The sequence below is a fragment of the Cupriavidus necator genome (genome assembly GCF_040578825.1).
GTDB classification, from domain to species: Bacteria; Pseudomonadota; Gammaproteobacteria; order Burkholderiales; family Burkholderiaceae; genus Cupriavidus; species Cupriavidus necator_E.
The window spans coordinates 1-54,935 of record NZ_JBEFLI010000020.1; the positions used below are offsets into that span (position 1 = coordinate 1).

The following is a 54,935-nucleotide window of genomic DNA, read 5'->3' on the forward strand; positions in this document are numbered from 1 at the left end:
TGCCTCCTTCGCCCCCCAGCGCCGCCGGCGCCAGTGACTCCACCACGCCTACCCCCCATCCGCCCATCCAGCCTCTGCGCCGCCACCGCCCGGCCTGCGTGCCGCGCGGCCGCTTTGCCTGGCTGACCGGCATCCTGAGCTGGACGGTGCTGATCGCCAACACCTTGTTCTGGTGCGCGCTGCTGTTCCCGCTCGCACTGCTGAAGCTGGTGCTGCCGTTCGCGGCCGTCCGGCGGCGGATCGATCCGGTGCTGAACGGGATCGCCACCGCGTGGATTTCCTGCAATACCGGATGGTTTGCATGGATCCAGCGCGAGCCGTGGGACGTCCAGGGCCACGACGGCCTGCGCTATGCCGACTGGTACCTGGTCAACTGCAACCACCAGTCGTGGGCGGATATCTTCGTGCTGCAGCGTTCGCTGAACCGGCGCATTCCGCTGCTGAAGTTTTTCCTGAAACAACAGCTTATCTATGTGCCGGTGATCGGGCTGGCGTGGTGGGCACTGGATTTCCCGTTCATGAAGCGCCATGGCAAGGCGGAGCTGCGCCGCAATCCGGCCCGCCGCCGGCAGGACCAGGAGACGGCGCGGCGCGCGTGCGCGAAGTTTTCGCTGGTGCCGACCAGCGTGATGGTGTTTGCCGAAGGCACGCGCTTTACCGAGGCCAAGCGCGAAGCGCAGGCATCGCCGTACCGGCATCTGCTCAAGCCCAAGGCGGGCGGGCTGGCGGTGGCACTGAATGCGATGGGTACCCGCTTCCGCTCGATGATCGACGCCACCATCGCATATCCGGACGGCACGCCGAGTTTCTGGGACCTGGCCTGCGGGCGCGCCGGCCGGGTGGTCGTGCGCATGCGGCAGTTGCCGGTGCCGCCGTCCTTCTGTGAGGCCGACTACGGCACCGACAAGGCCTTCCGCACGGCATTCCATCACTGGCTGGCCGATCAGTGGCAGGCCAAGGACAATGAGATCGACGCGCTGATGTCCCGGCGCGGCTGACCTTTGCTGCCGGCTGCCGGCCTAGCCCGGCAGCCGGTCCACTGCCCGCTTCCCCTGCCCGACCGCGGCCGTCAGCGACGGGCTGCCGGCGTTGTCGCTGTTGGCGATGCTGATATTGCCGACGCCGGCCAGGTTCGGCCAGGCGGCATCCGGTGCCACATTCTCTCCCGACAGGCTGTCCGGCATATAGCTGTAGCCATGCGCCCAGCGGTTGACGGTAATGCCGCGGATCACCTCCTTCGAAGCAAAGCCGGCACGCCCCAGCATGCGGTCGAGCTGCGCGCGGATCTCGCGTTCCAGCACCTCGAACGGCGTGCCGAGCAGGAAGGCGCGGCCGGCGCGGAAGCGGTCGCGCGCGCGCATGCCGCTGTCAGGCACGGTGGGCACGTACAGCATATGCAGCACGGCCGGGTCGGAGGGCTCGCGCCCTGCCGGCGGTTCCAGCCACAGGTCGGTATAGGCCATCGCCGGTGCGTGGATGCGGCGCGTGCGCAGCGCGGCGAAGGCCTGCCAGTGGTCGAGCGCCACCTTGGTGTACACCAGCGGCGCCTTGGCTTCGTCGTGCAGCACGGTCTTCTGCGCCGCGGGCAGCGACGGCAGCAGGTGCGGGATCATCATGTTGTAGCCGGCCAGCACCACATGGCGCGCCTCGACCCGGTGCAGGTTGCCGCCGAAGCCGTAGGTCACCCGCGTGATATTGCCGTCGGGCTCGACCGCGATGGCGGTGCTGTTCAGGCGCAGGCGGACCGGGGCGCCGTCGCGGTCCAGGCGGCTGTAGTCGAACGCCACCGTGACCACGTCGGCGGGACTGGCGACCGGTGCCACGCCGGGGATCAGGTTCTGCACCAGCAGCCGTGCCAGCGGGGCATTGCCGTCCGGAAACCACAGCCGCGAGGCCGGCGACTTGCCGAGCCGCGGGTTGACCACCGGCGGCGGCATGTTGGCGCCGGCGGGCAGGCCAATCGCGATGGCGTCGGCAACGGAGATGCCATCGGCATCGAGCGCATAGGCGTCGTTGGGCCGCCCGCGCAGGAAACGCTGGCCGGCCAGGCCGATGCCGGCCTTGTCGCGCAGGAAGGTGCTGTAGCGCAGCGTGCGCAGTGCGGCGGCACGCTCGGTGGCGGACATGCCCGGCAGGTAGTCGGTGGCGCCGGCGGCCAGCCGTGCCAGTGCGGCGCGGTCCGCGGCGGGCAGCGGCGTGTGGTCGAGAAAGCGTGCGAGCGTCGCGGCGTCGGGTCTGTCCGGCCGCTGCCCGCTGCGCGCATCGATCAGGTCCCCGAACGGATCGCCGGCCACCCACTGGTCGCTGCCGAAATGCTCGGCATCGAAGAACACCGCGCGGCCCATGCCCAGCGCGGCATAGGGGTCGGCAAGCGGGGCCTCTGGCTGGCGCGAGGCATCGAGTCCCAGACCCGCCAGCAGTTCGCGCACCGCGGCGTCGGTGGCGGCGCCGGGCGGCATTTCGGCGCTGCCGCCATAGGTCACCAGCCGCTTGCCGCGCACCGTGAACTCGTTGCGCTTGGCGTGGCCGCCGAAGTCGTCGTGGTTGTCGAGGATCAGGACGCGGCGGTTGGCGCCGAAGCGGCGCCGGTAGAACCATGCCGCGGCAAGCCCGCTGAGGCCGCCGCCTACCACCACCAGGTCGAACGCTTCGCGCGCCAGCACGCGCGGGTACTTTGCGCCTTCGCGCGCCAGGCTGTGGGCCAGCGTATAGGTGCCCTCGTGGTTGCCGCGCAGCCCGGTCAGCGCGGGCGGATAGGCGGACCCGCCCGCACCCTGCTGCGCATGCAGCCACTGCACGGGCGCCAGGCCGGCGGCGATGGTCAGGGCGGTGCCGTTGAGGAAGTCTCTGCGCGTGATCGTCATGGAGTGCTTGTCAGAAAGCCATCGGCTCAGCGCTGCGCGGCCAGCGCCTTGCGCCGCGCGCCCACCTCGGCTTCGGACACGGGCGCGGCGCGGTTGCCCCAGCCACCGCGGATAAAGGTCAGCACATTGGCCAGTTCCTGGTCGTTCAGGGTCCAGCCGTAGCCGGGCATGTGGTAGTCCGCCGGCGCGGTGCCGACGCGCGCGGTCACGGCGCCGTCGAGCAGCAGGTTGATCAGCGAGGCCGGGTCCGGATCGGCCACGGTCGGGTTGCCGGCCAGCGGCGGGAACACGCGCGCAAAACCCTTGCCGTCGGTGCCATGGCAAGGCATGCAGAACACCGCGTACTGGCGCGCGCCGGGCTGGTCGAAGCGGCCCTGGTGCAGCCGCTGCGCGGTGGCGGGATCGGGTCGGAACGGCTTGTCTTCGCCGCGCGCGCCGGGCACCGATTTCAGGTAGGCGGCGACGGCGTCGAGGTCTGCCGGGCTCATGTATTGCGTGGCGGTCGAAATCACCGTCGACATCGGCCCGAACGAGGTCGCATGCGCATTGCGCCCGGTGCGCAGGAACTCGGCGATATCCGCGCGCGACCACGCGCCCAGCCCGGTGATGTGGTCGCCGGTCAGGTTGGTGGCGGACCAGCCCTCCACGCTCGCACCGGCCAGGAAATGGCGGCTGCGCTCGTCCAGGCCCTTCTCGGCAAACAACTTGCCGCGCGGCGTGTGGCAGGCGCCGCAGTGGGCTACCGCCTGCACCAGGTAGGCGCCGCGGTTCCAGGCGTCGCCGCGCGTCGGGTCGGTGCGGACCGGGTCGTCATCGACGAACAGCAGGTTCCATACCGACAGCAGCCAGCGCATGCCGAACGGCCAGCGCATTTCCGGCGCAGGATGTTTTTGCGCGACCGGCGTGACTTCGGCGCGCAGGTAGGCGTACAGCGCCGCGACATCCTCGGGCCGCATGCGCGCGTACGACGGGTACGGCATCGCCGGATACAGCCGCTTGCCGTCCCTGGCCACGCCGTGGCGCACCGCGCGGTCGAACTCGGCCAGGGTATAGGCGCCGATGCCGCTGCCCGCGTCCGGCGTGATGTTGGTCGAATGGATGGTGCCGACGGCCGTGCGGATCGGCAGCCCCCCGGCGAACGGCTTGCCGCCTTCGCTGGTATGGCAGGCGACACAATTGGCAATGCGCGCCAGGTAACGGCCGCGCTCGATCTGCTGCGCGTCGGCGCCGTTGGCGGCCAGCGCCAGGCGCGCCGGCAGCAGCAGCGACAGCAGCATGGCGAACCACAGCCAGGGCATCGGGCGGGACATGGGGGCGGTCAGCGTGTCAGTGGCTGGAATTGTCGGGGGATGCGATGCATGCTGGCACAAAAGCGGCCGCTCAGGCCAGCGCCGCGTAAGCGAGCGTTGCCGGCAGCGGCGCCGACGCGGTGGACACTGCCCAGTTGGCCGCGAGCACCAGGCACGCCACCAGCCCGGCGGCCACGGCCACCCCGGTCAGGATCAGCGGCACGGGACGCAGGTTCTCCAGGTCGCGCTGGTGTTCCTGGCCCTTGCGCAGGCCGAAAAAGCCCCACAGCACGGTCTGCAACAGCCTCAACGGGTTCATGGCATCTCCTTGCGCAATGGACAGCGGATGTGTCGACAAGAGCGGATTATCGGCTGCAGGCGCCAGCCGTAACAGCATCAGATACCGGAGAAATATACGTATCAGTTTGCCGGCCGGGCGATAATGGCCGCCACCCCTCCCCGCTCCGCCAGCCCCCGATGAAACGGTACGAAGCCCTCGCCGAAACCCTGGCCGCCGATATCCGCAACGGCAGCCTGCCGCCGGGCACGCGCCTGCCGTCGATCCGCAAGACCGTGGCGCAGTACGGCGTCAGCCCTTCCACCGCGTTCCAGGCCTATTACCGGCTCGAAGAGCGCGGGCTGGTGCGGGCGCGCGAACGCTCCGGCTACTACGTGGCGGGGCCGGCACGGCGCGAACTGCCGCAGCCGCAGGCGCGGCCCTCGCGCCAGGTATCGACGCAGGTGGATATCTCCAAGCTGGTGTTTGCCGTGCTGGAAGGCGCGCGCGACCGCAAGCTGGTGCAGTTCGGCTCGGCCTTCCCGTCGCCGGAGCTGTTCCCGTGGGAGCGGCTGGGCAAGTCGCTGGCGCGCGCGGGCCGGGCGCTGGACCCGTGGCATTCGGTCAACGACCTGCCGCCGGGCAACACCGCGCTGCGCCGCCAGATTGCGCTGCGCTACCTGGGTGCCGGCGCGCCGCAGCCGGCCGACGATCTGATCGTCACCAACGGCGCGCTCGAGGGGCTGAACCTGTGCCTGATGGCGGTGACGCAGCCGGGCGACGTGGTGGCGATCGAATCGCCCGGCTTCTATGCCTCGCTGCAGGCGCTGGAGCGGCTGCGGCTCAAGGCCGTCGAGATCCCGGTCGACCCGGCCGAGGGCATCGACCTGGGCGCGCTCGACGCCGCGCTGTCGCGCCATCCGGTCAAGGCGTGCTGGTTCATGACGCAGTTCCAGAATCCGCTCGGCGCCAGCATGTCGGAGGACAAGAAGAACGCGCTGGTGGCATTGCTGGCACGCCACCAGGTGCCGCTGATCGAAGACGATGTCTATGGCGAGCTCTACTTCGGCAACCGCTGCCCGCTGCCGGCCAAGGCATTCGATACGCAGGGGCTGGTGATGCATTGCAGCTCGTTCTCGAAGACGCTGGCACCGGGCTTCCGTATCGGCTGGGTCGCGCCGGGGCGCTTTGGCGAGGCGATCCAGCGGCTCAAGCTGATGACCACGCTGTCGGCCGGCGTGCCCACGCAGGTAGCGCTGGCCGAATACCTGCAGCACGGCGGCTACGACAAGCATCTGCGCAAGCTGCGCCATGTGCTGGAGATGCAGCAGGGGCGGATGATCGATGCCATCGGGCAGCATTTCCCGGAGGACGTGCGCGTGTCGCGCCCGGAGGGCGGGTATTTCCTGTGGGTCGAGTTCGCGGCGGGGTTCGATGCGCTGGCGCTGCATCATGCGGCGCTGGAGGCGGGTATCGGCATTGCGCCGGGGCCGATTTTTTCGGCGCGGCAGGGGTATCGCAACTGCATCCGGCTCAACTATGGGCATTTGTGGAATGAGGAGGCGGAAGCGGCGATCGCCACGTTGGGGCGGCTGATTGCGCGGCAGAAGGTTGAGGTGGGATAGCGCGCGAGAAGACAAACTCCGGATGCCGCTGGTTTTCTCCCCGCTTGCGGGAGAGGGGAGCGTCTGCGTGGGCTCGCGGTCTTGTTCAATGATGCCGGGGTGCGATGCGCGCTGGATCGTCCTCCTGGGCCCTCCCCTAACGCGCGTCTCGATGCCGGCGCAGCGCCCACTCCAGCGTTTCGAACGCGGCCTGCACCACCAGCGCCAGCGCGGCTGCAGGGATCGCGCCAGCGAGCAGCAGCGTGGCATCGTTAAGCGCAAGCCCGGTAGCGATACGCTCGCCAAAGCCCCCCGCGCCGACAAAGGCCGCGATCGTCGCCGTACCCACGCTGATGATGGCCGCGGTCTTGACGCCGGCGAGCAGCACCGGCAGCGCCAGCGGCAGCTCCACGTAGCGCAGCACCTGCGGGCCGCGCAGGCCGAGCGCGCGCGCCGCGTCGCGCATGCCCTGGGGCACCTGCTCGAGCCCGGTGCTGGTATTGCGCACGATCGGCAGCAAGGCGTAGAGAAACAACGCCACCATCGCGGGCCAGACACCAATGCGGCCCAGCAGCGGAATCAGCATCGCCAGCAGCGCCAGCGACGGCACGGTCTGCAGCACGCTGACCACGCCCAGCACCACCTGCCCGGTGCGGCGCCGGCGCGCGGCCAGGATGCCGAGCGGTACCCCGACCAGCGTGGCCGCCCCGACCGCCCCCGCCACCAGACCGACATGGCGCCGCGCCAGCCGCGTGGTATCCGGGCCGAACAGTGCGGAGGCAAGCGTGCTGCGCGGCACGGTGTTGCCAGCGGCCTGCGCCTGCCCGGTAGTCCCCGCCAGGAACGCCCGCGCAATCGCATTGAACGGCTGCCCGTCGATCTCCGCGGCAGCGTTCATCGCGATCATGTCATCGGCGCTGACCCGGCCGGCCAGTTTTTGTAGCGCCTGCCACGCCTGCGGGAAGCGCTGCGGCACGTCGAGCCGGTACACCACCACCGCGTCATAGCGCGGAAAGTAATGCCGGTCGTCCTCCAGCACGCGCAGCTTGTACTTGCGGATCTTGGCGTCGGTGGAATAGATATCGATGGCATCGACCTGCCCCGCGGCCAGCGCTTCATAGGCGACGCCGTGGTCCAGCCCCACCGGACGTTGGGGCAGCCGATAGCGGCTCGCCAACCCCGGCCATCCGTCGGCGCGGCCGAGGAACTCGTGCGACAGGCCAAGCCTCAGTTGCGGCTGCGCGGCCAGGTCGCTGAGCCGGCGCAGCTTGCCGACGTGCGCGTCGGACACGGCGAGCGCGTAGGTGTTCTCGAACCCTAGCGGGATCGCGGCGCCCAGTCCCATCGGCGCCAGCGCCTTCTGGATGGCGTCGAGCCCGGCGCCGGGCGGCAGCTTCAGGATCTCGGCGGCCAGGGTGCCGGTGTAGTCCGGGTAGAGGTCGATGCTGCCGGCCTTCAGCGCCTCGAACACGATCGCGGTATTGCCGAGCCCCTGGTGGTGTTGCGCTGTGCCGGTGGGGCCGGCGGCGTTGGTCAGCAGCTCGCCCAGGATGTACGACTCGGTGAAGCGCTTGGAGCCGACACGCAACGGATCGGCCGCGCGCGCGGGCATGGCGGCCGCAAGTGTCGCGGCAAGCACTCCGGCGACGACGCGCCAAAGCGCCGCCCGCCCTGCTCTCCCGATATCCCGACTGCCGCGGATCCAAGCCAAAACGTCTGCCCCGATGGTGGGCCGGTGTGCGCCCGGCATCGCTACATCATAGCCGCCGCATGCGCTTATCCCTAAATAGTATTTGCCATATGCATGGTGAAGCCATCAGAATCCGGATTACACATACATCGATCCCCCGCCATGGAAATCCGGCAACTGGAAGCCTTCGCCGCAGTCGTGACCACTGGCAGCGTTACCGCCGCCGGGCGATTGCTCGGCCGCTCGCAGCCGGCCATCACCCGGTTGATCCAGGAGCTGGAGGCGGAGCTCGGCTTCGCGCTGTTCGCCCGCAGCGGCCCGCGCGTCAGCCCGACCGAACAGGGGTTCCTGCTCTACGACGAGGTCGAGCAGACGCTGGCCGGCATGCAGCAGATCCGCACACGGGCGGCGGCATTGGCGCGCGGCGAGGGCCGCCCGTTGCGGATCGCCGCCACGCCCGCACTGGCTGCGGGGCTGCTGCCGCCGGCACTGGCGCTGGCCTTCGAGCGCGGGCTGTGCACGCCGGAGCGCGTGGAGGTGCAGAGCGTGTCGCCCGAGCAGGTAGTGCACGCGGTGCTGACCGGCGCCGCCGAGATCGGCCTGAACAGCCTGCCGCTGGAGCACCGCGGCGTGACCGTCCACTGGATCGGCCAGTCCGCGTGCGTGGCCGCGGTCCGCAACGACGATGCGCTCGCCGCAAGGCGCACCATCGCGCTGCAGGACTGCGGCGCGCGCCGCATCGTCACCATGCAGAACCCCTACCGGCTGCGCCGCCGCGTCGACCGCGCGCTGGCGGGCGCGGGCGTGCCGGCCGCCGGCGTGATCGACACCAATACCTCGATCAGCGCGCTGACGCTGGTGCGCGCCGGACTCGGCATCGCCGTGCTCGAGCCCGTGACCGCGCGCGGCCTGCCGCTGGCCGATATCGCGGTGCGGCCGATCGATGTCGATATCCCCTTCTATTTCGGCGTGATCACGCCGCAGGCGCGGCCTGCCAGCACCGCCGTGCTGGGGCTGGTGCAGGCGGTGGCCGATGCCGCCGCCGCGCTGCTGCCCGACCTGGTGCGGCGCGCGCCCGCCGAACATGGCGCGCTGCTGCAATCGCTCTATGGCGATGCGGCCGATGCCGAAACGCTCTTGCAAGATGCCGGATCCTCAAGCCATGACTGACCAACACGCCCTTAATCCTGCCGGCCTCGCCGCGCTCGAAGCCCGCCTGCGCCAGGACCTGTCCTGGCTGGAATTGCCGGCCAGGGCCTGGACCATGCCACGCAGCCATGACGGCAAGGACGTGCTCGATGTCGCCATCATCGGCGGCGGCATGGCCGGGCTGGCGGCCTGCGCCACGCTGACGCACCTGGGCATCCGCGTGCGCGCCTTCGACCGCGCGCCGGCCGGCCTCGAAGGCCCGTGGGCCACCACCGCGCGCATGGAAACGCTGCGCTCGCCCAAGCAACTGACCGGCCCCGCGCTGGGGCTGCCAGCGCTGACCTTCCGCGCCTGGTTCGAAGCGCAGTTCGGCGACGCCGCGTGGCAGGCGCTGGACAAGATCCCGCGGCTGCAATGGATGGACTACCTGCGCTGGTACCGGCACGTGCTGGAGCTGGATATCCGCAACGACCACCGTGTCGACCAGATCGTGCCGCGCGCCGACGGGCTGGTGGCGCTGTCGATGCATTCGCCCGACGGTCCACACACCGTGCTGGCCCGCCGCGTAGTGCTCGCCACCGGCCGCGACGGCCTGGGCGGCGCCTACGTGCCACCGGTGGCGGACCAGTTGCCGCGCCACCTGTGGGCACACTCGTCCGACGACATGGACTACGCCACGCTGCGCGGCAAACGCGTGGGCGTGGTCGGCGCCGGTGCGTCGGCGATGGACAGCGCCGCCACCGCGCTGGAAGCAGGCGCCGCCAGCGTCGAGATGCTGGTGCGCAGGCCGGACATCCCGCGCGTCAACAAGAGCAAGGGCGCCGGCAACCCGGGGCTCACGCATGGCCATTTCGGGCTGCCCGATGCGTGGAAATGGCGGCTGCGCCATTACATCAACGCGCAGCAGGTGCCGCCGCCGCGCGGCAGCACGCTGCGCGTATCGCGCCATGCCAATGCGTATTTCAACCTCGGTGCGGCGCTGGAATCGATCGAAGCGCAAGGCGATGTGCTGCACGTGCGCACGCCGCAGGGCACGTTCGAGCTGGACTTCCTGATTTTTTCGACGGGCTTTCGCATCGCGCTGGAAACGCGGCCCGAGTTTGCCGCCTTCGCCCCGCATATCCGTTACTGGCGCGACCGCTACACGCCGTCGCAGGGGCAGGAAGACCGCGAGCTGTCCGACTCGCCCGACCTCGGCGAAGCCTTTGAATTCCGGGAAAAGACCGCTGGCGCCTGCCCGGGCCTCACGCGCATCCACTGCTTCTGCTATCCGGCGGCGCTGTCGCACGGCACCGTGTCGGGCGATATCCCGGCCATCAGCGACGGCGCGCGCCGGCTCGGCCAGGGCATTGCCGCGCTGCTGTACCAGGAAGACGTGGAACTGCACTACGCTGCGCTGCAGGCCTATGCCGAGCCCGAAGTCTTTGGCGATGAATGGACGCCGGCCCCGCCGCCGGCGCAGCGCACCACCAAGGTTTGAACCCGACACACCGACCTGAACCCAGAAAGTCCGATGACCCAGCCCCAAGCCTCCACGGTCGACCTGATCGACCAGCTCACCGGCCTTGCGCCGGGCAGCGCCACGCATGCGCTGCGCCACCAGCGCGACAAGGTCGTGGCCGCCACGCAAGGCAGCTATGACGCGCTGTTCGACCCCGCCCTGCCCGGCCTGTCGCTGGAAGAACGCCTGCTGGTCGCGCTGTACGCGGCACGACTGACACCGTCGCCGACGCTGGCCGCGCACTACCGCGCACGGCTCGAACAGGCCGGCGCCGATGCCGGCCATCTGCGCATCACGGCCGAAGGTCATCCGGAAGACCTCAGCGATGCGCGCCTGCGCGCGATGCTGGTCTTTACCCGCAAGCTGATCGAAAAACCGGTCGAAGGCGACAAGGCCGCGCTGCAGGCGCTGCCGGCCGCGGGGCTGAGCACGCCTGCGGTGGTCACGCTGGCGCAGCTGATCGCCTTCCTGTCATACCAGGTGCGGCTGGTGGCCGGCCTCGACGCATTGAAATCCCTGAACGACGCCGCAGGAGCGCAGGCATGAGCGAGATCATCAAATCCCACGGCTTCACCAATGAAGTGCTGGACTGGAAGGCCTGGCTCGATGTGGTGGAACTCGACCAGGCCACGCCCGAGCAGATCGCCGTGCTGGAGGAAAGCCATCCCAAGGCCAAGGTGCAGGACTACTACCGCTTCCTGGTGCACCAGCCCGAAATCCTGCGCCAGCGCTCCACTGCGTTCAACGCCATCATGTATGCGCCGGGCGGCATGCCGCGGGCGGAGCGGGAACTGGCTACTACGGTGGTGTCGCGGGTGAACGGCTGTGTGTATTGCGCGTCGGTGCATGCGCAGCGCTTCGAGCAACTGGCCAAGCGCAATGATGTGATCCGGGAAGTGTTCGAGGATCCGCGCACGGCGGGGACTACGGCGCGGGAGCAGGCGATCGCGAAGTTCTCGATCGAGCTGACCGAGCGGCCGGCGGAGGTGACGGCGGAGCAGTTAAAGCCGCTGCGTGAGGCGGGGGTTTCGGATGCGGAAATTCTGGATTTGATTCACTCGGTGGCGATTTTTGCCTGGGCGAACCGGTTGATGTTGAATTTGGGGGAGCCGGTATTTCCGCAGGAGCAGGTGGCGGAGTAATTGGTTTGCTCTCCCGCTTGCGGGCGCAGGCATACCGACGCGCTTTACTTCGTTGATGCTCCGGCCCTCTCCCCCACCCCTCTCCCGCGCGCGGGAGAGGGGAGCGTATGCGTGGGATCGTGGTCTTGTTCAAACGATGCGTGATTCAGACGCGCGCGTGCGATGCGCGAGCCTGCACTGTTGCTAGCTCTCGCCACTCCCATAATGCACCGCCAGCCAGACTGTCGGCTGCGTTGCATCGGTCCACGCCACCCGATGCCGGCAGTGCGCCGGCAGGTGCAGCCAGTCGCCAGGCCGCATCGTATGCAGCCCCGGCTGGCCTTCCAATTCAAGCGCAGCACTGCCGCTCACCACCAGCACCCACTCCGCTTGCGCACTGTCATACCAGAACCCTTCCGGACTGGCCTGACCGTCGGAGACAATGCGCTCGATCTTCAGGCCGGGGCGCTCCAGCAGCGGCTGGAAAATCTCGTCGGCCGCGCCGGCCGGCACGTCGACCAGCAGGTTTCCATGCTCAGGCTTCATCCGGGCCTCCCTGAAAAGCGTCAGTCCCCCGGCCCCGGCGCCAGCACGTCGCGCGCACCATTGCGGCCCATCGGGGATACCAGCCCGGCAACCTCCATCTGTTCGATCAGCCGCGCAGCCCGGTTGTAGCCGATGCGCAGTTGTCGCTGTACCGCCGAGATCGACGCGCGGCGGCTGGTCAGCACGAAGCTGGCGGCCTCGTCGTAGAGCGGATCCGCCTCGCCATCGCCGCCGTCGCCGAACAGGTCGGCGCCGCTGGCTTCGGCCGGGTCGCCGGCGAGGATGGCTTCTTCGTAGTCGGGCTCGCCGAACTGCTTCCAGTGCTCGACCACGCGATGCACTTCGTCGTCGGCGACAAACGCGCCATGCACGCGCTGCGGATAGCCGGTGCCCGGCGGCAGGAACAGCATGTCGCCCTGGCCGAGCAGGCTTTCGGCGCCCATCTGGTCGAGGATGGTGCGGGAATCGATCTTGGACGAGACCTGGAACGCCACGCGCGTCGGGATATTGGCCTTGATCAGGCCCGTGATCACGTCCACCGACGGGCGCTGCGTGGCCAGGATCAGGTGGATGCCGGCGGCGCGCGCCTTCTGCGCCAGCCGCGCGATCAGTTCTTCGATCTTCTTGCCGGCGACCATCATCAGGTCGGCCAGCTCGTCGATCACCACCACGATCATCGGCAGCCGCGACAGCGGCTCGGGCGCGTCCGGGGTCAGCGAGAACGGATTCGGCACCTTGTGCCCGGCGGCGTCGGCGGCGCGGAGCTTCTGGTTGTAGCCGGCGAGGTTGCGCACGCCCAGCGCTGACATCAGCTTGTAGCGCTTTTCCATCTCGCCGACGCACCAGTTGAGCGCGTGCGCGGCCTGCTTCATGTCGGTGACCACCGGTGCCAGCAGGTGCGGGATGCCCTCGTAGACCGACAGCTCCAGCATCTTCGGGTCGATCATGATCAGACGCACGTCTTCCGGCGTGGCCTTGTACAGCATCGACAGGATCATCGCGTTGACCGCCACCGACTTGCCCGAGCCGGTGGTACCGGCCACCAGCAGGTGGGGGGCGCGGGCCAGGTCGGTCACCACCGGGTTACCGGTGATGTCCTTGCCCATCGCCAGCACCAGCCGCGAATGGTGGGCCTGGAACGAGGCCGCGTTGACGATCTCCGACAGCCGGATCATCTGCCGGCGCGCATTGGGCAGCTCCAGCCCCATGCAGGTCTTGCCGGGAATGGTCTCGACCACGCGGATCGACGTCACACCCAGCGCGCGCGCCAGGTCCTTCATCAGCCCGACCACCTGCGCGCCGCGCACGCCCATGGCGGGCTCGACTTCGAAGCGCGTGATCACGGGACCGGCACCGGCGCCGACCACGGCGACGGGCACCTTGAATTCCGCGAGACGCTGGGCGATCAGCTCGCCGGTTTCTCGCAGGCGTTCTTCCGAGACCTGCTCGGCACTGTCGACTTCGCTCTCGAGCAGGTCGGCGGGCGGCAGCCGGTAATCGACGATCGGGCGCGGCGCCGGCGGTACCGGCACTGGCGCGGGTGCCGCCGCGGGCTGGACGGCGGACAGCGGCACGGTGCGGCCGACCACGGCCGGCAGCACGATACGGGGCTTGGGCGCGGGCGCTTGGGGCGCGGCGTTGGCCGGAGGTTCGATGGCTTCTTCGACTTCCTCGACTTCAGCGGGCTCAGCGCCTTCGGTCGCTTCGGTCGCTTCGGTCGCTTCGGTCGCTTCGGTCGCTTCGGTCGCTTCGGTCGCTTCCGCAGGTTCCGTCGTTTTGACGGCTTCGTCGGATTCAGCTGGTTCGAGCGGCGCCGCTTCCCCGGCCACCGCGTCGGCCGCTTCGCCAACGAGGTCATTGCCATCCATCAGCGCTTCAGCGTCGGCTTCGGCGGCTGGCTGCTCGACGAGGGGTTCAGGACCACTCCCCTCCTCTTCCATCGCCGAGGTGGCTACGGCTTGTGCCACGGCGCCGGCCTCGGTGACCTCGGTCTGCGCCTCTGGGGCTTCGGCCACATCCTGCGGTTCGATGTCCGGCTCGTCCTGTACTGCCTCTGCCAGGACGTCAGTTACGGCTTCGGCTTCGGCTTCGGCTTCGGCTTCGGCTTCGGCTTCGGCTTCGGCTTCGGCTTCGGCTTCGGCTTCGAAGGCGATGCTCTCGGGTTCGGGAAGTTCAGGGTCGACGGCAATCTCAGCGGCCCGCGCCGTGACGACATGGGTCACCGGCTCGGGCTCGATTGCCGCTTCGGGAGCCGGAACGGGATCGGCCATCACGGACTTGCGCGCCAGCGCCTGCAGTTCAGCCAGCAGATCCAGCGCTTCCTGGCGGATGGCAGCCAGCGTGGCTGCGTCGGCTTCGTCCACGACGATTTCCGGCACGGCATCGACGGCGAAATCGGGCTCGGACTCGGCAAGCGCTGTCTCTACAGCCATCTCCACCGCCGTCTCCACAGTCGTCTCCACAGCCGACGTCTCGGTGGCGATAGCAACCGGTGCTTCCGGCTCGGCCACAGCCTGTACCGGCACAACAGCCGGTTCAGGCACAACAACAGGCGCTTCGGCCGGCGCAGGCACGACAGGTGCCGCCGCAGCAGCCGGCACGGCCACAGTCGCGGTGGCCGCAACCGTCGCTGTCGCCGCTGCAGCGCTCTTGCCCGCCGCCTCCGGCAGCGTCGTGATCGCCGAACGCACCAAGGGCTGCGGCTGCCGGAACGGGCTGCTGACCACCGTGGCGCGTAGCGGCTGCGCAGGCTTCGATGCCGCTGCCGGCGCAGGCGCCGGTGCGGCAGGGGTCATGGGCTTGCGCGCCGGCGTCGGCGCTGGCCGCGGCGCGGGGGCAGCATGGGCGCTCGCTGGTGCGGCGCCGGCCGCAGCAGTGCGTGCCGGTTTAGCCGCGCCCGGCGCGTCAGCATGATGCAGCCAGATCTCGCCCGGCTGCGGCGGCGATTCGCGCGTGCGGCGCGGCGGTTGCCAGGCGGGCTGGCGCCGCGCGGACACGGCTTCGAAGCTGCGATGGCGCGGCGGCGGCGCGGTCCAGCCGGCATTGCCGGCGGAGGCGGCATCCCAGCGCTCGGTCTCGCGCAGCGGTTGCGTAGTGGCGAAGGTGGCCGCGGGTTCGTCAGGCGCGGCGTCGGCGGCCGGCGCGCGGCGCGGCTTGCGCGAGAACAGGCTGCGCCAGGTCTCGCCGAACACCATCGGCGCGGCCAGCGCCAGCACGACCAGCATCAGCAGCAAGGCGCCGGTCCAGCCGAACAGGTTGCCCATCATGCCGGCCAGCGCGCGGCCCGCCGAACCGCCGGCGCTCGATTCCGGATCGGTGCCACCGGTCAGCGCTTCCAGGCAGGCACTGGCGCACAGCACGGCCAGCGTGCCCAGCCACACGCGCAGCGAGCCCGGCCCGGCCAGCCGGCGCTCGCCGGCAAGCCAGCGCGACACCAGCCGCCAGACCAGCGGCACCACCCAGAAAGTCGAAACACCGAACCAGCCCAAACCCATTATCGACATGCCATGTTCAAAACTACGGGCAGCGATTGTAGCGGTTATGACAGGCGCCCATTGGATCGGAAAGCGCAAATATTCGTAACGCGGCGGCTAAAGTGTGGGTGATGCGTGCGTTTTTGCCGCGCGGCAACGGAGCATTTGCGCCGCTGATGCGGCGCCCTGCCCCGCCGCGCTACCATGCGGCAAACTGAAGCACCAACCGAGTCGCCAACCGCATCCCCATGCCGATCCGCTACGCCAGCCTGCGCATCCTTGTCGTCGAGGACCATCCGTTCCAGCGGCTCGCCGCCGAAGGCCTGCTGCAGCGCCTGGGCGTGCAGGCCGTGGTCCTGGCGGAAAACGGCACGCAGGCGGCCGAGATCCTGGCGCGCGAACCGTTCGACGTGGTGTTGTGCGATATCGAAATGCCCGGCGGCAACGGTCCCGAGCTGATTGCCGAGCTGCACCGGCGCGGTCCGCAAGCCTTTGCCGGGACGCCGCCGGTGTGGGTCTGGGTCACCGCGCTGGCCGAAGACATCATGGATTCCCACCGCGGCCTGGCGCATGCGGCGGGCATCGCACGCGTGCATGCGCTGCGCAAGCCGCTGTCGCGCGATGCGCTCGAAGAGATCCTGGACGACGCGCTGGTGCGCCGGCAGCCGGACGCCGCGCTGCCGGCATGGTCGCCGGACGATGCCGAACTGCTTGGCGCGATGCGGTCAGGGGCCGATCTGCTGGTCATGCTGCAGCCCCAGCACGATATCGCCAGCGGCCGGCTGGCCGGCGCCGAGGCGCTGGTACGCTGGCGTCATCCGGTGCACGGCCTGGTGCGGCCCGAGAGCTTTATCTCGCGGCTGGAAGCGCTGGACGCGGCCGATACGGTGTTCTTCTTCGTCGCGCGGCATTGCGTGCAGGCGCAGCAGCAGCTGCGCGCCGCCGGCATCGAAATCCCGCTGGGCCTCAATGCCTCGGCGCAGACCTTGTGCCGGCCCGGCCTGCTGGAGCAGTTCGATGCACTGGTGGCCGCCAGCGGCGTGCCGCGGCAGGCGCTGACGGTGGAGCTGACCGAAGGCTACCCGGTGCGCGACGCGCTGGCGTTGTCGGTGGTCCTGAACCGGCTGCGGCTACTGGACTATGGCGTGGCGATCGACGATTTCGGCGTTGGCATCGCCACGCTCAAGCTGCTGGCGGATCTGCCGTTCACGCAACTGAAGCTGGACCGCTCCTTCGTGTCCGAGGTGGACGGCCACGGCCAGCGCGCCGCGATCTGCCGCAACATGATCGCCCTGGCCCGCGACCTGGGCCTGGAATGCATAGCCGAAGGCGTGGAAACCGACGGGCAGCGCGCCGCACTACTGGCGTTGCACTGCCCGCTGGGCCAGGGCTACCTGTGGTCGGCGCCCAAGCCGCTGGAGGCCTTTATCGCCGACGCCATCGACCGCGCGACGCCCACAGCCTAGTACTCACTGCCCCGCACGGAACGGATACTTCGCGAAAATCTGCGCCACGGTCTTGTCGATATGCTGCTGCGCGTTGGCCTGGTCGCGCGCATCGACGCTGCCCACCGCCACGCCTTCCCACACCAGCTTCATCTGCCGGCGGTCGACCAGGTCGATATTGAGGGTGCCCTCGGTGTAGCTGTAGACGTCGTTGTAGAAGCCATAGCCCGGCCACGGCGCGTACAGGCCGCCGCGATAGCCGTAGTACCCCATCATCGGCACCGGCGCCGGGCTGACCTGCACTTTTTCCTGCAGGCGCGCATTGAAGTTGACCAGCAGGTCGGGCGACTGCGGCACGTAGCGGTAGCCGCGCGCCGACATCTCGCGCTGCACGGCGGTCTTCAGGTACTGGGTGGTCAGGCTTTCATAGCCCTGGCGGTCGGTGCCGGGACGCTCGACGAAGCCAAAGCTGCGATAGGCGCTGAAGTCGGCGCCGCGGTGGTAGTCGGTCTTGATGTCGGGCCCGGTGGCGCAGCCTGCCAGGGTCAGTGCCGCGGCCACGGCCGGTAGGAACAGCCGGAAGGATTTCACGATACGTCTCCAGGAAGCCACGCCCCGCGCGTCCGCACGGCCTCCGTCAAGTCCGCCATCGCCAGCGGCGCCGGGGACGCGCCGCGGCGCCGTGGAGACTCGGCAAGCCGCCGGACTAGTTCAGCTTGCCGTTGATGCCGCCCACGCTGAGCCGGCCCGCGCCCAGCAGGGCCACCGCTATCGCCGCGGCCAGGTACATGCCCTGCAACTCCAGCGCCCAGCCGCCGGTCTTGGACAGCATGCCGAATTCCTTGGCATGCACCAGCCCCAGCGCGAACAGCATGTTGATTGCGATGATCACCGCCGCCAGCCGGCTCCACAGCCCGATGATCAGCAGGATTGGCGCCACCACCTCCCCGATATAGACACCATAGGCGACCCATTCCGGCAGCCCGGCGTCCGCGACCACCTTCGCGATGAAGCCGATGCCCGACGCGCCTAGCAGCTTGGCGAGGCCGTGCATCAGGATCAGCACGCCAAGCACGATGCGCAGCAGCGCCTTGCCCAAGTCCTCTGCCCCCTGAGAGCCGTTCATGGCCATTCTCCTTGCGAGTGATGTGCGGAAATCCGGGCCATGCGCCTTTACCCTCACGCGCAGGCTTCGCCCATGTACCTTAGTGCGAGCCGGCGTGAAGGTAAAGCCGCAAGGATGAAACGAGTGATGCGCCTCCAAACGGCCAGCCGGGCACCTTGCCGGTGCCGCCAACGCCGCCTTTCGCTACACCATCCGGTGCATCCCGGGCGGCTTCGGCGCCTGCATGCCGACGACCTGCGCGCACTCGGGCAGGACCTCGCCCAGGAAATCCAGGAAGCGCCGCGTGGCCGGCGTCACGCCCTTGCGCGACGGAAACACCGCGTGCAGCGTGCCGACCGGCATTTCAAATTGCGGCAGCACCAGTTCCACCTGGCCGCGCTCGAGCGCTTCACGGCAGTACATGCGCGGCAGCATGGCCACGCCGATGCCGGCGATGGCCGCTTCGAGCAGCAGCGCGAACTCGTCGGTGACCAGGCGCGGGTCGTAGGCGATCTGGATCGATTCGCCGCTCTTGCCACGCAGAATCCACACGTGCTTGCCATCGTGCGGTTTCTGTCCGACGCCCGGCATGCCCTCCAGCGCCTGCGGCGTGCGCGGCCGCCCGATGCTGTCGAGCAGCGTGGGGCTGGCTACCAGCATCAGCTGGCTTTCGCCGAAGGTGCGCACCGCCAGGCTGGAATCCTCCATCACCTCGCGCACGCGCAACGCCAGGTCAAAGCCTTCGCCGATCACGTCCACGCGCCGGTTGGTGGTCTCCAGCTCGATGCGCACCCCCGGATTGGCGCGCATGAAATGGCCGATCGCCGGCGCCAGCAGGTTCTGCGCAACGCCGACCGGGCAGCTGACGCGCAGGTCGCCGCCGGGCTGTTCGCGCGCCTGCTCGATCACTTCGCGGGCGGCCGCGGCCTCGCTGACCATGGCCCGGCAGCGCTCATAGAAGGCCTCGCCCAGCGGCGTCACGCGCACTTGGCGCGTGGTCCGGCGCAATAGCTGTACGCCCAGGTCCCGCTCCAGCTGGGCGATGCGCCGGCTCAGGCGCGACTTTGGCACCCCGGTGGCGCGGCTGGCGGCGGAGAAGCTGCCGTGTTCGACCACCTGGGCAAACAGGGACAGGTCATTGAGGTCTTGCATGGTAAGGCTCCGGAATCACTGCGCCGCCTGCGCCGGGCCGCGCTGGCCGACAATGACGGCAGATTGGCGTTGCAGCGATAGAACAATCATTTGCATTTTGCCTCACTACCGATACCAATGGCCAGCCAGTATCTTTCTTCCATTGCAACCGCACCTTGTGGAGAAAGACATGAACATCCTGCAGATCGATTCCAGCGTCCTCGGCGACAACTCCGTTTCGCGCAGCCTGACCGCCACCGTGGTGGCCGACCTGGTCGCCGCTAACCCGGGCGCCACCGTGACCGTGCGCGACCTCGACACGGACGCCCCGGCGCACCTGTCCGGCAACCTGCTGCCGGTGCTGGGCGGCCCCAAGGACGGCCTGAACGCCGTGCAGGAAGCCGAGCTGCAGCGCACCGAGCAGTGGCTGGCCGAGTTCCTCGCGGCCGACGTGCTGGTGGTGGGCGTGCCGCAGTACAACTTCAGCATCCCGAGCCAGCTCAAGGCCTGGATCGACCGCATTTCGCAGGCCGGCCGCACCTTCAAGTACACCGAGAACGGCCCGGTGGGCCTGGCCGGCGGCAAGCGCGTGATCGTGGTGTCGTCGCGCGGCGGCGTGCGCCAGGATGCCAATGAGCTGGACCTGCACGAAAAGACCGTCGACGTGGTGTTCCGCTTCCTCGGCATCACCGACATCACCTACGTGCGCGCCCACGGCCTGGCCATGGGTCCGCAGTTCCGTGAAGCAGGCCTGGCCAGCGCCCGCACCGAGATCGCGGCGCTGAACGACGCGAGCCGCCTGGCGGCCGCCTGAGCGGCTTGACGGGATGCCCGGCGACGGGCCGGCGCTGTAGGACGGCGCCGGCTCGCTCCGGGGACGGAACAGGTCTATGATGGGTTGGGGCGCTACGGCGCCCCGCGTGCCATTGGCGGCGCGCTGGCACTGGGGGCAAGCCCGTGCCGGCACACCGCCCGCGCAGTTTGTCCGCGCAGGCCCGTGTCCTAGCCCGCAGTCATCGACCGATCATCCCCGGGAGCCCGCATGACTTCAGCCCTGTTGCCCGCCGCCGCCCTCCATCCCCCGCACGAACCCGCCCTGCTTTCGCAGTATCGCCACGTACGCGCCGTCACCGAAGCCATGGTGGCCGACCTGTCCGATGCCGATGCCACCGTGCAGTCCATGGAAGACGCCAGCCCGGCAAAATGGCACTTGGCGCACACGACCTGGTTCTTCGAGGAATTCGTGCTGGCCGCGCGCATCCCGGACTACGAGCCGGTGGACCCGGACTACCGCTACCTGTTCAACTCGTACTACGAAGCGGTCGGGCCACGCCATCCGCGCCCGCAGCGCGGGCTGCTCAGCCGCCCCTCGCTGGACGAGGTGCTGGCCTACCGCGAGGCGGTGGACGAATCGATGATGTCATTGCTGGGCAGCGCCCAGACCGACGACGAGGCCGCGCTGATCACGCTCGGCCTGCACCACGAGCAGCAGCACCAGGAACTGCTGCTGACCGACATCCTGCACCTGTTCGCGCAGAACCCCTTGCGCCCGGCCTTCGCGCCGGACCTGACCGCGCCGGTAATCGCCGACCCGCGCCCGGCGCCGGAATGGATCGGCTTTGACGGCGGCGTGGTCGAGATCGGCCATCGCGGCGACGACTTCGCCTTCGACTGCGAAGGCCCGCGCCACAAGGTCTACCTGCAGCCCTTTACGCTGTGCTCGCATCCGGTCAGCAACAAGCAATGGTTCGAGTTCATCGAGGACGGCGGCTACCAGACCTCGGGCCTGTGGCTGTCGGATGGCTGGCGCTGGGTGTGCGAGCAAGGCATCCAGGCCCCGCTCTACTGGGAGGCGCGCGAAGGCACCTGGTGGCAGATGACGCTGCGCGGCATGCATCCGGTCGACCCGGAAAGCCCGGTCACGCACGTCAGCTTCTACGAGGCCGAGGCCTTTGCCCGCTGGGCCGAGCGCCGGCTGCCGACCGAAGCGGAATGGGAACACGCGGCGCGCGGACTGCCCGCGACAGGGAATTTTGTCGAGGGGCGCGTACTGCGGCCGCTGCCGGACCGGCAGAACACCTCGGGCGTGCTGCGCCAGATGTTTGGCGATGTGTGGGAATGGACCGGCAGTGCCTTTCTGCCATACCCGGGCTTCCGGCCCACTGCGGGCGCGGTGGGTGAGTACAACGGCAAGTTCATGAGCGGCCAGATGGTGCTGCGCGGCGGATCGTGCGTCACGCCGGAATCGCACATCCGGGCCACGTACCGCAATTTCTACTATCCGCACCAGCGCTGGCAGTTCACGGGGGTACGGCTGGCCGATGACGTCTAGGCCGATGCCAGCCACCGCCACGCCAGCCAGGCCAGCGCTACCCAGACCAGCACGATGACCACGGCGGCCGCGCGATTGCGCGGCCGTTTTGCATGGGTGGCCTGCCAGGCTTCGGCCCGGCCGCGGCATTCGTCCTTCACCGCCACCGGAACCATGCGCAGCGCCAGCCAGATGCCCAGCGGCACCAGCAGCACGTCATCGACATAGCCCAGCACCGGGATGAAATCCGGGATCAGGTCGATCGGGCTGAAGGCGTAGGCCACCACCAGCGCGGCCAGCACCCGCGCGCCCAGCGGCGTGCCGGGGTGGCGGCTGCAGAACCACAGCGTCAGCAGGCTGGCCTTGAGGCCGCGCGCCCACTGGCGCAGGCGTGCGCCGATTGCCATCGCCACGATCCGCGCTTACCAGCCCTTGCTCTTCGGCGGCTGCCCGGCGGGCTGCTGCGCCGCGGGGCGCTGCCCGCCCGGCTCGCCGGTGGGCGCCTTCAGCGGCGGCGCCGCCACGAACGGCGTCTGCGGGTACAGCTTCTGCCAGCGCGCCTTCAGGCCGTTGGCGATCTCGGCCTGGTTGTAGCGCTCGGCGAAGTCGATCACGGTCATGCCCTGCTGGTTCTTCAGGCGCATGTCGGCGCCTTCGTCCAGCAGCAGCTTGACGGTCTCGATGTGGCCGCCGCGCGCCGCCATCATCAGCGGCGTGCTGCCGTTGGGGCTTTCGGCGTCGATATAGGCGGCATGGTCGACCAGGTACTTGACCACGTTGTTGTGGCCATTGGTGGCCGCGTAGTGCAGCGGGGTCCAGCCGGTCTTGTTGATCTCGGCCTCCATCTCGTCGACCATCAACTTGACCATGTCGAGCTGGCCCTGCAGCGCGGCCATCATCAGCGGGGTCTCGCCGGCCGGGTTGGCCTTGTCGAAATCGATGTCCCTGGCGCGGATCAGCACGGTGGCCGCCTTCAGCGATTTCTCGCGCAGCGCCACCACCAGCGCCGGGTTGCCGCGGCTGTCGACCACGTTCGGGTCGACGCCCTTGGCCAGCAGCTTCTTGACGGTGTTGGCGTCGTCGAACTCGACCGCCTTGCGCATATCGTCGGCGGGCGTGGCCTGCGCCAGCGTGGCGGCGGCCAGCACCAGCGCGCCGGCGGCGTGCCGGACAAACTTCATGTCAAACATGAGGGTTCCTGTCGATGTGCTTGAAAAGCTTGAAGAAATTTTCGGTGGTCTGCTCGGCCACCTGCTCCACGGGAATACCGCGAAGCCGGGCAATGAACTCGCCTACATGACGCACCCAGGCCGGCTCGTTGGTCTTGCCGCGGTACGGCACCGGCGCCAGGTACGGCGAATCGGTCTCGATCAGCATCCGCTCCAGCGGCACCTTGCGCGCGGTTTCCTGCAGGTCGGCCGCGCTCTTGAAGGTGACGATGCCGGAGAACGAGATATGGAAGCCCTCGTCCAGGGCCTGGCGGGCGACGTCCCAGGTCTCGGTAAAGCAGTGCATCACGCCGCCGGCCTCGCGCGCGTTTTCTTCGCGCATCAGCCGCAGCGTGTCGTCGGCGGACGAGCGGGTATGGATGATCAGCGGCTTGCCGGTCTGGCGCGCGGCGCGGATATGGGTGCGGAAGCGTTCGCGCTGCCACTCCATCTCGGCGATGCTGCGGCCATTCAGCCGGTAGTAGTCGAGCCCGGTCTCGCCGGTGCCGACCACGCGCGGGTGGGCGGACAGCTCGACCAGGCGCTCCACCGTCGGGTCCTCGCCCTCTTCATAGTCAGGATGGACGCCGACCGACGCGTACAGGTTGGGATGCTGCTCGGCCAGCGCCAGCACGCGCGGGAAATCTTCCAGCGTGACCGAGATGCACAGCGCATGCGTGACCTGGTTGGCACGCATGTTCTCCAGCAGCTCCGGCAGCCGCGCGGCCAGTTCGGGGAAATCGATATGGCAGTGGGAATCGACAAACATCAGAAATCTCTTATGGAGGCACAGGCCGGTTCAGGCTTGCTGGCTGCCGTCCACGCGGCGGCCGACGATGATCAGGTCGCGCTCGACGCCATCGAGCACGGCCACGCGCGGCAGGTCGCCCCAGCGGGTGAAGCCCATCGCCGCGAACAGGCCCAGGCTGGGCGCATTGTGGCCGAAGATAAAGCCGAGCAGCGTATTGACGCCGACCCGCGGCGCATGGGCGATGGCCTGCTGCAGCAGGTAGCGGCCCAGTCCCTGGCCGCGGCGCTGCGCGTCCAGGTAGATCGACACTTCGGCGGTCGCGCCATAGGCGGGGCGGCCGTAGAAATCGGAGAAGCTCATCCAGCCGGCCATCTGGCCGTCGCCGTCCTCGCAAACCCACAGCGGGCGGCGCCGGGGCTCGTGGGCGTCAAACCAGGCCTGGCGCGAGGCCACGCTGACCGGCTCGGTATCGGCGGTGACCATGCGCGAAGGCACGGTGCTGTTATAGATGGCGACGATGCCCGGCAGGTCGCGGGGCTCGGCAATACGCAGGGTAAATCGCGGCGAGTTCATTAAAAATCAAAGGGTTGCGAGGCAACGCTCGCAACGTTCATAAAGTTTGCGTGGGGCGCCCGGACTCCAGCAGCTTGCCCAGGATTTCCTCCACCGCGCGGCGCAGGTTGCGCCCGTTGTCGTCGTCGGGGAAATGCACGCCGACGCCGGGGGTCTTCATCGGCGTGCCGGCCGGGGTGATCCAAGCCACATGGCCGGCGATCTGGTATTTCTGCGGCCGGTCCAGCAGCGACAGCACCAGGAACACCTGCTCGCCCAGCCGGAACGGCCGGTTCGACGGCACGAAGATGCCGCCCCGGGCCAGGAACGGCATATAGGCCGCATACAGCCCGGCCTGGTCCTTGATCGACAGCGACAGCACATTGGGGCGCGATGCCGCCCCGCTGCCCGTTGGTGCCGCCGGCGGCGTGCCGGTGACTGCGGTGTTCATGGTTGACCCCTTGAATGACGATCGGTGCAGCTTATTGTTATGGCCTTTGTTCTGAAACGGTGCAACGTTTAGTGTCCTGTTCCGCAAATACCTTGCCATGGCAAGCTATCTACGGAACAGGACACTAGCGGAACAGCTGCCGGTACTCCAGGAATACCGCCTCCATCACCAGCCGCGCCGCCAGCGGATGATTCTCGCTGCGGCGGTGCGCGGTGAGGCGGGCGGCGTAGGCCTGCAGCCGGTGCGCGTCGGTAGCTGCCGCGCAGCGCGCCAGCGCGGCACGCTCCTTCGGGAAATAACGTGGCAAAGACGGCGGCGCGGTGCTGCCGGCGCCATCCAGGCGCAGCTTCAGCAGATCGTACGTCCAGCGCTGCAGGATGCCAAGCACGGCCGGCACCGGCAGCTTCTGCAGTTGCTCGGCTGCCGCGGCGGCGTCGAACGCCGCGCCGACGCCCAGCTGGCCGACCAGCCAGCGCTGCAGCGGCTGCTCCTCGGCCTCGGCCGCGTGCAGCGCGGTCAGCGGCGAGCCGCCGGCCTGCGCCAGCTGCGCCTCGGCATCCGCCACGCCCTGCCCGCGCAGCCATGCCAGCGCGGCTTCCGGCGTCGGGCGCTGCGCCGAGAACTGGCGGCAGCGCGACAGGATGGTCGGCAGGATGCGGTCGAGCCGGTCGGTCACCAGCAGGAACACGGTGGACGGCGGCGGCTCTTCCAGTGTCTTCAGCAGCGCGTTGGCCCCCTCCGTTTGCAGCGCATCGAGCGGATACACCACCACCACGCGCAGGCCGGCGCGGTGCGTGCCGACGCTGACGGCGTCGATCAGCGCGCGCACCTGCTCCATGCGGATGATCTTGCTGGGCGCCTTTTTCTTGCCGCTGTCGTCGGCGTCGGGCTCGGCCGACGCGTCCAGCGCCTCGGGCCGCACCACGGTGAAGTCGGGGTGGTTGCCCTGGCTGAACCAGTGGCAGGCGGCGCACTGCCCGCAGGGCTGGCCATCGGGCAGCGGCGCCTCGCACAGCAGGCCCTGCGCGAAATGCAGCGCCAGGTCGCGCTTGCCGATGCCTTGCTGGCCGTGGATCAGCAGGGCATGCGGCAGCCGTTCGCGCATCGCGCCGAGCCGTTGCCAGTCTTCCTTCTGCCAGGGATAGAGCATGCGAATCAGTGGGTTAACAGCAACATTTAAGGCTTTTGCTTAGCTTCGGACCGGCTTGCGGGTCGCGTATCGAACCCCGCGAGCGGCGTCGTCACGTGATCCATCTATATCGGCATCGGATCAAAGGCTTGCAATGATCGTTTCGAGTTCTTCACGAATCTGCTCGATGCTGCGGGTGGCGTCGATCACGCGGAAGCGCTGCGGCGCCTGCGCGGCGCGGCGCAGGTACTCGTCGCGGGTGCGCTGGAAGAACGCCCGCGACTCGGCCTCAAACTTGTCCGGCGCGCGTGCCCCGGCCAGGCGCGCGCTGGCGGTTTCCAGCGGCACGTCGAACAGCAGCGTCAGATCGGGCTGCAGGCCGTCCTGCACCCAGTCCTCCAGCACTTCCAGCCGTTGCGTCGGCAGGCCCCTGCCCCCGCCCTGGTAGGCGAAGGTGGCATCGGTGAAGCGGTCGGAAATCACCCAGTCGCCGCGCGCGAGCGCCGGCGCGATGACCTCCTCGATATGCTCCCGCCGGGCGGCGAACATCAGCAACGCCTCGGTCTCCAGGTGCATCTTCCGGTGCAGCAGCAACTGACGCAGGTCCTCGCCCAGCGGCGTGCCGCCCGGCTCGCGGGTGGTGACCACGGCGGGGATGCCGCTGCGCGCGCGCAGGCGCTCGGCGACCCAGTCGATATGGGTGCTCTTGCCGGCGCCGTCGATGCCTTCGAAGGTAATGAATTTTCCGCGCATGGAATGCTTATTTGCCGCGCTGGTACTTGTCGACCGCGCGGTTGTGTTCGGGAAGCGAGTTGGAGAAATGGCTGCTGCCGTCGCCGCGGGCGACGAAGTACAGCGCGTCGGACGGCGCCGGCGCGGTGGCCGCCGCCAGCGAGGCCAGACCCGGCAGCGCGATCGGCGTGGGCGGCAGGCCGGTACGGGTGTACGTATTGTACGGGCTGTCCGCCTGCAGGTCGCGTTTGCGCAGGTCGCCGTCGAAGCTCTCGCCCAGGCCGTAGATCACGGTGGGGTCGGTCTGCAGCATCATGTTCTTGCGCAGGCGGTTGATGAACACGGCGGCGATCATCGGGCGCTCGGCCGACTGGCCGGTTTCTTTCTCGACGATCGAGGCCATCACCAGCGCCTCGTACGGCGTCTTGTACGGCAGGTCGGGCGCACGCGCGTTCCAGGCCTCGTTGAGCCGGCGCTGCATCGCCCGGTAGGCATGCTTGTACAGGTCGATATCGCTGCTGCCGCGTGCGAACAGGTAGGTATCGGGGAAGAACAGCCCTTCGGGCGAGGTCTCGGCCGCGCCGATTGCCTTCATCAGCTCGGCGTCGGACATGCCGCGGGTGTCGTGGCGCAGCGCCGGGCTGGCGTCCACCGCGGCGCGCATCTTGCGGAATTCCCAGCCCTCGATCACGGTGACCACATAGTGCGTGACCTCGCCGCGCGCCAGCTTGCCGATGATCGACAGCGGCGTGGCGCCGGTCTGGAATTCATAGCCGCCGGCCTTCAGGTCGGGGCCGTGGCCGGTCAGGCGCACCAGCAGCATAAACAGCCGCGGGTCCATGGCGATGCCGCCGCGCTGGATCTGCCGGCCGATGGTGGCCACGCCGGAATTGGGCTTGATCACCACTTCCACCGGCGAGCGGGTCAGGGTCAGCGGGTGATTGGCCCACCACGCCAAGGCGCCGGCGGCCGCCAGCGCGAACACCAGCGCGGCAAGGCTCAGGCGAAGGAAGAATCGTTTCATGTATCTAGGTGAATGGCGGGTCGGGGGCGTCGAAGCGCTTTGCGTGCCGCCTCGTACCGCCGGCGCCGGCCGAAAATCGCGTAGCCCCATATAATAACCGGCAGCCTCGCACCGACCCCGTGCGGCGGCTCCGGCGCCGCCTCGATTGCGCCCCGGACGCCTGCACGACCGGTGCCTTCCCTTCCCCGATTTGCCTCGACGATTGCCACGCAATGCCAGTGATGAATGCCCAAGCCCCGGAACTCGCCGCCAGCCATGACGCCCTGCAGGCCGGCGGGATCGTCTGCGCCCCCGCCGGGCTCGGACTGATCCGTGTGGCCGGCGACGATGCCGCCAGCTTCCTGCACACCCAACTGACCAATGCCGTCGAAGACCTGCAGCCGGGCGCCGCGCGGCTGGCCGGCTACTGCTCGCCCAAGGGGCGCCTGCTCGCGACCTTCCTGATGTGGCGTGACGCCGAAGGCATCGTGCTGCAGCTTTCTGCCGAGGTCCAGGCCGCGGTGCAGAAGCGGCTGTCGATGTTCGTGCTGCGTGCGAAGGCAAAGCTCAGCGATATCACGCCGGGCAGCGCGATCCTCGCAGTGGCCGGGAGCGGCGCGGCCAAGGCGCTGGAAACTGCCGGCCTGCCTGTGCCCGATGCGGCCTTCGCCGCGGCCAGCGCCGAGGGCACGACCGTGATCCGCCTGCCCGATGCCGGCGGCCAGCCGCGCTGGCAGATCGTGCTGCCCGCCGACAAGGCCGAGGCCGTGCGTGCCGCGCTGACGGCGACGCTGCAAAGCGCCCCGCCGTCGTTCTGGGACTGGCTCGAAGTGCAGTCCGGCCTGCCCCGCATCGTCGCGGCCACGCAGGAGCAGTTCGTGCCGCAGATGATCAATTACGAGCTGGTGGGTGGCGTCAATTTCCGCAAGGGCTGCTACCCCGGGCAGGAAGTGGTGGCGCGCAGCCAGTACCGCGGCACGCTCAAGCGCCGGATGTGGCTGGTGCAGGGCGAAGGCGAGGTGCCGGCGCCCGCAGCCGAGATTTTCCGGCCCGAAGACCCGGGCCAGCCGTGCGGCATGATCGTCAACGCCGCACCGGCGCCGCAGGGCGGCTGGTCCGGCCTGGCCGAGCTGAAGATCGACGCCGCCGTCGGCGCGGCCACGTCGCCGCTGCGCCTTGGCAGTGCCGACGGCCCGGCGCTGGCGATCGCCGCGCTGCCATACGACGTGCCGCTGGGCGAGGCCGCCCAGGCCGCCGGCTGAACCGACAGGACCTGCCATGAGTGACCACCTGTACGTCTATTTCCGCGTGCCCGAGGCCGTCGCCGCCGAAGCGCTGCCGCACTGGCACCGCTGGATGGAGACGGTTGCCGAAGCCACGGGGATTGGTGGTACGCTGATGCGCAGGCCGGAAACCCGCGCCGGCGTGCAGACCTGGATGGAGTGCTACGCCGACGTGCCGCCCGCCTTCGATGCCACGTTGGAAGGGTTGTGGCGCCAGAGCGGTCTGGAACAATGGGTGGACGGCGAGCGGCGGGCCGAACACTTTATCGACCTGGACCTGCTGTAGCCGTCCAGACCGCCGACGATACGAAGTACGCCGGGGCACCATGCGCCAACCTCCCCGGCGGCAAAGGAAGCAAAGCGATGTGTCTGATCCTGGTTGCCTGGCAATCCCATCCCGACTATGCCCTGGTCGTCGCCGGCAACCGCGATGAGTTCTATGCACGCCCCGCGGCGGCCGCGCACTGGTGGCAGGAAGCGCCGCACGTGCTGGCCGGGCGCGACATGGCCGAAGTCATCGGCGAGCCCGGCACCTGGATGGGCGTCAACGCCGACGGCCGCTTTGCCGCGCTGACCAACTACCGCGCCCCGTCCGAGAAACGCACCGATGCCCGCTCGCGCGGCGAGCTGGTGGCCGGCTTCCTGCGCGGCCACGACGCGCCGTTCGACTACCTCGACGGGCTGGCCGGCGAGGACGGCTGCTACAACGGCTTCAACCTGCTGGCGAGCGACCTGCGCGAACTCTGGTGGTACAGCAACCGCTCGGCCTCGCGCCAGCCGCAACGGCTGCGCCCGGGGCTGTATGGCCTGTCCAATGCGCTGCTCGACACGCCCTGGCCCAAGGTGCGCAGCCGCGTGGGCGCGCTGGCCGAGGTGCTGGCGGCCGACAGCGGCCACGCTAACGCCAGCGCCGAGCCTTACCTGAAGTTGCTGGCCGACGAACGCCAGGCGGCGGATTTCGAACTGCCGTCGACCGGCGTGGCGCCGGAATGGGAAAAGCTGCTGTCGTCCGCGTTTATCCGCTCGCCGATGTACGGCACCCGCGCCAGCACGGTACTGCGCGTGCGCCATGACGGGCGCTTCGACCTGAGCGAACGCAGCTTCGACGCCGCCGGCCGCGCCGGCGAGGTCAGCTACCACGGCAAGCTGAACCTGTCGCGCGACACCGGCATCGTGCAGGCGCCGCGCTGATCGATGTGGCGGGCCTCAGCCCGCCAGCCGCTTGCGCATCTCGATATGCGGGATGCCCGCTTCCTCGAACTCGTCTCCCACCTGCGCAAAGCCCACGCGCGCATAGAATGGCGCCGCGTGCGTCTGCGCGTTGAGCACGAGCTCCGGATAGCCGAGCTGCTCCGCCTTCTCCATCAGCGCCTTTAGTACCAGCGCACCGACCCCGGTGCCGCGCGCCGGCTTCAGTACCGCCATGCGGCCGATATGGCCGTCGGGCAGCAGGCGGCCGGTCGCGACCGGGGTGCCGGCTTCATCCAGCGCCAACGCGTGCCAGCTCGGCTCGTCCCATTCGTCCCATTCCAGCTCCACCGGCACGCCCTGCTCTTCGACAAAGACGGTGTAGCGGATGGCGCGCGCGCGTTCGCGGGCGTCGGACCAGGGGCAGATCAGGACGGTGACTGGCATGGCGGTGCAATCAGGCTGGTGGCACGTTAAGAACAGCGCCCGGCACGAAATCCGGGCGGGCGCCCATGATACGCCAGTGCCGCGGGCCGCGCATATCGCACCAAAGTGGTTCAAAGGTTGCATTTTCCCGCACCAGACTAGGGTTTGCCCGGGGAGGCATCCCTTTAGCAAATTTGTATGATGACCTTATTACCCAATGACCCGGAGCTTTCCGTGTTCCAGAAAGTCCCAGCCCGCGCCCTGACCGACAACGTTGCCGAACAGTTGCTCGACAAAATCCAGAGCGGCGCCTTCGCCCGCGGCGCCAAGCTGCCGACCGAGGCGGTGTTGTCCGAGGAATTCGGCGTCAGCCGCACCGTGGTGCGCGAGGCGATCTCGCGGCTGAAGTACGAAGGCGTGGTCGAGTCGCGCCAGGGCAGCGGCGTGTTCGTCACGCTGCAGGCCGGCATCCGGCCGTTGCGCATCGACTATACCGAGACCGGCACGCTGGAGTCGGTGCTGCAAATTGTCGAGCTGCGCCGCGCGATCGAGGCCGAGGTGGCCGCGCAGGCCGCCATGCGCCGCACCGATGCGTCGATGGCGGCGATCGATGCCGCGCTGGCCCGCCTCGATGAGGAAGTGGCGCAAGGCGGCGACGGCGTGGCCGCTGACGTGGGCTTCCACCGCGCCATCGCCGAGGCCACCGGCAACCCCTACTTCCTGAAGACGCTGGCCTTCCTCAGCCAGTACCTGGAAACCGCGACGCGCGTGACCCGGACCAACGAGGCGCGCCGCGCCGACTTCTCGCGCCAGGTGCGCGAGGAACACCAGGCCATCGTCGCCGCGATCCGCGCCGGCGACCCGCTGGCGGCGCGCAATGCCGCGCAGAACCATATGTTCAACGCCGCGCGCCGGCTGTCCCAGCTGGGCGCCGACGAAGGCAGCGATGCCGGCGACGAAGCCGGCGCCCGTGGCGCGTCCAACTGACGCGGCCCCGCGCCCCGCGATCCCACACATTTTTCGTATCTGATTCAGGAGTCCTATATGTCCAGGAATATCGGCGTCATCGGCCTTGGTGCCATGGGCTACGGTGTCGCGCAGTCGCTGCTGCGTGCCGGCTTCAACGTGCACGCGTGCGACCTGCGCCCCGAAGTGCTGCAGCGCTTTGCCGATGCCGGCGGCGTGCCCTGCGCCTCGCCTGCCGAACTGGGCAGCCGCTGCGACGTGGTGCTGACGCTGGTGGTGAACGCGCAGCAGACCGAGGCCGTGCTGTTCGGCGCCGACGGTGCTGCCGACGCGATGAAGCCGGGCACGCTGGTGATCGCCAGCGCCACCGTGCCGCCGGGCTTTGCCCAGACGCTGGGCCGCCGGCTGGCCGAGAAGGGGCTGCTGATGCTGGACGCGCCGGTCTCCGGCGGCGCCGCGCGCGCCGCCAGCGGCGAAATGACCATGATGACCTCCGGCCCGGCCGAAGCCTATTCGCTGGCCGAGGGCGTGCTGGCCGCCATCGCCGGCAAGGTGTACCGCCTGGGCGCCACGCACGGCGCGGGCTCCAAGGTCAAGATCATCAACCAGCTGCTGGCCGGCGTGCATATCGCCGCGGCCGCCGAGGCGATGGCACTGGGCCTGCGCGAAGGCGTGGACCCGGATGCGCTCTATGACGTGATCACACACAGCGCGGGCAATTCGTGGATGTTCGAGAACCGCGTGCCCCATATCCTGAAGGGCGACTACACGCCGCTGTCGGCAGTCGACATCTTCGTCAAGGACCTGGGCATGGTGCTCGACACCGCGCGCAACAGCAAATTCCCGCTGCCGCTGTCGGCCGCCGCGCACCAGATGTTCATGATGGCGTCGACCGCCGGCCATGGTGGCGAGGACGACTCGGCCGTGATCAAGATCTTCCCGGGCATCGAACTGCCGGGCAAGGCCGAGTGAGAGGGGAAGCGACGATGACCGCAGGCACCCTCGCCCAGCGCCCGCTATTGGGCTGTATCGCCGACGATTTCACCGGCGCCACCGACCTCGCCAACACGCTGGTGCGCAATGGCATGCGCACCGTGCAGACCATCGGCCTGCCCGACGTGGGCGCGGTGCAGGATATCGGCGAAGCCGACGCGCTGGTGGTGGCACTGAAGTCCCGCACCATCCCCCCCGTGGAGGCCGTGGCCCAGTCGCTGGCCGCGCTGCAGTGGCTGCGCGCGCAAGGCTGCCGCCAGTTCGTGTTCAAGTACTGCTCCACCTTCGATTCCACCGACGCCGGCAATATCGGCCCGGTGGCCGAGGCGCTGCTGGCGGCGCTGGACAGCGACTTCACCATCGCCTGCCCGGCCTTCCCCGAGAACGGCCGCACCATCTTCCGCGGCCACCTGTTCGTGGGCGATGCGCTGCTGAACGAATCGGGCATGGAGCACCATCCGCTGACGCCGATGGCCGATGCCAACCTGGTGCGCGTGCTGCAGCGCCAGAGCAAGAACAAGGTCGGCCTGCTGCGCTACGACGCGGTGGCGCGCGGCGCGCAAGCTAGCGCCGAGCGCATCGCCGCGCTGCGCACCGACGGCGTGCGCATGGCGATTGCCGATGCGGTGTCGGACGCGGACCTGTTCACGCTGGGCGAGGCTTGCGCCAGGCTGCCACTGATCACCGGTGGCTCCGGCATCGCACTGGGCCTGCCCGAGAATTTCCGCCGCGCCGGACTGCTGCCGCAGCGCGGCGATGCCGACGCAGTCCCCGCCATCGACGGCCCCGGCGTGGTGCTGGCCGGCAGCGCCTCGCGCGCCACCAACGGGCAGGTGGCCCGCTGGCTGGAGCAAGGCCGCCCCGCGCTGCGCATCGACCCGCTCGCGCTGGCGCGCGGCGAGGCCGTGGCCGACGTGGCCCTGTCCTTTGCCGGCGCGCATGACGAGCCGGTGCTGATCTACGCGACCACCAGCCCCGACGACGTCAAGGCGGTGCAAGCCGAACTGGGCGTGGAGCGCGCCGGCCACCTGGTCGAGCAATGCCTGGCGACGGTTGCCGCCGGGCTGCTGGCACGGGGCACGCGGCGCTTCGTCGTCGCCGGCGGCGAGACCTCGGGCGCGGTGGTGCAGGCACTGGGCGTGCACGCGCTGCGCATCGGTACGCAGATCGCGCCGGGCGTGCCGGCCACGGTCACGCTGGGGGCACAGCCGCTGGCGCTGGCACTGAAGTCGGGCAACTTCGGCGGCCCCGACTTCTTTGACGAAGCGCTGCGCCAGCTCGGAGGCAAGTGATGAGCACCGAAAGCAAGCTGCGCGAAGAGATCTGCCGCATCGGCGCCAGCCTCTACCAGCGCGGCTATACCGTCGGCTCGGCCGGCAATATCAGCGCGCGGCTCGATGACGGCTGGCTGATCACGCCTACCGACGCCTGCCTGGGCATGCTGGACCCGGCGGCGGTCGCCAAGGTGGTCACCGGCGGCAGCTGGGTGTCGGGCGACAAGCCGTCCAAGACGCTCACGCTGCATCGCGCGATCTACGACAACAACCCCGGGGCGCACGCCGTGGTGCATACGCACTCGACGCACCTCGTGGCCCTGACGCTGGCCGGTGTCTGGCAACCGGACGACGTACTGCCGCCGCTCACGCCGTACTACGTGATGAAGGTCGGCCATATCCCGCTGATTCCCTACCATCGGCCGGGCGATCCGGCAGTCGCTGCGCGCGTGGCCACGCTGGCCGCGCAGGTGCGCGGCGTGCTGCTGGAGCGCCTCGGGCCGGTGGTGTGGGAGTCCAGCGTCTCGCGCGCCGCGTTCGCGCTGGAAGAACTGGAGGAGACCGCCAAGCTATGGATGATGATGAAGGACGCGCCGGGTTTCGCCGCCCGCGCGGCGCTGCCCGACGGCGCACTGGCTGAACTGCGCGACGCCTTCCAGGCGCGCTGGTAACAACCGCTTTTCCCCCATAAACGACGGCTTCACCCGGCGCGGCTGCCTTGCGGCCACCGTGCAGGGGACGCGCATGCCTGCATTCGGCGCGCCGCCGCATGACTAGACCAGACCCACACCCTACCCCGGAGACCACCGTGAACCCAAACCAACCGGCGGCCAGCGTGCCTGCCTTTGACACCCTGGGCGGCGACGCCCGGCTCGACACCGATGCCCAGATCGAAAAACGCGCCTACAGCAAGGTGTTCTGGCGCGTCATGCCGTTCCTGATGCTGTGCTACGTGATCGCCTACCTCGACCGCGTCAACGTCGGCTTCGCCAAGCTGCAGATGGGCCAGGACCTGGCCTTCTCCGAGACTGTGTTCGGCCTCGGCGCCGGCCTGTTCTTTATCGGCTACTTCCTGTTCGAGGTGCCCAGCAACCTGCTGATGCACCGCATCGGCGCGCGCATCTGGATCGCGCGCATCATGATCACGTGGGGCATCATCTCGGCGCTGTTCCTGTTCGTGAAGACGCCGACGCAGTTCTACGTGATGCGCTTCCTGCTCGGCCTGGCCGAGGCGGGCTTCTACCCCGGCGTGATCCTGTACCTGACCTACTGGTTCCCGGCCAACCGCCGCGGCAAGATGATCGCGCTGTTCATGTCTGGCATCCCCATCGCGGGCATGTTCGGCAACCCGCTGTCGGGCTGGATCATGGACGCCTTCAACGGTGTGCACGGCATGCGCGGCTGGCAATGGATGTTCCTGCTCGAAGCCCTGCCCGCCCTGCTGATCGGCGTGGTGACCGTCTTCGTGCTGCGCGACGGCATCGACAAGGCGCCGTGGCTCGACGCCGATGAAAAGCGTGTGCTCAAGCGCAATATCGAGGAAGACCAGCGCAGCGCCCACAATGCCGCCACCGCCGCCGGCAAGGCGCACGGCCACTCGCTGGGCGCAGTGTTCTCCGACCGCCGCGTATGGTGGATGTGCCTGATCTACTTCTGCTTCGTCACCGGCCAGTACGCGCTGACCTTCTGGATGCCCACGCTGGTCAAGGCCAGCGGCGTGACCGGCAACCTGAACATCGGCCTGTTGTCGGCGATCCCGTTCATCTGCGCGGTCGTCGTGATGAACATCCTCGGCCACAGCGCCGATGCCCGCCGCGAGCGCCGCTGGCACCTGATCGTGCCGGCACTGATGGGCGCCACGGGCTTTGCCATTGCTGCCTCGTTCACCAACAATACGACGGTGGCCATCGCCGCGCTGTCGCTGGCCGCTGCCGGGGTGCTGACCTGCGCGCCGCTGTTCTGGTCGCTGCCGACGTCGTTCCTGTCGGGCATTGCCGCCGCTTCCGGGATTGCCGTGGTGAATTCGGTCGGCAACCTGGCCGGTTTTGTGTCGCCGTACATGGTCGGCGCGCTGAAGGACATGACGCAAAGCACGCAGCTGCCCATGTACGTGCTGTCCGCGATCCTGGTCGTCGGCGCCGTGCTGGTGTGGCTGACGCCGGCTAAACTGGTCAACCGTTGATTCTGGCCGGCCCGCTTTTGACGTAAGCGTCGAGACCGGGCCGGCTTTCACGCTTTCGCTCTGGAGTTCCCATGCCGCGCTTCGCCGCAAATCTCTCGATGATGTACAACGAGCACGCTTTCCTGGACCGCTTCGCCGCTGCCGCGGCGGACGGCTTCCGGGCGGTGGAGTACCTGTTCCCGTACGAGCACGCCGCCACCGAGCTGCGCGCGCGCCTGGACGCGAACGGTCTCACCCAGGCACTGTTCAACGCCCCCCCGGGCGACTGGGCCGCCGGTGAGCGCGGCCTGGCCGCGCTGCCGGGGCGCGAGGCGGAGTTCCGCGACGCCGTCGGCCGCGCGCTGGAATATGCCGGCGTGATCGGCAATGACCGTGTGCACGTGATGGCAGGCCTGGTGCCGGCCGACGCCGACCGCGCCCGCCACCGCGCCGCCTACCTGGAAAACGTCGCCTTCGCCGCCAGGGCTGCTGCCGCACAGGGCATCACCATCGTGATCGAGCCGATCAATACACGCGACATGCCGGGCTATTTCCTGAACCGCCAGGATGATGCGCAGGCGATCTGCAAGGAAGTTGGCGCGGCCAACCTGAAGGTGCAGTTCGACTGCTACCACTGCCAGATCGTCGAAGGCGATATCGCGATGAAACTGAAGCGCGACATGCCCGGCATCGGCCATATCCAGATCGCCGGCGTGCCGGAGCGCCATGAGCCGGACCTGGGCGAGCTGAACTACCCGTATCTGTTCGAGGTGATCGACGCCCTCGGCTATGACGGCTGGATCGGCTGCGAATACCGGCCGCGCGCCGGCACGTCGGAAGGCCTGGGCTGGCTCAAGCCTTATCTCGGCCGCTGATCCTTCGCAAACCATAAACCCGAATCTCTCCTGCCATGAACGTACTGATTACCGGCGGCGCCGGCTTCCTCGGCCTGCAACTCGCCCGCCTGCTGCTGCAACGCGGCACGCTGAACCTGGACGGCCAGTCCGTCGCCATCGACCAACTGACGCTGCTCGACGTGGTGGCGCCGCAAGGGCTGGACGATGCGCGCGTGCGCGTGGTTACCGGCGACCTGTCCGACCCCGCCGTGCTGCGCCGGGCCATCGACAAGAACACCGGCGCCGTGTTCCACCTGGCGGCCGTGGTCAGCGGCCAGGCCGAGGCGGATTTCGAGCTCGGCATGCGCGTCAACCTGGATGCGTCGCGCGCGCTGCTCGACACCTGCCGCGAGCTGGGACACAAGCCGCGCGTGCTGTTCACCAGTTCGGTCGCGGTCTACGGCGGCGAACTGCCGCCGGTGGTGCAAGACGATACCGCGCTGAACCCGCAATCGTCGTACGGCGTGCAGAAGGCGATCGGCGAACTGCTGCTGTCGGACTACAGCCGTCGCGGCTTTGTCGACGGGCGCGTGCTGCGGCTGCCGACGATCAGTGTGCGGCCGGGCAAGCCCAATGCGGCAGCGTCGTCGTTTGCCAGCGGCATGATTCGTGAGCCGTTGTCGGGTATAGCTGCCAACTGTCCGGTGGCACCGGAAACGCCGCTGTGGCTGCTGTCGCCGCGGGCTGCGGTGGCGGCGCTGGTCAACGGGATCGAACTGGCTGGCGAGCGCCTGGGCAACCGGCGCGTGGTCAACCTGCCGGGGTTGTCGGTGACGGCCACGGGAATGGTGGATGCGCTGCGCCGGGTGGCGGGCGATGCGGTGGCCGATCGGGTGACGTGGGAGCGTGAGGAACGTGTCGAGAAGATCGTCGGCACGTGGCCGGCGGCGTGGAATGCGGAGCGTGCGCTGGCGCTGGGGTTCCAGAGCGATGCGAGCTTTGATGAGGTGATTCGGGCTTATATGGAAGATGCCGGGCTGAGCAAGTAAGCGGCCCATGCTTCGTTGTTGCGGCGGCTCTGTTATCTACTGAGAGCCGGTCCCCTCTCCCGCAGGCGGGAGAGGGGAGCAAACCCGCGGTATCGGTCAGACCATCGGCTGCATTACCCCGCCGGCCTCACCACCTCATACCCCTCGATCACCTCCCTCACCACCCCCGGAATCGCCGCCGATTTCTGCGTCGCCGGATCCGCGCACACATAAACGATCTCGCCGGTAATCAGGTGCTCGTCGCCACGATACATCTCCACCCGGAACAACATGCTGGACCGCCCGAGCCGCGCCATCCGTCCGCGGATATCCAGCACGTCGTCAAAGCGCGCCGACGCGTGATACTCCAGCGTCGACTTGACCACGAAAATATCCACGCCATGCGCATGCAGCACGTCCTCGGGATAGCGGATCCCCAGCGCGCGCCAGTACTCGGTCACGCAGATATCGCAGTAGGTCAGGTAGTGCGCATTGAAGACGATCGACTGCGGATCGACTTCGGCCCAGCGCACGCGCAGCGGCATGCTGTGGCGGAACTCCTCTTTGGCCATGGGCGGGGTCTCCTTGTTGATTGGTTTGAGTAGGGCCAAAAGCGACCAGGCCGCCGGCCTGCCGGCGCAGGGCGGCAGGCACGGCGGCCCGGGTGAACGCAGGCGAAGCGAGGCTTACTGGGGCTTGGACAGTCCCAGCTTCTCAATGATCGCCTTTTCCTTCTTGACGGTCTCGGCCGCGAACTGCGCGTATTGCTGGCTGTTCATGTAGTACGGCTCCATGTCGAACTTGGCCAGCGATTCGCGGTAATTGGGCATTTCCATGGCCTTCTTGAAGGCGTCATGGAGCTTCTGCACGATCTTCGGGTCGGTGCCCTTGGGCGCCACCAGGCCGAACGGCGAGGTCTGCACGATGCCGATGCCGAGTTCCTTCAGCGTCGGCACGTTGGGGAAGCGCGCCGAGCGCTTCTCGCCCCAGGTCGACAGCAGTCGCAGCTTGCCCTGCTCCACGTACGGCGCCCACGCCGGCGTGTCGGCCACCGACATCACATGGCCGCCCAGCAGTGCCTGCATCGACTCCGCGTTGCCCTTGTAGGGGATATGCGAGAACTGCACGCCCTGCTTCAGCGCCAGCTCTTCCATGGTCAGGTGCAGCGTGGTCATCGAGCCCGGCGAACCATAGGTCAGCTTGCCCGGGTTGGCCTTGGCGTAGGCGATGTACTCCTGCATGGTCTTGATCGGCGACTCGGCCGGCACCACCAGGCCGAAGGAGTAGCCCGCCAGGTTGATGATGTAGCTCAGGTCCTTGACCGGGTCCCAGTTGATCTTGGTGGTGTACGGCAGCCGGTAGACCGGCATCGCGACCTGCGCCAGCGTGTAGCCGTCCGGTGCGGTGGACTGCATCATCTGCGCGGGCAGCACGCCGCCCGCGCCGGGCTTGTTCTCGACGATCACCGGCTGGCCGAGGAGCTTCGAGGCGTTGTCGGCCAGCACGCGGAACGGGATATCGGTGGAACCGCCGGCGGTATAACCGATCAACAGGCGGATCGGGCGCTGCGGGAACTTGTCGGCCTGGGCCTGGGCCGGCATGGCGGCAAGGCCCAGGGCCGCGGTGGCGGCGGCGAGGCTCGCGCGGGCGATGAATTGGCGGCGTTGCATGACTATGTCTCCTTGTGCTGCAAGTACTGCTGTAAGCGGAAAGTTGTTAGTTTTGAGGGTGGCCGAACGCGGCGCGCAGCGCGGCGACGGCATCGGCATGCGCCTGCGCCACCGCCGGCACGAACCGGCCCAGCTTGAAGAAATCGTGGATCATGCCGGGGTAATCCGCCAGCGTGGCGGCCACGCCGGCCGCGCGCAGCTTGTCGGCATAGGCAACGCCCTCGTCATGCAGCGGGTCGTAGCCCGCCACCGCGATCCAGGCCGGGCACACGCCGCGCACATCGGCGCCGGTACCGCCGCCGTCCAGGGGGGCGAAGCGCCAGTCGTCGCGGCTGACTTCCCCGTCCAGGTACTGCGAAAAGAACCAGCGGATCATCTCGGCGGTCAGCAGGTAGCCCTCGGCCAGCGCGCGGTGCGACGGCGTGTCCTGGCGCGCGCAGGTGCCGGGATAGATCAGCAGTTGCAGCACCGGCGCCAGGCCGGTGTTGCGCGCCTCGACCGCGCACGCCGCGGCCAGCGTGCCGCCGGCGCTGTCGCCGCCCAGTGCGATGCGGGCCGGGTCGGCGCCCAGCCGTGCGGCTTCCTCGAAGACCCAGTGCATCACGTCGAAGGCATCGTTGGCCGCGGTCGGGAAGCGCCATTGCGGCCCGAGCCGGTAGTCCACCGACAGCACCATGCAATCGGCCTGGCCGCACAGTAGCCGGCACAGGGGATCGTGCGAATTGACGCTGCCCACGGTGAAGCCGCCGCCGTGGCAATACACCAACAGCGGCAGCGGCTCGGCCCAGCTCGCCTCGCGCGGCGTATAGAGCCGCACCGGGATGCCATGGCCGTCGCGCGCGCAGACGTGCAGGTCTTCCACCGCGTGCACCGCCGGCGGGTTGATGTCGAGGATGGGGGCGCTTTTCTCGTACGCGATCTTGGCGTCTTCCGGCTCCATCGCATGGATCGGCGGCCGCCTGGCGCGAGCAATCAGTTCCAGCAGCGCCGCGACCTGCGGGTCGAGGGGGCTGGACGGCATGCCCGGCATGCCTTGCATCACAGGCGTAAGCGGCGTGGCGGGGACGGGAAGCGGAACGGCGGACATGGATGGAGCTTAGTGTCGGGAGCGGCGACCACCAAGGCAAAGTGCCTGGCACGCCGCGCTGAATCAGGAGAAGTTCGATCAGGAGAAGTTCGAATAGTGAACGATCGTTCGATTTTAGTATGATGCCAGTGTTTCGCGATCCGGGGACTACGAGATAACCCGGAAAAGTCCTGGCCGGCCTGCCACGCGAGAAGTTTTTGCGCGATGATCGGCTGGCACGGGGCAACAGACCAGAAGAACCCATTGAAACCCAGGGCAGCTCGCGCTGGCCAGCGGCGCATCGCGACGGCGTTCGCGGCAGATTGGCGCAAGATCACAGCAGGAGACAAGCAAACATGGCGTTTATCTACTATCTGACCAATATCCACCTGGATTTCGGCGCGGTAAGCCTGCTCAAGTCGGAATGCGAGCGCATCGGCATCCGCCGCCCGCTGCTGGTGACCGACAAGGGCGTGGTCGCCGCCGGTGTCGCGCAGCGCGCCATCGATGCGATGCAGGGGCTGCCGGTGGCGGTCTTCGACGAAACCCCGTCCAACCCCACCGAGGCCATGGTGCGCAAGGCCGCGGCCCAATACCGCGAAGGCAATTGCGACGGGCTGGTGGCGGTCGGCGGCGGCTCGTCGATCGACCTGGCCAAGGGCATCGCCATCCTGGCGACGCATCCGGGCGAGCTGACCACCTACGCCACCATCGAGGGCGGCAGCGGCAAGATCACCGAACAGGCGGCGCCGCTGATCGCCGTGCCCACCACCGCGGGCACCGGCAGCGAAGTCGCGCGCGGCGCCATCATCATCCTGGACGATGGCCGCAAGCTGGGCTTCCACTCCTGGCACCTGCTGCCCAAGTCCGCGATCTGCGATCCCGAGCTGACGCTGGGGCTGCCCGCGGGGCTGACCGCGGCCACCGGCATGGACGCCATCGCCCACTGCATCGAGACCTTCCTCGCCCCGGCCTTCAACCCGCCCGCCGACGGGATCGCGCTCGACGGGCTGGAGCGCGGCTGGGCCCATATCGAGCGCGCCACCCGTGACGGCCAGGACCGCGAAGCGCGGCTGAACATGATGAGCGCGTCGATGCAGGGCGCGATGGCGTTCCAGAAGGGACTGGGCTGCGTGCATTCGCTGTCGCACCCGCTGGGCGGGCTGAAGATCGACGGCCGCACCGGGCTGCACCACGGCACGCTCAACGCGGTGGTGATGCCGGCGGTGCTGCGCTTCAACGCCGACGCGCCCACCGTGGTGCGCGACCACCGCTACGCGCGCCTGCGCCGCGCCATGCACCTGCCCGACGACGCCGATATCGCGCAGGCCGTGCACGACATGACCGCGCGCCTGGGGCTGCCCACCGGCCTGCGCCAGATGGGCGTCACCGAGGACATGTTCGACAAGGTGATTGCCGGCGCAATGGTCGACCACTGCCACAAGACCAATCCGAAAGAAGCCAGCGCCGAGGATTATCGGCGTATGCTTGAGCAGTCCATGTAGCACACAGCAGCTTCCCGCCGGTCAGACCGACCAAGCGGCTGACCGGCGGCCCTCCCTCCACAGCGCAGGAGACACCATGAGCGGCGAGCACTTGCAGGTAGTCCATGGCGACATCACCCGGATGGAAGTCGATGCCATCGTCAACGCGGCCAACAGCGGGCTGCTGGGCGGCGGCGGCGTCGACGGGGCCATCCACGGGGCGGGCGGCCCCGCCATCATGGAGGCCTGCCGCGCGATCCGCGACGCGCAGGGCGGCTGCCCCACCGGCGAAGCGGTGATCACCACCGGCGGCCGGCTGCCGGCACCGTACGTGATCCACGCGGTCGGGCCGGTCTGGCACGGCGGCGACCAGGGCGAGGACGAATTGCTCGCCAACGCCTACCGCAACAGTATCCGGCTGGCGGCGCAGCACCACCTGCGCAGGCTGGCCTTCCCCAATATCAGCACCGGCATCTACGGCTTCCCGCGCGAGCGCGCGGCGGATATCGCCATTGCCGCGGTGCGCGAGGCACTGGCGGCGGCGCCCGAGGTCGAGCAGGTGACCTTTGTCTGCTTCGACGACGAGAACTACCGGCTGTACCGGGAGCGCTTGTTCTGAGGCTTCCTGAAACTGGCCGCGGGCCCTGCCCCGCGGCCAGTACCGCCTGCATCAGAACTTGTGGCGCAGGCCCACCCGCAACACCGTCTGGCTGTCATCGGCCGACGGGCGCACGCCATTGATCGCAGCCACCGCGCGCTTGCCGGTGGAATCGATCCCTGATGCCTTCTGGTAGATCGCCATGGCGTACACATCGGTGCGCCTGGACAGGTTGTAGTCCGCGCCCAGCACGAACTGCCTGTAGCTGGCGTCGTTGATGCCGCTGCCCCTGGCATAGTCCGCGGCCACGCCCAACAGCAGGGCCGGCGTCAGCTGGTACTTGAAGCTGACCTCGACGTTGTTGAAGGTGGCGGTGCCGCGATAGCCGAACGGATTCGGGCCGGAAGACAGGTCCCCCAGGTCCTTGAAGCGGGTATTGGAGTACGTGGTCCCGAGCGTGGCCGCACCGAAGTTGTATGCCGCGCCCGCGGCAACGACCGCTTGCGAGCGTGCCGATGCGTAGCCCGACTGCACCGGCGAGCCGATATTGGTCAGCGTGTGCAGCGGGGCCGAGCCGGTGGTGTTGGCGGTAACGCCGGTGCCGTAGAACGACGCGTTCGGGTTCCTGACGTTCAGGTAGCCGAGGCCAAGCCGCAGCGGGCCACTGCCATAGCCGGCCCCCAGCGACCAGATCTGGTTGCGCGCCGGGCTGCCCGCCACGCCGCCCAGGCTGTAGACCCCGCCGAAACTGAAGCCGCCGTAGTCCTGGCTGCGGTACTTGATCGCGTGGTTGACCCGGCTGGAATTGTTCAGGTTGTCGATATCGCCAGGATGCGCGTTATAGAACCCGCCCCACTGCGCGCCGACATTGAGCGGGCCGACAAAATCCACCACCGAGTCGTACTGGCGGCCCATGGTCACCGTGCCGTAGTTGCCTGACAGGCCGACATAGGCCTGGCGCCCGAACATCAGTCCGCCCTGCCCCAGCTTGCCAGTGCTGGCATCGAAGCCGTTTTCCAGCACGAACAGCGCCTTCATGCCGCCGCCCAGTTCCTCTGTGCCACGCAGGCCGAAGCGGCTGGCCTGGATCACGCCGCTGACCAGGCCGAACTGGTGATGGCCGCCGGCATTGTTGTTGTATGTCATGCCTTCATCGACGACACCATAGAGCGTCACGCTGCTCTGTGCGCAGGCCATCTGCGCAAAACCGCCGATCAATGCAAAGCCTGCAAGCTGCTTTTTCATTCTGTTTCCTCCGTTCATAAATTTGTTGCCGCACCTGCTGATTCCCGCCCTGACCAATGCACTGACTGGTGCGAGCCCTCTCGGAACTGCCTTTGAAAGCCACTGCAACGACACCTGTGCGCGAACGACGGGCGTGACAAAGCCGCTCACGGCGGTGAGCACGGGCTGGCGCCAGCCGGAATCAATCCTCTGGATTACTCAGATCAGCGCTGTCGCGATTCAGTGAAAACTTCGATAATCCCGCCCGATAACCACGGCTGCCTAACGATCAAAATGGATCCACGGCCGCCGCGTCCGGTCCTCCTCCTGGAACGCATCGATCCGCGCCGCCAGCTTCAGCGTCAGCGCGATCGGGTCCAGCCCCTCGAGCAGCATCTGCCGCTGCTCGCTGCCGAGCGTGAAGCCGTATCGCGCGCCCGCCGGCGACACCACTTCGCGCCGTTCGAGGTCGACCGTCAGCGGCAACGTGGCCGGCGCCGCGGCGCAGTCGTCGGCCAGCGCCTGCACCGTTGCCATCGGCAGCGCCACCGGCAGCAGGCCGTTGCGCACGCAGTTGTTGTGGAAGATGGCGCCGAAGCCGGGCGCGACGATGGCGCGGATGCCGAACTCCTTCAGCGCCCACACCGCATGCTCGCGCGACGAGCCGCAGCCGAAATTGCCGCCGGCCAGCAGGATCGACGCCCCGGCGTATGCCGGCTGGTTCAGCACGAACGACGGATCGGGGCTGCGGTCCGTCCCCGGCAGATAGCGCCAGCCGGCGAACAGGCCGTCGGCCAGGCCGTCCCTGGAGACGCGCTTCATTTCGCGCGACGGGATGATGGCGTCGGTGTCGATATTGATGCGCAGCAGCGGTGCGGCGACGCCGCGATGCACGGTAAATGGCTCCATCTGTCAGGCTCCTGCCAGCCGGCGCGGGTCGGCGATGCGTCCCAGCACGGCCGATGCCGCCACGGTGGCCGGGCTGGCCAGGTGAGTGCGGGTCTCGGGTCCCTGCCGGCTTTCAAAATTGCGGTTGGTGCTGCTGATCACGCGCTGCCGGTGGCCGAAGCTTTCGCCGCCGGCGTAGAAGCACATCGAGCAGCCGGATTCACGCCATTCGAATCCCGCTGCGCGGAAGACCCGATCCAGGCCTTCGGCTTCAGCGGCACGCTTCACTGCGCTGGAGCCCGGCACGCAGATGGCCTTCACGCCGGGCGCCACCTTGCGACCGGTCAGCACGCCGGCCGCGCTGCGCAGGTCCGACAGCCGGCTGTTGGTGCAGGAGCCGATAAACGCGGCATCGATGGCGATATCCGCGATCGGCTGTCCGGGGCGCAGGTCCATATAGGCCAACGCGCGTTCCATGGCCTGGCGCGCATCGGCATCGGTTGCCGCGGCGGGATCGGGCACGGCGCCGTCAACGCCCACGCCGTGCTGCGGGCTGGTGCCCCAGGTCACCATCGGCGCCAGCTGCGTGCAATCCACCGCCAGCTCGCGGTCAAACACGGCGCCTTCGTCGCTGTACAGGCTGCGCCAGTGCGCCAGCGCTTCGTCCCACTGCGCGCCGGCCGGCGCATACGGGCGCCCGGCCAGGTATTCGAAGACCGTGTCGTCCGGCGCGACGATGCCCGAGAACGCCGAGAACTCCACCGCCAGGTTGCACAGCGTCAGGCGCGCCTCGACCGGCAGGCTGCGCACCGCGCTGCCGCCGAACTCGAGCATATGGCCGCCGGCCCCCGCCGCCGAGTAGCGCGCGATCAGCCACAGCATCAGGTCCTTGGCGGTGACGCCCGCCGCCAGCGCGCCGTCGAACGACACCCGCAGGGTACGCGGCCGCGTCACGCGCAGCGTCTGCGTGGCCAGTGCGTGTTCCGCCTCGGACGAACCGATGCCCCACGCCAGCGCGCCCAGGCCGCCCTGCGTGCAGGTATGGCTGTCCGGACAGACCACGGTGGCGCCGGGCAAGGCAATGCCCTGCTCGGGCGACACCACGTGGACGATGCCCTGCCCCGGATCGCCGATATCGAACAGCCGGATGCCCTCGCGCCTGGCGCTGTCGCGCGTGCTGGTGATAAACGCCTCGCCGCCCGGCATCAGCGTGCTGTCGTTGCGCCCGGGCCGCGTATCGACGATATGGTCCATGGTGCAGAACGCCAGCGCCGGCGCGCGCACGGTCCGCCCGGCCGCGCGCAGCGAACTGAGCGCGATGCTGCCGGTGCGCTCGTGCAGGAAGACGCGGTCGATATGCAGCAGGCTCGCGCCATCCAGCTCGGCAACCGCGTGCGCCTGCCAGATCTTGTCGAACAAGGTCCGGCCCGGTGGCATGGCGCTCATTGCTGCGCTCCGATCGCGCGCCCGGTCTCCAGCGTGTCGACGTCGGCGCCGCTCAACCCCGCGGCCAGCAGCGCCGCGCGCGAATGCTCGCCGGCGCGCGGCAGGTCGCGGTAGACATCGAAGCGCCGGCCGTCCATCGCGATCGGCAGCGCCGGCAGCCGCACCTGCTGCCCCGATGGCAGCGTCACCGGCACCAACCCGCCGCCCGCGTTCAGGTGCGGATCGTCGAACAGCTCCTCCGGCCGGCAGACCGGCGCGAACGGCAGGCCGCACGCCTCCAGCTTCGCCATCAGTTCCTGCTTGCCGAAGGTGCGGAACATCGGCGCCAGCGCGCCCAGCACGCGCGGCCGCTGCCGCACGCGCCCCGCGTTGCGGTCCAGGCTGCGGTCGCCGATAAAGCCGGCCAGCGCAAACGCCTCGCAGAACTTGCGCCACTGCGTGTCGCTGACGATGCCGACAAAGACCGGTTCGCCTTCCCTGGTCTCGAAGATGTCATAGACCCCCCACGCTGAACTGCGCACCGTCATCGGCGGCGCCGGCGTGCCGGTCACCGCCTGCTGCGCCATATGCTGGCCCACCAGGAAGGCGGTGGTCTCGAACAGCGAGCTGCACACATGCTGGCCGCGCCCGGTCCGGTGCCGCTCCTGCAGCGCGCCGAGAATGGCGATCACGCCGAACATCGCGCCGGTCACGTCGATCACCGAAGCGCCGGCGCGCATCGGCTTGCCCGGCAGGCCCGTCATATAGGCCAGCCCGCCCATCATCTGGGTGACTTCATCCAGCGCCACGCGCCGGTCGTAGGGGCCGGCCAGGAAGCCCTTGGCCGAGCAGTAGACCAGCCGCGGGTGGTGCGCGGCCAGCGCTTCGTAGCCAAAGCCGTTCTTGTCCATCGCCCCGGCGCGGAAGTTCTCGATCACCACGTCGGCGCCGTCAACCAGTTTGCGCACGGCCGCCCTGCCCGCTTCCGACTTCAGGTCCGCGCACAGGCTCTGCTTGTTGCGGTTGTACATGGCGAAGTAGCCCGCGCCCGAGCCGCCCAGCCGGCGTGTGTTGTCGCCGGCGGGCGGCTCGACCTTGGTCACGTCGGCGCCCATGTCGGCGAGGATCATGCCGATCGCCGGCCCCATCACCATGTGGGTGAATTCGACTACTTTCAGGCCAGCCAGGGGCCTTTCCATCTCTGTCATGCGTCGCTCCTGCTGCTTGATGTCATGGGCACTGCGCCGCGGCGGGCACAAAGCCCCTGGGCAGGCCGGCCTCCGGCGTGAGGCCGTAAAGCGGTTCGTCGGGAAGACCGGCCCTGACGATGTCGCGCACCGCGAACAGCGCCTCCAGGTCGATGCCGGTGCGCAGCCCCATCGACTCGAGCAGGAACACCAGATCCTCCGTCACCACATTGCCGCTCGCGCCGGGCGCGAACGGACAGCCGCCGAGCCCGCCCAGCGAGGCGTCGACCGTGGTCAGGCCCACGTCGATCGCCGCCAGCACGTTGGCCAGGCCCTGGCCGCGCGTGTTGTGCAGGTGGATGCCGCTCAGGTTCTGCTGGCCGATCGCGCCCCATACCGCCAGCGTCAGGCCGCGCACCTGGCGCGGGTTGCCGTAGCCGGTGGTATCGGACAGGCCGACCTCGTCGCAGCCGGCCGCCATCAGCGCTTCGGCCAGCCCGACCACGCGGTCTTGCGGCACCGGGCCTTCCAGCGTGCAGCCGAAGGCGGTCGACAGCCCCGCCTCGAAACGCGGCCGCGCATGCGGCGGCAAGGCGCGGATGCGCTCGGCGATGCGCCGGACTTCGCGCAGCATCTGCTCATGCGTGCGGTTGACGTTGCGCAGGCTGTGGGTCTCGCTGACCGACACCGGGATCGTGATCTTGTGCACGCCGGCGGCAATGGCGCGCTCGGCGCCCATGTAGTTGGGCACCAGCGCCGCCACCGTCAGCCCGCCGATGCCCAGCGCGTGCGCCACCACCTCGGCCGTATCCGCCATCTGCGGCAGCACGCTGGCCGGCACGAATGAGCCCACCTCGATCTCGCGCACGCCGGCGGCGGCTTCCGCGCTGATCCACGCTTTCTTGGCCGCGGTCGCCATCACGCGCCGGGTCATCTGCAAGCCGTCGCGCGGGCCGACTTCGCTGACCAGTACGTCGAAGTTCTGCATGGTTGCTGTCATGGGTTTTCCTGTGGTTGCGGAGGCTGTGTGGTGAACGCCGCGAGAATCTCCCCCGCGCCCGCGCTCCACACCTCCGGTCTTGCCATTACGTATTCAAGCGCGGCTTCCAGGTAGCGGATCCGGTGCGGCTGACCCAGTACCCAGGGATGCAACGACAGCGCGAGGATGCGTCCGCCCTGTTCGCTCGCTTCGTCGAGCAGCAGGTCGCACGCGTCCTTCACCTGCCGCGCCCACGACGCTTCCGAGTGCAGGTTGTCCATCAGCACGAAGCGGTCCTCCAGCTCGGTCGACAGCGGCATCGCCCACAGCTCGCCGTGGCGCGTGCGGAACGGGTACGGCATGTCGTCGTTGACCCAGTCGCACATGTAGTCGATGCCGTTGGCGCGCAGCAGCTCCGGCGTGTTGGCGCTCTGCAGCTTGCCGGGGCTGAGCCAGCCGCGGATGTCGCGCCCGCTCATGCGGCGCAGCTCGTCCAGCGAGCGCCGCACGATGCCGGCCTCGACGGCCCGGTCCAGCCCGCCGGCGTGGGCGGTGTCCATGCTCCAGGAATGGCCGATGATCTCGTTGCCGCGCTCGGCCACCATGGCCAGCAGCGACGGATACAGCTGGGCCAGCCGCGCATTGATGGCAAAGGTCGGGCGCACGCCGTAGCGGTCGAAGGCGTGCAGCATCCGATGGATGCCGACGCGGTTGCCGTAGTCGCGCAGCGTGTAGTGGCGCAGGTCCGGATATGGCGTGGTCATGTTGCCTGGCAGCGCCACCGGCTTGCCCGCCGGGTTCAGCGGGAAGAACTGCAGGCTGACGTTGACCCACAGCGCCAGCGTCTTGCCGCCCGGCCAGCGCACTGGCGCCCGGCTTGCCAGCATCGACCAGTCATAGCGGTCATGGTCCATGCCCGGGACGCAGCGCGGGTATTGCAAGGCTTGATGGTCCAGTGGCATCAGCGCGCCCTCCGCGTCGGATCCGCCGCGGCGATCGCGTTCGCCGCCGTGTCGTAGCAATGCTCGAGGTAGTGGTCGGCGATCTCGCGGCCGGTGGTGACCCAGACATCCGAGTGGCCGGTGATGTATTCCAGCGCCTCCTCGAAGGCGCGCAGCCGGTGCGGGCAGCTCACCTGGTAGTTGTGGGTCGGGATGCACATCACCGTGCCGGACTCGGCGCCCTCCGCGTAGAGACGGTCGAAGCAGTCCTTCAGCATCTGGCCGTAGCGGCGCGGCTCGACCTTGTTCACCACGTAGGCGATGGTGTCGTTCAGCTCCAGCGAATACGGCAGCGAGATGAAGCGCTGGCCGCCACGCACGCGCACCGGCGTGGGCTGGTCGTCGTGGAACAGGTCGCAGGTGTAGCGGCCGCCCAGTTCGGCGAACAGGTCGAGCGTCGCTTCGCTGTGCGACAGCGCCGGCGCCAGGTAGCCCGCCGGCTTGCTGCCGGTGCATGCCTCGATGATCTGCATCGACGCTTCGATCATCCCGCGCTCCTGTGCCTCCGACATGCCATAGGTGTAGCGCGTGTTGTAGATGCCGTGCGAGAAGAACTCCCACTCGCGCTCCATGCACATCGCCACGATCTCGGGGTGATGCACGCACAGCGCCGCCGACAGCGACACCGAGCCGCGGATGCCGTACTTGTCGAGCAGCCGCATCTGGCGCATATGGCCGACGCGGTTGCCGTAGTCGCGGATCGAATAGCCGGGCACCGCGGGATACGGGTGCGGCCACGCGCGGCGGTGCGGATTCGCGGGCGGGTCGAGTTCGTAGAATTCGATATTGGGCGCGACCCAGAAGGCCAGCCGCGCCCCGCCCGGCCAGCGGATCCGCGGGCGGTCCTGGTAGGGCCAGTAGTCGTAGTAACCGGGGGTTTCGCGCATGTCAGTCCCCCTTGCCGCTGCGCAGGCCGGCCTGCTTGTCCTCGAGCCAGTTCTGCACCTCCAGCACGTCGAGCACGTCGGCGTACTTCAGCATCAGGTCGGTCAGGCTGGCGAAGTGGTAGCTCTCGTGCTTGTCCGCCACGCACTGCTCCGGCACGATGGTGCGATACCCGCGCGACAGCGAGTCCACCGCGGTGGCGCGCACGCAGCCGGAGGTGGAGCCGCCGGTGATGACCACGGTATCCACCTGGTGCCATACCAGCAGCGACTGCAGCGGGGTCTCGAAGAACGCCGACGGCATCTTCTTGCAATAGACCACGTCGCGCACGGGATCGACATCGGCGCGGCTGTCGAACTGCGCGCGTTCGGAGCCGTACTTGATGTTCTGCAGCGAGTCCGGCGTATCGGTGCGCGTGCCCCAGATGCCCGCATCCTCACCGGACGCCATGTACGCCACCCGCGTCCACACCACCGGCCAGCCCAGCGCGCGGAAGCGCCGCGCCAGTCCGTTGATATGCACCAGTTGCGCGGCATCGGTCTCGTACGCGGTGCGGAAGCGGCCGGTGCAGGTATAGGCGTTCTGCAGGTCGATATTGACCAGCACCGCCTTGCGGCCGAAGCCGAAGCGCGCCCGGCTGGGGTTGGCCTTGACCTCCTGCCAGATCTGGCGCGCGGTCTTGTCTGACAATTCCATCGGTTTGACTCCGTTCTGTGCTTGCGTTTTCAAACACCCAGGTAGGCGGCGCGCAGCTCGGGCGCGGCCAGCAGCGCCTCGGGCGTGCCGGAGAACCTGACCTCGCCGTTTTCCAGCACGTAGGCGCGCGAGGCGATTTCCAGCGACAGCGCCACGTTCTGCTCGACCAGCAGGATCGACAGCCCTTCCTTGTGCAGGCGCCTGATCAGGTCGAACATCTCCTCCACCATCAGCGGCGACAGGCCGAGCGAGGGCTCGTCCAGGATCAGCAGCCGCGGATCGCCCATCAGGCCGCGGCCGATGGCCAGCATCTGCTGCTCGCCGCCGGACATGGTGCCGGCGCGCTGGCCCAGTCGTTCGCGCAGGCGCGGGAAGGTGTCGAGCACCCATTCCAGGTTGGCCCTCAGCTGGCGCGTGGCGCGGCGGCAGGCGCCCAGCTCCAGGTTTTCCCGCACGGTCAGGTTGGGGAAGATGCGGCGCCCTTCGGGCACCTGGATCAGTCCGGCGCCGACGATGTCCTGCGGGCGGGCGCGGCTGACGTCCGCGCCGTCGAAGCGGACCGTGCCTGAAGTGCCAGACACCAGCCGGCACGCGGTATTGATCAGCGTCGACTTGCCGGCGCCGTTGGCGCCCAGCAGCGCGACGATCTCGCCGCGGTTCACATCCAGGCTGACACCATGCAGCACCTGCACCGCGCCGTAGCCGCCGTGCAGCCCTTGTACCGACAACAGGGTCTCAGCCATGGGCCGCCTCCTGCTGCGCGCCGATGCGCTGCGCCATGCCGTGGCCCAGGTAGGCCTCGATCACCTGCGGGTCGCGCGTCACCGCGGCGGGCGGACCTTGTGCGATCAGCCTGCCGCCGGCCAGCACGAACACGTCCTGCGCCAGGTTCATCACCGCCTGCATCACGTGCTCGATCATGACGACGGTGACGCCGTCGTCGCAGATGCCGCGCACCACCGGGATCATTGCGGCGATCTCGCGGGGATTGAGCCCGGCCAGCACTTCGTCCAGCAGCAGCAGGCGCGGCCGCGTGGCCAGCGCGCGCGCCAGTTCCAGCCGCTTGCGCCCGGCCACGGTCAGGCTGGACGCGCTCTTGTGCAGCTGGTCTTCCAGCCCGACGCGGCGGGCCACTTCATCGGCCTGCGCCAGCGCCACGTTGCGCCCGCGCACATGCAGGTGGGCGCCGACCGCGATGTTCTCGCGCACGGTTTGCCCGGCAAAGGGCTGCACGATCTGGAAAGTGCGCGCCAGCCCGAGCCGGCAGATCGCGTGAGGCGCGAGCCCGTTGAGGGTGCGGCCTTCCAGCTTCACCGTGCCCTCAGTGGGCGTGAGGAAGCCGGACAGCATGCCGAACAGGGTCGACTTGCCCGCGCCGTTGGGACCGATCAGTCCGGTGATACGGCCGCGTGCTATGGACAGGTTCACGTCCTGCACCGCCGCCAGGCCGCCGAAGCGGATCGACAGTCCGTGGGTCGAAAGTATGGTCTGCATCGTCATTTCCGCTCTCTCAGCTTTCTAAGCTCTCTGTGCCTTCGCCGTGCGCGCCAGCCCCGCGAGGCCCTGCGGCAGGAACATCACCATCAGCACCAGCAGCGCGCCGTAGATCACCAGGCTCACGCCCGGCACATCGCCCAGCGCATGGCGCGTCAGTTCATTGAGCAACTGCAGCGCCAGCGCGCCGAGCAGCGGGCCGAACACCGTGGCCGTGCCGCCGATCACCGCGCCCACCAGCGCGGCCACCGAGAAGGCCGGGCCGTAGGCGATATGCGGATCGAGGTACTGCAGGTACTGCGTGTAAAAAACGCCGGCCGCCGCCATCAGCGCCGCGGACATGGCAATGGCCACCAGCTTGACGCGCAGCACGTCGATGCCAAGCGCCTGCGCCGCGTCTTCACTGTCCCGAACCGCCATCAGACAGGCACCGAAGCGCGACCTGCGCAGCCACCACGAGAGGAGAAGGCCCGCGGCGACGAACGTCAGGATGAACCAGAGGTAGCCAGCCTTGCCGGCAAACTGGAGATGCATGGCGCCGGGCTGCAATGGCAACTGCATGCCTGCGCCGGCACCGGTAAAGCCGGCCGCATTGGCCAGGATGCGCAGCACCTCGGCCACCGCCAGCGTCGCCAGCGAGAAGTACGAGCCCTTGAGCCCGTAGCGGAACGACAGCACGCCCACGCCGACGCCGGCGAGCGCGCCGAGGCCGATCGCCAGCCCCAGCGCCAGCCATGCGTTCATGCCCAGCGTGACCTGGAAGATCGCCATGGCATAGGCGCCAGTGCCGAAGAACGCCGCGTGGCCGAACGAGAACTGCCCGCCAAAGCCGCCGAGGATGTTCCAGGACTGCGCCATCAGCGTCATCAGCAGCACCATCACCAGCAGGTTCAGCGCAAAGCCTGACGACAGCCACAGCGGCGCCGAGGCAAAAGCGGCCAGCACGATAACGATCCAGCCGAGCGCAGGCATCGTGGAGAGAGTAGGAATTCGATTCATGTCGGGGTCCTCGTGTCACGCCTTCGCGCCGAACAGGCCTTGCGGACGGAACAGCAGCACCAGGAGGAAGATCAGGAAAATGCCGACCTGGCCCAGGCTGTCGCCCAGCCACAGGCCGCCCAGCGACTCGACCACGCCGATCAGCAGTCCGCCCCACAGCGCGCCGGCGAAGCTGCCCATGCCGCCCAGCACGACCACGGTGAAGGCGATCAGCACGAAGCCGTCGCCGACGCGCGGATTGATGTAATAGGCCGGCAGCAGGAAGCACGCAGCCGCGCCCAGGCAGGCCAGGCCGATGCCGAAGCTGAGCGCATAGACGCGCTCGACATCGATGCCGACCACGCGCGCGCCCTGCTTTTCCTTGGCCACCGCGCGGATGGCGCGGCCCAGCGTGGTGCGCCGGATCATCAGCATCAGCAGGCCGCAAGCCACCAGCGCGCCGGCGAAGGCGATCGCCTTGGGTAGCGCGATGGATGCGCCCAGCAGGTCGATGGTGGACAGCGCATAGGGCGTGTCGATGGTGTAGGTGTCCGAGCGGAACAGGTACAGCGCCAGGTTCTCCAGCACGATCGAGATGCCCAGCGTGACCAGCAGCACGTTCTGGTCGTTGCCCCGCGCGGCGCGCGCAATCAGGTGCCGCTGCAGCAGGTAGCCCGCGGCGAACATGGCCGGCACCATCACCAGCAGTGCCGCGTAGGGATCGACCTGGGCGCGGGTGAAAAGGAAATAGACGCCATACAGCGCCGCCATCAGTGCGGCGCCATGGGCAAAGTTGACGATATGGAGCACGCCGTAGATCAGCGTCAGGCCCAGCGCCACCAGCGCATAGATGGCTCCGGTGGTGAGCCCGTTGAGCCAGGAGGCCCAGAGTATCGGGATATCGAACATGCAATGCGTTCCTCGCGGCAACAGGAATCCAGCGGGCGGGAAGCGGGCTTCCCGACCGTGGCAACTTGGGATAAACGATTTGCCGGCGCTCAGCCGGCGCCCGGCGTTAGCTGGCGGCTATCCGGCGGCTGGCAGCGGGAATACCGCGTCGACCTGCCGGTAGGCGTTGGGGAAGACGACCTTGATATCGCCATCCAGCACCTGCGTCAGCAGCGGCTGCGCGCCGGTGTTCTGGCCGTTGACGAAGCGCGTCGGGCCGTACGGCATGAAGTGGTTGCTGAAGCTGCTGTTGGCGAGCGCCTCGATCACATGTTCGCGCCGCGCGGACCTGGCCCGCTCAAGGCTGTCGGCCAGCAGCATGGTGGCGGCATAGGTGCAGAAGACTTCGTAGGTAAAGAACAGGCCGCTGGCTTCCACGCGCTTGCGCAGGGCCAGCGCGCGCGGGTCCTTCGGGTTGTACCAGTGGTTGCAGTCCAGCACGTGCTGCGCCGCCGCCGGGAACTCCCTGACGAACTTGAAGCTCGACGCCGCGCCGCCCAGCACGGAATAGACCGCCTTGGGGCGGAACTTCTGCTGCTGCATGGCGCGCATCAGCAACGCGTACTCGTTGTAGTAGTTGGCCGCGATCACGATGTCGGGGTTGGCGGCCTTCATCCGCAGCACGATATTGCTGAAGTCGCGCGTCGGGTTGGCGTGCCTGACCACTTCTTTCACCTCGAAACCGAACTCCGGCAAGCGCTGGCTCAGCAGCTTTGCCGTGCCGCTGCCAAACAGCGATTCCTCGTGGATGATCATCGCGGTGCGCGCGCGGTTGCCGCCCAGCTGGTTGAGCGTGCGCAGGTTGCTCATCGCGGTCTCGGTCACAACCTTGTAGCCGGGACCGAAGCGGAAGGTGTTGGTCAGCCCGCGCTCGACGATCGTATCGGCCACGCCCACGTCCACCACATGCGCCAGGCCATGCCGG

The 54,935-nt window shown here is 68.6% G+C and carries 55 protein-coding genes (1 of these 55 running past the window's edge); 21 read left to right on the forward strand and 34 right to left on the reverse strand.

Features of this window, described 5'->3' with window-relative positions; all coding sequences use genetic code 11:
• The first annotated feature begins 98 nt into the window (after nt 1–98).
• Nucleotides 99–998 carry an acyltransferase gene (locus AB1I47_RS12280; protein WP_354684108.1) on the forward strand — a complete coding sequence of 300 codons (900 nt, stop codon included), beginning with the start codon at nt 99–101 and terminating at the stop codon, nt 996–998.
• 21 nt (nt 999–1,019) lie between these two features.
• On the opposite strand, the gene AB1I47_RS12285 is transcribed toward AB1I47_RS12280, so the two are convergent.
• From AB1I47_RS12285 to AB1I47_RS12295, 3 genes are all read right to left on the reverse strand, one after another.
• The gene (locus AB1I47_RS12285) at nt 1,020–2,864 is read right to left on the reverse strand and encodes an NAD(P)/FAD-dependent oxidoreductase (RefSeq protein ID WP_354684026.1); all 1,845 of its coding nucleotides are present in this window, start codon (nt 2,862–2,864) and stop codon (nt 1,020–1,022) included.
• 26 nt (nt 2,865–2,890) lie between these two features.
• Nucleotides 2,891–4,174, reverse strand: a complete 1,284-nt coding sequence (locus AB1I47_RS12290) for a cytochrome c (RefSeq protein ID WP_407935827.1) — start codon at nt 4,172–4,174, stop codon at nt 2,891–2,893.
• Nucleotides 4,175–4,244: 70 nt separating this feature from the next.
• The gene (locus tag AB1I47_RS12295; RefSeq protein WP_354684027.1) at nt 4,245–4,472 is read right to left on the reverse strand and encodes a DUF2970 domain-containing protein; all 228 of its coding nucleotides are present in this window, start codon (nt 4,470–4,472) and stop codon (nt 4,245–4,247) included.
• Nucleotides 4,473–4,630: 158 nt separating this feature from the next.
• Here AB1I47_RS12295 and AB1I47_RS12300 point away from each other — a divergent pair, with 158 nt between their 5' ends.
• Nucleotides 4,631–6,055: an aminotransferase-like domain-containing protein gene (locus AB1I47_RS12300; protein ID WP_354684028.1), complete on the forward strand. Its 1,425-nt coding sequence runs from the start codon at nt 4,631–4,633 to the stop codon at nt 6,053–6,055.
• Between the two features lie 136 nt (nt 6,056–6,191).
• On the opposite strand, the gene AB1I47_RS12305 is transcribed toward AB1I47_RS12300, so the two are convergent.
• Nucleotides 6,192–7,646, reverse strand: a complete 1,455-nt coding sequence (locus AB1I47_RS12305; RefSeq protein ID WP_354684029.1) for a glycine betaine ABC transporter substrate-binding protein — start codon at nt 7,644–7,646, stop codon at nt 6,192–6,194.
• 240 nt (nt 7,647–7,886) lie between these two features.
• Here AB1I47_RS12305 and AB1I47_RS12310 point away from each other — a divergent pair, with 240 nt between their 5' ends.
• The 4 genes from AB1I47_RS12310 to AB1I47_RS12325 are packed head-to-tail and all read left to right on the forward strand — an operon-like array spanning nt 7,887 to nt 11,516.
• Nucleotides 7,887–8,894: a LysR family transcriptional regulator gene (locus AB1I47_RS12310; protein WP_354684030.1), complete on the forward strand. Its 1,008-nt coding sequence runs from the start codon at nt 7,887–7,889 to the stop codon at nt 8,892–8,894.
• A complete protein-coding gene (locus tag AB1I47_RS12315) occupies nt 8,887–10,353 on the forward strand; it encodes an NAD(P)/FAD-dependent oxidoreductase (protein ID WP_354684031.1) in 1,467 nt (488 codons plus the stop codon). Before AB1I47_RS12310 ends, AB1I47_RS12315 begins: the two co-directional genes overlap by 8 nt.
• Nucleotides 10,354–10,386: 33 nt before the next feature.
• Nucleotides 10,387–10,920: a CMD domain protein gene (locus tag AB1I47_RS12320; RefSeq protein ID WP_354684032.1), complete on the forward strand. Its 534-nt coding sequence runs from the start codon at nt 10,387–10,389 to the stop codon at nt 10,918–10,920.
• Nucleotides 10,917–11,516: a peroxidase-related enzyme gene (locus AB1I47_RS12325; protein WP_354684033.1), complete on the forward strand. Its 600-nt coding sequence runs from the start codon at nt 10,917–10,919 to the stop codon at nt 11,514–11,516. Before AB1I47_RS12320 ends, AB1I47_RS12325 begins: the two co-directional genes overlap by 4 nt.
• Nucleotides 11,517–11,699: 183 nt before the next feature.
• On the opposite strand, the gene AB1I47_RS12330 is transcribed toward AB1I47_RS12325, so the two are convergent.
• Both AB1I47_RS12330 and AB1I47_RS12335 read right to left on the reverse strand, forming a co-directional pair.
• A complete protein-coding gene (locus AB1I47_RS12330; protein ID WP_354684034.1) occupies nt 11,700–12,041 on the reverse strand; it encodes a cupin domain-containing protein in 342 nt (113 codons plus the stop codon).
• A gap of 20 nt (nt 12,042–12,061) precedes the next feature.
• The gene (locus tag AB1I47_RS12335; protein ID WP_354684110.1) at nt 12,062–15,535 is read right to left on the reverse strand and encodes an FtsK/SpoIIIE family DNA translocase; all 3,474 of its coding nucleotides are present in this window, start codon (nt 15,533–15,535) and stop codon (nt 12,062–12,064) included.
• Nucleotides 15,536–15,762: 227 nt separating this feature from the next.
• Between AB1I47_RS12335 and AB1I47_RS12340 the strand changes: the two genes are divergently transcribed.
• Nucleotides 15,763–16,980, forward strand: a complete 1,218-nt coding sequence (locus tag AB1I47_RS12340; RefSeq protein ID WP_354684035.1) for an EAL domain-containing response regulator — start codon at nt 15,763–15,765, stop codon at nt 16,978–16,980.
• A 3-nt stretch (nt 16,981–16,983) separates the two neighbouring features.
• On the opposite strand, the gene AB1I47_RS12345 is transcribed toward AB1I47_RS12340, so the two are convergent.
• From AB1I47_RS12345 to AB1I47_RS12355, 3 genes are all read right to left on the reverse strand, one after another.
• Nucleotides 16,984–17,550 (reverse strand): DUF4136 domain-containing protein, encoded by a 567-nt coding sequence (locus AB1I47_RS12345; RefSeq protein WP_354684036.1) that lies wholly within the window; start codon nt 17,548–17,550, stop codon nt 16,984–16,986.
• A 115-nt stretch (nt 17,551–17,665) separates the two neighbouring features.
• Entirely contained in the window at nt 17,666–18,085 is a 420-nt protein-coding gene (locus AB1I47_RS12350) for a DoxX family protein (RefSeq protein WP_354684037.1), read from the reverse strand.
• A gap of 183 nt (nt 18,086–18,268) precedes the next feature.
• The gene (locus tag AB1I47_RS12355; protein ID WP_354684038.1) at nt 18,269–19,216 is read right to left on the reverse strand and encodes a LysR family transcriptional regulator; all 948 of its coding nucleotides are present in this window, start codon (nt 19,214–19,216) and stop codon (nt 18,269–18,271) included.
• Between the two features lie 169 nt (nt 19,217–19,385).
• On the opposite strand from AB1I47_RS12355, the gene AB1I47_RS12360 reads away from it, so the two are divergent.
• Both AB1I47_RS12360 and egtB read left to right on the forward strand, forming a co-directional pair.
• Nucleotides 19,386–20,009 (forward strand): FMN-dependent NADH-azoreductase, encoded by a 624-nt coding sequence (locus AB1I47_RS12360; protein WP_354684039.1) that lies wholly within the window; start codon nt 19,386–19,388, stop codon nt 20,007–20,009.
• A gap of 228 nt (nt 20,010–20,237) precedes the next feature.
• The gene (gene egtB, locus AB1I47_RS12365) at nt 20,238–21,527 is read left to right on the forward strand and encodes an ergothioneine biosynthesis protein EgtB (RefSeq protein ID WP_354684040.1); all 1,290 of its coding nucleotides are present in this window, start codon (nt 20,238–20,240) and stop codon (nt 21,525–21,527) included.
• Here the strand turns inward: egtB and AB1I47_RS12370 are convergent.
• The 8 genes from AB1I47_RS12370 to mltG all read right to left on the reverse strand — a co-directional run bounded on the left by AB1I47_RS12370 (nt 21,524) and on the right by mltG (nt 27,353).
• Entirely contained in the window at nt 21,524–21,913 is a 390-nt protein-coding gene (locus tag AB1I47_RS12370; protein ID WP_354684041.1) for a YkvA family protein, read from the reverse strand. The genes egtB and AB1I47_RS12370 overlap by 4 nt on opposite strands.
• A 15-nt stretch (nt 21,914–21,928) precedes the next feature.
• Nucleotides 21,929–22,696 carry an ankyrin repeat domain-containing protein gene (locus AB1I47_RS12375; RefSeq protein ID WP_354684042.1) on the reverse strand — a complete coding sequence of 256 codons (768 nt, stop codon included), beginning with the start codon at nt 22,694–22,696 and terminating at the stop codon, nt 21,929–21,931.
• Nucleotides 22,689–23,483: a TatD family hydrolase gene (locus tag AB1I47_RS12380; protein ID WP_354684043.1), complete on the reverse strand. Its 795-nt coding sequence runs from the start codon at nt 23,481–23,483 to the stop codon at nt 22,689–22,691. The genes AB1I47_RS12375 and AB1I47_RS12380 overlap by 8 nt, the downstream gene beginning before the upstream one ends.
• A 30-nt stretch (nt 23,484–23,513) precedes the next feature.
• A complete protein-coding gene (locus AB1I47_RS12385) occupies nt 23,514–24,038 on the reverse strand; it encodes a GNAT family N-acetyltransferase (protein WP_354684044.1) in 525 nt (174 codons plus the stop codon).
• A gap of 37 nt (nt 24,039–24,075) precedes the next feature.
• Entirely contained in the window at nt 24,076–24,468 is a 393-nt protein-coding gene (locus AB1I47_RS12390) for a PilZ domain-containing protein (protein ID WP_354684045.1), read from the reverse strand.
• A gap of 124 nt (nt 24,469–24,592) precedes the next feature.
• Nucleotides 24,593–25,618: a DNA polymerase III subunit delta' gene (locus AB1I47_RS12395; RefSeq protein WP_354684046.1), complete on the reverse strand. Its 1,026-nt coding sequence runs from the start codon at nt 25,616–25,618 to the stop codon at nt 24,593–24,595.
• Nucleotides 25,619–25,738: 120 nt separating this feature from the next.
• Nucleotides 25,739–26,350: a dTMP kinase gene (gene tmk / locus AB1I47_RS12400; RefSeq protein ID WP_354684047.1), complete on the reverse strand. Its 612-nt coding sequence runs from the start codon at nt 26,348–26,350 to the stop codon at nt 25,739–25,741.
• Nucleotides 26,351–26,357: 7 nt separating this feature from the next.
• Nucleotides 26,358–27,353 carry an endolytic transglycosylase MltG gene (gene mltG, locus AB1I47_RS12405; protein WP_354684048.1) on the reverse strand — a complete coding sequence of 332 codons (996 nt, stop codon included), beginning with the start codon at nt 27,351–27,353 and terminating at the stop codon, nt 26,358–26,360.
• Nucleotides 27,354–27,565: 212 nt separating this feature from the next.
• On the opposite strand from mltG, the gene ygfZ reads away from it, so the two are divergent.
• From ygfZ to AB1I47_RS12420, 3 genes are all read left to right on the forward strand, one after another.
• Entirely contained in the window at nt 27,566–28,594 is a 1,029-nt protein-coding gene (ygfZ, locus tag AB1I47_RS12410; RefSeq protein WP_354684049.1) for a CAF17-like 4Fe-4S cluster assembly/insertion protein YgfZ, read from the forward strand.
• Between the two features lie 16 nt (nt 28,595–28,610).
• Nucleotides 28,611–28,901 carry a DUF4936 family protein gene (locus AB1I47_RS12415; protein ID WP_354684050.1) on the forward strand — a complete coding sequence of 97 codons (291 nt, stop codon included), beginning with the start codon at nt 28,611–28,613 and terminating at the stop codon, nt 28,899–28,901.
• A gap of 77 nt (nt 28,902–28,978) precedes the next feature.
• Entirely contained in the window at nt 28,979–29,806 is an 828-nt protein-coding gene (locus AB1I47_RS12420; protein ID WP_354684051.1) for an NRDE family protein, read from the forward strand.
• 15 nt (nt 29,807–29,821) lie between these two features.
• Here the strand turns inward: AB1I47_RS12420 and AB1I47_RS12425 are convergent, their stop codons facing one another.
• Entirely contained in the window at nt 29,822–30,250 is a 429-nt protein-coding gene (locus tag AB1I47_RS12425; protein WP_354684052.1) for a GNAT family N-acetyltransferase, read from the reverse strand.
• 213 nt (nt 30,251–30,463) lie between these two features.
• Between AB1I47_RS12425 and AB1I47_RS12430 the strand changes: the two genes are divergently transcribed.
• The 7 genes from AB1I47_RS12430 (at nt 30,464) to denD (ending at nt 37,508) form a co-directional block, all read left to right on the forward strand.
• Nucleotides 30,464–31,216: a FadR/GntR family transcriptional regulator gene (locus AB1I47_RS12430; RefSeq protein ID WP_354684053.1), complete on the forward strand. Its 753-nt coding sequence runs from the start codon at nt 30,464–30,466 to the stop codon at nt 31,214–31,216.
• Nucleotides 31,217–31,273: 57 nt separating this feature from the next.
• The gene (ltnD, locus tag AB1I47_RS12435; protein WP_354684054.1) at nt 31,274–32,167 is read left to right on the forward strand and encodes an L-threonate dehydrogenase; all 894 of its coding nucleotides are present in this window, start codon (nt 31,274–31,276) and stop codon (nt 32,165–32,167) included.
• Between the two features lie 14 nt (nt 32,168–32,181).
• Entirely contained in the window at nt 32,182–33,480 is a 1,299-nt protein-coding gene (gene otnK, locus AB1I47_RS12440) for a 3-oxo-tetronate kinase (protein WP_354684055.1), read from the forward strand.
• Nucleotides 33,480–34,133, forward strand: a complete 654-nt coding sequence (otnC, locus tag AB1I47_RS12445; protein WP_354684056.1) for a 3-oxo-tetronate 4-phosphate decarboxylase — start codon at nt 33,480–33,482, stop codon at nt 34,131–34,133. The genes otnK and otnC overlap by 1 nt, the downstream gene beginning before the upstream one ends.
• Before the next feature lie 137 nt (nt 34,134–34,270).
• Nucleotides 34,271–35,644 carry an MFS transporter gene (locus AB1I47_RS12450; RefSeq protein WP_354684057.1) on the forward strand — a complete coding sequence of 458 codons (1,374 nt, stop codon included), beginning with the start codon at nt 34,271–34,273 and terminating at the stop codon, nt 35,642–35,644.
• A 71-nt stretch (nt 35,645–35,715) separates the two neighbouring features.
• Nucleotides 35,716–36,498, forward strand: coding sequence for a 2-oxo-tetronate isomerase (otnI, locus tag AB1I47_RS12455; RefSeq protein ID WP_354684058.1), 783 nt, complete (start codon nt 35,716–35,718; stop codon nt 36,496–36,498).
• Between the two features lie 35 nt (nt 36,499–36,533).
• Nucleotides 36,534–37,508: a D-erythronate dehydrogenase gene (denD, locus tag AB1I47_RS12460; RefSeq protein WP_354684059.1), complete on the forward strand. Its 975-nt coding sequence runs from the start codon at nt 36,534–36,536 to the stop codon at nt 37,506–37,508.
• A gap of 113 nt (nt 37,509–37,621) precedes the next feature.
• Here denD and AB1I47_RS12465 read toward each other — a convergent pair whose 3' ends face one another.
• From AB1I47_RS12465 to AB1I47_RS12475, 3 genes are all read right to left on the reverse strand, one after another.
• Nucleotides 37,622–38,059 carry a YbgC/FadM family acyl-CoA thioesterase gene (locus AB1I47_RS12465; RefSeq protein ID WP_354684060.1) on the reverse strand — a complete coding sequence of 146 codons (438 nt, stop codon included), beginning with the start codon at nt 38,057–38,059 and terminating at the stop codon, nt 37,622–37,624.
• A 114-nt stretch (nt 38,060–38,173) separates the two neighbouring features.
• Complete coding sequence (locus AB1I47_RS12470; RefSeq protein WP_354684061.1) at nt 38,174–39,157, reverse strand: tripartite tricarboxylate transporter substrate binding protein; 984 nt, start codon at nt 39,155–39,157, stop codon at nt 38,174–38,176.
• Between the two features lie 46 nt (nt 39,158–39,203).
• On the reverse strand, nt 39,204–40,178 hold the full coding sequence (locus AB1I47_RS12475; RefSeq protein ID WP_354684062.1) for an alpha/beta hydrolase: 975 nt from the start codon (nt 40,176–40,178) through the stop codon (nt 39,204–39,206).
• Nucleotides 40,179–40,579: 401 nt separating this feature from the next.
• On the opposite strand from AB1I47_RS12475, the gene AB1I47_RS12480 reads away from it, so the two are divergent.
• Together AB1I47_RS12480 and AB1I47_RS12485 are read left to right on the forward strand one after the other, a co-directional pair.
• Entirely contained in the window at nt 40,580–41,728 is a 1,149-nt protein-coding gene (locus AB1I47_RS12480; protein ID WP_354684063.1) for an iron-containing alcohol dehydrogenase, read from the forward strand.
• Between the two features lie 76 nt (nt 41,729–41,804).
• Nucleotides 41,805–42,326 (forward strand): O-acetyl-ADP-ribose deacetylase, encoded by a 522-nt coding sequence (locus AB1I47_RS12485; protein WP_354684064.1) that lies wholly within the window; start codon nt 41,805–41,807, stop codon nt 42,324–42,326.
• Between the two features lie 51 nt (nt 42,327–42,377).
• Here the strand turns inward: AB1I47_RS12485 and AB1I47_RS12490 are convergent, their stop codons facing one another.
• The 13 genes from AB1I47_RS12490 to AB1I47_RS12550 form a co-directional block, all read right to left on the reverse strand.
• Entirely contained in the window at nt 42,378–43,550 is a 1,173-nt protein-coding gene (locus tag AB1I47_RS12490) for a porin (RefSeq protein ID WP_354684065.1), read from the reverse strand.
• A gap of 261 nt (nt 43,551–43,811) precedes the next feature.
• Nucleotides 43,812–44,438, reverse strand: a complete 627-nt coding sequence (gene leuD / locus AB1I47_RS12495; RefSeq protein WP_354684066.1) for a 3-isopropylmalate dehydratase small subunit — start codon at nt 44,436–44,438, stop codon at nt 43,812–43,814.
• 3 nt (nt 44,439–44,441) lie between these two features.
• On the reverse strand, nt 44,442–45,863 hold the full coding sequence (locus tag AB1I47_RS12500; RefSeq protein WP_354684067.1) for a 3-isopropylmalate dehydratase large subunit: 1,422 nt from the start codon (nt 45,861–45,863) through the stop codon (nt 44,442–44,444).
• Nucleotides 45,860–47,050, reverse strand: coding sequence for a CaiB/BaiF CoA transferase family protein (locus AB1I47_RS12505; protein WP_354684068.1), 1,191 nt, complete (start codon nt 47,048–47,050; stop codon nt 45,860–45,862). Before AB1I47_RS12505 ends, AB1I47_RS12500 begins: the two co-directional genes overlap by 4 nt.
• Before the next feature lie 22 nt (nt 47,051–47,072).
• A complete protein-coding gene (locus AB1I47_RS12510; protein ID WP_354684069.1) occupies nt 47,073–48,029 on the reverse strand; it encodes a hydroxymethylglutaryl-CoA lyase in 957 nt (318 codons plus the stop codon).
• Entirely contained in the window at nt 48,026–48,970 is a 945-nt protein-coding gene (locus AB1I47_RS12515; RefSeq protein WP_354684070.1) for a polysaccharide deacetylase family protein, read from the reverse strand. Before AB1I47_RS12515 ends, AB1I47_RS12510 begins: the two co-directional genes overlap by 4 nt.
• Nucleotides 48,970–49,896, reverse strand: coding sequence for a polysaccharide deacetylase family protein (locus tag AB1I47_RS12520; protein WP_354684071.1), 927 nt, complete (start codon nt 49,894–49,896; stop codon nt 48,970–48,972). Before AB1I47_RS12520 ends, AB1I47_RS12515 begins: the two co-directional genes overlap by 1 nt.
• A 1-nt stretch (nt 49,897) precedes the next feature.
• Nucleotides 49,898–50,590, reverse strand: a complete 693-nt coding sequence (locus tag AB1I47_RS12525) for an isochorismatase family protein (RefSeq protein WP_354684072.1) — start codon at nt 50,588–50,590, stop codon at nt 49,898–49,900.
• A gap of 29 nt (nt 50,591–50,619) precedes the next feature.
• Entirely contained in the window at nt 50,620–51,333 is a 714-nt protein-coding gene (locus tag AB1I47_RS12530; RefSeq protein ID WP_354684073.1) for an ABC transporter ATP-binding protein, read from the reverse strand.
• Complete coding sequence (locus AB1I47_RS12535) at nt 51,326–52,090, reverse strand: ABC transporter ATP-binding protein (protein ID WP_354684074.1); 765 nt, start codon at nt 52,088–52,090, stop codon at nt 51,326–51,328. Before AB1I47_RS12535 ends, AB1I47_RS12530 begins: the two co-directional genes overlap by 8 nt.
• An 18-nt stretch (nt 52,091–52,108) precedes the next feature.
• Nucleotides 52,109–53,083: a branched-chain amino acid ABC transporter permease gene (locus tag AB1I47_RS12540; RefSeq protein ID WP_354684075.1), complete on the reverse strand. Its 975-nt coding sequence runs from the start codon at nt 53,081–53,083 to the stop codon at nt 52,109–52,111.
• A gap of 15 nt (nt 53,084–53,098) precedes the next feature.
• On the reverse strand, nt 53,099–53,971 hold the full coding sequence (locus tag AB1I47_RS12545; RefSeq protein ID WP_354684076.1) for a branched-chain amino acid ABC transporter permease: 873 nt from the start codon (nt 53,969–53,971) through the stop codon (nt 53,099–53,101).
• Between the two features lie 117 nt (nt 53,972–54,088).
• Nucleotides 54,089–54,935 carry the 3' portion of an ABC transporter substrate-binding protein gene (locus AB1I47_RS12550; protein ID WP_354684077.1) on the reverse strand. 374 nt of this gene lie beyond the right edge of the window, so 847 of the gene's 1,221 nt are visible here — the last part of the coding sequence; the start codon falls outside the window, past its right edge — the gene reads right to left on this strand; its stop codon occupies nt 54,089–54,091.

Coding starts and splice junctions, on each gene's coding strand:
- AB1I47_RS12285 (WP_354684026.1), bottom strand. CDS start 2,864: ATGACGATCACGCGCAGAGACTTCCTCAACGGCACCGCCCTGACCATC.
- AB1I47_RS12290 (WP_407935827.1), bottom strand. CDS start 4,174: ATGTCCCGCCCGATGCCCTGGCTGTGGTTCGCCATGCTGCTGTCGCTG.
- AB1I47_RS12295 (WP_354684027.1), bottom strand. CDS start 4,472: ATGAACCCGTTGAGGCTGTTGCAGACCGTGCTGTGGGGCTTTTTCGGC.
- AB1I47_RS12300 (WP_354684028.1), top strand. CDS start 4,631: ATGAAACGGTACGAAGCCCTCGCCGAAACCCTGGCCGCCGATATCCGC.
- AB1I47_RS12305 (WP_354684029.1), bottom strand. CDS start 7,646: ATGCCCGCGCGCGCGGCCGATCCGTTGCGTGTCGGCTCCAAGCGCTTC.
- AB1I47_RS12310 (WP_354684030.1), top strand. CDS start 7,887: ATGGAAATCCGGCAACTGGAAGCCTTCGCCGCAGTCGTGACCACTGGC.
- AB1I47_RS12315 (WP_354684031.1), top strand. CDS start 8,887: ATGACTGACCAACACGCCCTTAATCCTGCCGGCCTCGCCGCGCTCGAA.
- AB1I47_RS12320 (WP_354684032.1), top strand. CDS start 10,387: ATGACCCAGCCCCAAGCCTCCACGGTCGACCTGATCGACCAGCTCACC.
- AB1I47_RS12325 (WP_354684033.1), top strand. CDS start 10,917: ATGAGCGAGATCATCAAATCCCACGGCTTCACCAATGAAGTGCTGGAC.
- AB1I47_RS12330 (WP_354684034.1), bottom strand. CDS start 12,041: ATGAAGCCTGAGCATGGAAACCTGCTGGTCGACGTGCCGGCCGGCGCG.
- AB1I47_RS12335 (WP_354684110.1), bottom strand. CDS start 15,535: ATGGGTTTGGGCTGGTTCGGTGTTTCGACTTTCTGGGTGGTGCCGCTG.
- AB1I47_RS12340 (WP_354684035.1), top strand. CDS start 15,763: ATGCCGATCCGCTACGCCAGCCTGCGCATCCTTGTCGTCGAGGACCAT.
- AB1I47_RS12350 (WP_354684037.1), bottom strand. CDS start 18,085: ATGAACGGCTCTCAGGGGGCAGAGGACTTGGGCAAGGCGCTGCTGCGC.
- AB1I47_RS12355 (WP_354684038.1), bottom strand. CDS start 19,216: ATGCAAGACCTCAATGACCTGTCCCTGTTTGCCCAGGTGGTCGAACAC.
- AB1I47_RS12360 (WP_354684039.1), top strand. CDS start 19,386: ATGAACATCCTGCAGATCGATTCCAGCGTCCTCGGCGACAACTCCGTT.
- egtB (WP_354684040.1), top strand. CDS start 20,238: ATGACTTCAGCCCTGTTGCCCGCCGCCGCCCTCCATCCCCCGCACGAA.
- AB1I47_RS12370 (WP_354684041.1), bottom strand. CDS start 21,913: ATGGCAATCGGCGCACGCCTGCGCCAGTGGGCGCGCGGCCTCAAGGCC.
- AB1I47_RS12375 (WP_354684042.1), bottom strand. CDS start 22,696: ATGTTTGACATGAAGTTTGTCCGGCACGCCGCCGGCGCGCTGGTGCTG.
- AB1I47_RS12380 (WP_354684043.1), bottom strand. CDS start 23,483: ATGTTTGTCGATTCCCACTGCCATATCGATTTCCCCGAACTGGCCGCG.
- AB1I47_RS12385 (WP_354684044.1), bottom strand. CDS start 24,038: ATGAACTCGCCGCGATTTACCCTGCGTATTGCCGAGCCCCGCGACCTG.
- AB1I47_RS12390 (WP_354684045.1), bottom strand. CDS start 24,468: ATGAACACCGCAGTCACCGGCACGCCGCCGGCGGCACCAACGGGCAGC.
- AB1I47_RS12395 (WP_354684046.1), bottom strand. CDS start 25,618: ATGCTCTATCCCTGGCAGAAGGAAGACTGGCAACGGCTCGGCGCGATG.
- tmk (WP_354684047.1), bottom strand. CDS start 26,350: ATGCGCGGAAAATTCATTACCTTCGAAGGCATCGACGGCGCCGGCAAG.
- mltG (WP_354684048.1), bottom strand. CDS start 27,353: ATGAAACGATTCTTCCTTCGCCTGAGCCTTGCCGCGCTGGTGTTCGCG.
- ygfZ (WP_354684049.1), top strand. CDS start 27,566: ATGCCAGTGATGAATGCCCAAGCCCCGGAACTCGCCGCCAGCCATGAC.
- AB1I47_RS12415 (WP_354684050.1), top strand. CDS start 28,611: ATGAGTGACCACCTGTACGTCTATTTCCGCGTGCCCGAGGCCGTCGCC.
- AB1I47_RS12420 (WP_354684051.1), top strand. CDS start 28,979: ATGTGTCTGATCCTGGTTGCCTGGCAATCCCATCCCGACTATGCCCTG.
- AB1I47_RS12425 (WP_354684052.1), bottom strand. CDS start 30,250: ATGCCAGTCACCGTCCTGATCTGCCCCTGGTCCGACGCCCGCGAACGC.
- ltnD (WP_354684054.1), top strand. CDS start 31,274: ATGTCCAGGAATATCGGCGTCATCGGCCTTGGTGCCATGGGCTACGGT.
- otnK (WP_354684055.1), top strand. CDS start 32,182: ATGACCGCAGGCACCCTCGCCCAGCGCCCGCTATTGGGCTGTATCGCC.
- otnC (WP_354684056.1), top strand. CDS start 33,480: ATGAGCACCGAAAGCAAGCTGCGCGAAGAGATCTGCCGCATCGGCGCC.
- otnI (WP_354684058.1), top strand. CDS start 35,716: ATGCCGCGCTTCGCCGCAAATCTCTCGATGATGTACAACGAGCACGCT.
- denD (WP_354684059.1), top strand. CDS start 36,534: ATGAACGTACTGATTACCGGCGGCGCCGGCTTCCTCGGCCTGCAACTC.
- AB1I47_RS12465 (WP_354684060.1), bottom strand. CDS start 38,059: ATGGCCAAAGAGGAGTTCCGCCACAGCATGCCGCTGCGCGTGCGCTGG.
- AB1I47_RS12470 (WP_354684061.1), bottom strand. CDS start 39,157: ATGCAACGCCGCCAATTCATCGCCCGCGCGAGCCTCGCCGCCGCCACC.
- AB1I47_RS12475 (WP_354684062.1), bottom strand. CDS start 40,178: ATGCCGTCCAGCCCCCTCGACCCGCAGGTCGCGGCGCTGCTGGAACTG.
- AB1I47_RS12480 (WP_354684063.1), top strand. CDS start 40,580: ATGGCGTTTATCTACTATCTGACCAATATCCACCTGGATTTCGGCGCG.
- AB1I47_RS12485 (WP_354684064.1), top strand. CDS start 41,805: ATGAGCGGCGAGCACTTGCAGGTAGTCCATGGCGACATCACCCGGATG.
- AB1I47_RS12490 (WP_354684065.1), bottom strand. CDS start 43,550: ATGAAAAAGCAGCTTGCAGGCTTTGCATTGATCGGCGGTTTTGCGCAG.
- leuD (WP_354684066.1), bottom strand. CDS start 44,438: ATGGAGCCATTTACCGTGCATCGCGGCGTCGCCGCACCGCTGCTGCGC.
- AB1I47_RS12500 (WP_354684067.1), bottom strand. CDS start 45,863: ATGAGCGCCATGCCACCGGGCCGGACCTTGTTCGACAAGATCTGGCAG.
- AB1I47_RS12505 (WP_354684068.1), bottom strand. CDS start 47,050: ATGACAGAGATGGAAAGGCCCCTGGCTGGCCTGAAAGTAGTCGAATTC.
- AB1I47_RS12510 (WP_354684069.1), bottom strand. CDS start 48,029: ATGACAGCAACCATGCAGAACTTCGACGTACTGGTCAGCGAAGTCGGC.
- AB1I47_RS12515 (WP_354684070.1), bottom strand. CDS start 48,970: ATGCCACTGGACCATCAAGCCTTGCAATACCCGCGCTGCGTCCCGGGC.
- AB1I47_RS12520 (WP_354684071.1), bottom strand. CDS start 49,896: ATGCGCGAAACCCCCGGTTACTACGACTACTGGCCCTACCAGGACCGC.
- AB1I47_RS12525 (WP_354684072.1), bottom strand. CDS start 50,590: ATGGAATTGTCAGACAAGACCGCGCGCCAGATCTGGCAGGAGGTCAAG.
- AB1I47_RS12530 (WP_354684073.1), bottom strand. CDS start 51,333: ATGGCTGAGACCCTGTTGTCGGTACAAGGGCTGCACGGCGGCTACGGC.
- AB1I47_RS12535 (WP_354684074.1), bottom strand. CDS start 52,090: ATGACGATGCAGACCATACTTTCGACCCACGGACTGTCGATCCGCTTC.
- AB1I47_RS12540 (WP_354684075.1), bottom strand. CDS start 53,083: ATGAATCGAATTCCTACTCTCTCCACGATGCCTGCGCTCGGCTGGATC.
- AB1I47_RS12545 (WP_354684076.1), bottom strand. CDS start 53,971: ATGTTCGATATCCCGATACTCTGGGCCTCCTGGCTCAACGGGCTCACC.